The 54,296-nt window shown below is 66.2% G+C and carries 58 protein-coding genes (2 of these 58 running past the window's edge); 30 read left to right on the top strand and 28 right to left on the bottom strand.

The window, feature by feature from the left end; genetic code table 11:
- The 7 genes from AC2EAL_RS10270 to AC2EAL_RS10240 all read left to right on the top strand — a co-directional run.
- Positions 1-581 carry the end of a Ppx/GppA family phosphatase gene (locus AC2EAL_RS10270; RefSeq protein WP_484724121.1) on the top strand. The gene continues 991 nt to the left of window position 1, outside the view, so the window shows 581 of its 1,572 coding nt (coding positions 992-1,572); its start codon lies off the left edge, out of view; its stop codon occupies positions 579-581.
- A complete protein-coding gene (locus AC2EAL_RS10265; RefSeq protein WP_484724120.1) occupies positions 578-1,192 on the top strand; it encodes a VOC family protein in 615 nt (204 codons plus the stop codon). The genes AC2EAL_RS10270 and AC2EAL_RS10265 overlap by 4 nt, the downstream gene beginning before the upstream one ends.
- Entirely contained in the window at positions 1,189-1,674 is a 486-nt protein-coding gene (locus tag AC2EAL_RS10260; RefSeq protein WP_484724119.1) for a GNAT family N-acetyltransferase, read from the top strand. The genes AC2EAL_RS10265 and AC2EAL_RS10260 overlap by 4 nt, the downstream gene beginning before the upstream one ends.
- Positions 1,675-1,705: 31 nt before the next feature.
- Positions 1,706-2,419, top strand: coding sequence for a TerB family tellurite resistance protein (locus AC2EAL_RS10255; RefSeq protein WP_484724118.1), 714 nt, complete (start codon positions 1,706-1,708; stop codon positions 2,417-2,419).
- Positions 2,416-3,468 (top strand): endonuclease/exonuclease/phosphatase family protein, encoded by a 1,053-nt coding sequence (locus AC2EAL_RS10250; protein ID WP_484724117.1) that lies wholly within the window; start codon positions 2,416-2,418, stop codon positions 3,466-3,468. The genes AC2EAL_RS10255 and AC2EAL_RS10250 overlap by 4 nt, the downstream gene beginning before the upstream one ends.
- 36 nt (positions 3,469-3,504) lie before the next feature.
- Positions 3,505-3,888 carry an AAA+ family ATPase gene (locus AC2EAL_RS10245; RefSeq protein WP_484724116.1) on the top strand — a complete coding sequence of 128 codons (384 nt, stop codon included), beginning with the start codon at positions 3,505-3,507 and terminating at the stop codon, positions 3,886-3,888.
- A 255-nt stretch (positions 3,889-4,143) separates the two neighbouring features.
- Positions 4,144-5,049: a class I SAM-dependent methyltransferase gene (locus tag AC2EAL_RS10240; protein WP_484724115.1), complete on the top strand. Its 906-nt coding sequence runs from the start codon at positions 4,144-4,146 to the stop codon at positions 5,047-5,049.
- 110 nt (positions 5,050-5,159) lie between these two features.
- Here the strand turns inward: AC2EAL_RS10240 and scpA are convergent, their stop codons facing one another.
- Positions 5,160-7,286: a methylmalonyl-CoA mutase gene (gene scpA / locus AC2EAL_RS10235; protein WP_484724114.1), complete on the bottom strand. Its 2,127-nt coding sequence runs from the start codon at positions 7,284-7,286 to the stop codon at positions 5,160-5,162.
- Positions 7,287-7,351: 65 nt separating this feature from the next.
- Between scpA and AC2EAL_RS10230 the strand changes: the two genes are divergently transcribed.
- Positions 7,352-7,813, top strand: a complete 462-nt coding sequence (locus AC2EAL_RS10230; protein WP_484724113.1) for a DUF4174 domain-containing protein — start codon at positions 7,352-7,354, stop codon at positions 7,811-7,813.
- 94 nt (positions 7,814-7,907) lie between these two features.
- On the opposite strand, the gene AC2EAL_RS10225 is transcribed toward AC2EAL_RS10230, so the two are convergent.
- The 6 genes from AC2EAL_RS10225 to AC2EAL_RS10200 form a co-directional block, all read right to left on the bottom strand.
- Positions 7,908-9,911: an acetyl-CoA carboxylase biotin carboxylase subunit gene (locus tag AC2EAL_RS10225; RefSeq protein WP_484724112.1), complete on the bottom strand. Its 2,004-nt coding sequence runs from the start codon at positions 9,909-9,911 to the stop codon at positions 7,908-7,910.
- A gap of 92 nt (positions 9,912-10,003) precedes the next feature.
- Complete coding sequence (locus AC2EAL_RS10220; RefSeq protein ID WP_484724111.1) at positions 10,004-10,222, bottom strand: hypothetical protein; 219 nt, start codon at positions 10,220-10,222, stop codon at positions 10,004-10,006.
- A 316-nt stretch (positions 10,223-10,538) separates the two neighbouring features.
- On the bottom strand, positions 10,539-10,934 hold the full coding sequence (locus tag AC2EAL_RS10215; protein ID WP_484724110.1) for a hypothetical protein: 396 nt from the start codon (positions 10,932-10,934) through the stop codon (positions 10,539-10,541).
- 186 nt (positions 10,935-11,120) lie between these two features.
- The gene (locus tag AC2EAL_RS10210; RefSeq protein ID WP_484724109.1) at positions 11,121-11,249 is read right to left on the bottom strand and encodes a hypothetical protein; all 129 of its coding nucleotides are present in this window, start codon (positions 11,247-11,249) and stop codon (positions 11,121-11,123) included.
- Between the two features lie 211 nt (positions 11,250-11,460).
- Positions 11,461-11,874: a DUF6497 family protein gene (locus AC2EAL_RS10205; protein ID WP_484724108.1), complete on the bottom strand. Its 414-nt coding sequence runs from the start codon at positions 11,872-11,874 to the stop codon at positions 11,461-11,463.
- A 2-nt stretch (positions 11,875-11,876) separates the two neighbouring features.
- On the bottom strand, positions 11,877-13,409 hold the full coding sequence (locus AC2EAL_RS10200; protein ID WP_484724107.1) for an acyl-CoA carboxylase subunit beta: 1,533 nt from the start codon (positions 13,407-13,409) through the stop codon (positions 11,877-11,879).
- A gap of 183 nt (positions 13,410-13,592) precedes the next feature.
- Here AC2EAL_RS10200 and AC2EAL_RS10195 point away from each other — a divergent pair, with 183 nt between their 5' ends.
- Genes AC2EAL_RS10195 through AC2EAL_RS10185 form a run of 3 tightly spaced genes read left to right on the top strand, consistent with a single transcriptional unit; the run spans position 13,593 to position 16,642 of the window.
- Positions 13,593-13,943: a DMT family protein gene (locus tag AC2EAL_RS10195; RefSeq protein WP_484724106.1), complete on the top strand. Its 351-nt coding sequence runs from the start codon at positions 13,593-13,595 to the stop codon at positions 13,941-13,943.
- A 54-nt stretch (positions 13,944-13,997) separates the two neighbouring features.
- Positions 13,998-15,203, top strand: a complete 1,206-nt coding sequence (locus AC2EAL_RS10190; protein ID WP_484724105.1) for a Bcr/CflA family efflux MFS transporter — start codon at positions 13,998-14,000, stop codon at positions 15,201-15,203.
- Between the two features lie 44 nt (positions 15,204-15,247).
- Positions 15,248-16,642 carry a helix-turn-helix domain-containing protein gene (locus AC2EAL_RS10185; protein WP_484724104.1) on the top strand — a complete coding sequence of 465 codons (1,395 nt, stop codon included), beginning with the start codon at positions 15,248-15,250 and terminating at the stop codon, positions 16,640-16,642.
- A 65-nt stretch (positions 16,643-16,707) separates the two neighbouring features.
- Here the strand turns inward: AC2EAL_RS10185 and AC2EAL_RS10180 are convergent, their stop codons facing one another.
- From AC2EAL_RS10180 to betI, 3 genes are all read right to left on the bottom strand, one after another.
- The gene (locus AC2EAL_RS10180) at positions 16,708-16,944 is read right to left on the bottom strand and encodes an HP1242/YdcH family protein (protein ID WP_484724103.1); all 237 of its coding nucleotides are present in this window, start codon (positions 16,942-16,944) and stop codon (positions 16,708-16,710) included.
- Positions 16,945-17,014: 70 nt separating this feature from the next.
- Positions 17,015-18,664 (bottom strand): choline dehydrogenase, encoded by a 1,650-nt coding sequence (gene betA / locus AC2EAL_RS10175; RefSeq protein WP_484724102.1) that lies wholly within the window; start codon positions 18,662-18,664, stop codon positions 17,015-17,017.
- Complete coding sequence (gene betI, locus AC2EAL_RS10170) at positions 18,664-19,248, bottom strand: choline-binding transcriptional repressor BetI (protein WP_484724101.1); 585 nt, start codon at positions 19,246-19,248, stop codon at positions 18,664-18,666. Before betI ends, betA begins: the two co-directional genes overlap by 1 nt.
- 88 nt (positions 19,249-19,336) lie before the next feature.
- Between betI and choX the strand changes: the two genes are divergently transcribed.
- The 3 genes from choX to choV are packed head-to-tail and all read left to right on the top strand — an operon-like array spanning position 19,337 to position 22,182.
- Complete coding sequence (gene choX / locus AC2EAL_RS10165; protein WP_484724100.1) at positions 19,337-20,266, top strand: choline ABC transporter substrate-binding protein; 930 nt, start codon at positions 19,337-19,339, stop codon at positions 20,264-20,266.
- Between the two features lie 57 nt (positions 20,267-20,323).
- Positions 20,324-21,154, top strand: coding sequence for a choline ABC transporter permease subunit (gene choW, locus AC2EAL_RS10160; protein ID WP_484724099.1), 831 nt, complete (start codon positions 20,324-20,326; stop codon positions 21,152-21,154).
- Positions 21,151-22,182, top strand: a complete 1,032-nt coding sequence (choV, locus tag AC2EAL_RS10155) for a choline ABC transporter ATP-binding protein (RefSeq protein ID WP_484724098.1) — start codon at positions 21,151-21,153, stop codon at positions 22,180-22,182. The genes choW and choV overlap by 4 nt, the downstream gene beginning before the upstream one ends.
- 217 nt (positions 22,183-22,399) lie before the next feature.
- On the opposite strand, the gene topA is transcribed toward choV, so the two are convergent.
- Together topA and dprA are read right to left on the bottom strand one after the other, a co-directional pair.
- A complete protein-coding gene (gene topA, locus AC2EAL_RS10150; protein ID WP_484724097.1) occupies positions 22,400-24,961 on the bottom strand; it encodes a type I DNA topoisomerase in 2,562 nt (853 codons plus the stop codon).
- A gap of 149 nt (positions 24,962-25,110) precedes the next feature.
- Positions 25,111-26,256 (bottom strand): DNA-processing protein DprA, encoded by a 1,146-nt coding sequence (dprA, locus tag AC2EAL_RS10145; RefSeq protein WP_484724096.1) that lies wholly within the window; start codon positions 26,254-26,256, stop codon positions 25,111-25,113.
- 185 nt (positions 26,257-26,441) lie between these two features.
- Between dprA and AC2EAL_RS10140 the strand changes: the two genes are divergently transcribed.
- From AC2EAL_RS10140 to AC2EAL_RS10120, 5 genes are all read left to right on the top strand, one after another.
- Entirely contained in the window at positions 26,442-27,716 is a 1,275-nt protein-coding gene (locus tag AC2EAL_RS10140; RefSeq protein WP_484724095.1) for a 4-aminobutyrate--2-oxoglutarate transaminase, read from the top strand.
- Between the two features lie 145 nt (positions 27,717-27,861).
- Positions 27,862-28,125, top strand: coding sequence for a glycine zipper 2TM domain-containing protein (locus tag AC2EAL_RS10135; RefSeq protein ID WP_484724094.1), 264 nt, complete (start codon positions 27,862-27,864; stop codon positions 28,123-28,125).
- Between the two features lie 148 nt (positions 28,126-28,273).
- Positions 28,274-29,005: an energy-coupling factor ABC transporter ATP-binding protein gene (locus AC2EAL_RS10130; RefSeq protein WP_484724093.1), complete on the top strand. Its 732-nt coding sequence runs from the start codon at positions 28,274-28,276 to the stop codon at positions 29,003-29,005.
- A complete protein-coding gene (locus AC2EAL_RS10125; RefSeq protein WP_484724092.1) occupies positions 28,980-29,579 on the top strand; it encodes an energy-coupling factor transporter transmembrane component T family protein in 600 nt (199 codons plus the stop codon). The genes AC2EAL_RS10130 and AC2EAL_RS10125 overlap by 26 nt, the downstream gene beginning before the upstream one ends.
- Positions 29,580-29,608: 29 nt before the next feature.
- Positions 29,609-30,154: a biotin transporter BioY gene (locus AC2EAL_RS10120; protein WP_484724091.1), complete on the top strand. Its 546-nt coding sequence runs from the start codon at positions 29,609-29,611 to the stop codon at positions 30,152-30,154.
- Here AC2EAL_RS10120 and AC2EAL_RS10115 read toward each other — a convergent pair.
- From AC2EAL_RS10115 to metF, 4 genes are all read right to left on the bottom strand, one after another.
- Positions 30,143-31,216, bottom strand: coding sequence for a thiolase family protein (locus AC2EAL_RS10115; RefSeq protein ID WP_484724090.1), 1,074 nt, complete (start codon positions 31,214-31,216; stop codon positions 30,143-30,145). The genes AC2EAL_RS10120 and AC2EAL_RS10115 overlap by 12 nt on opposite strands.
- Positions 31,204-32,367, bottom strand: a complete 1,164-nt coding sequence (locus AC2EAL_RS10110; RefSeq protein WP_484724089.1) for an AMP-binding protein — start codon at positions 32,365-32,367, stop codon at positions 31,204-31,206. Before AC2EAL_RS10110 ends, AC2EAL_RS10115 begins: the two co-directional genes overlap by 13 nt.
- Positions 32,364-32,801, bottom strand: a complete 438-nt coding sequence (aroQ, locus tag AC2EAL_RS10105; RefSeq protein ID WP_484724088.1) for a type II 3-dehydroquinate dehydratase — start codon at positions 32,799-32,801, stop codon at positions 32,364-32,366. The genes AC2EAL_RS10110 and aroQ overlap by 4 nt, the downstream gene beginning before the upstream one ends.
- 144 nt (positions 32,802-32,945) lie before the next feature.
- Positions 32,946-33,815: a methylenetetrahydrofolate reductase [NAD(P)H] gene (gene metF, locus AC2EAL_RS10100; protein ID WP_484724087.1), complete on the bottom strand. Its 870-nt coding sequence runs from the start codon at positions 33,813-33,815 to the stop codon at positions 32,946-32,948.
- Between the two features lie 85 nt (positions 33,816-33,900).
- Here metF and AC2EAL_RS10095 point away from each other — a divergent pair, with 85 nt between their 5' ends.
- Positions 33,901-34,806, top strand: a complete 906-nt coding sequence (locus AC2EAL_RS10095; RefSeq protein ID WP_484724086.1) for a LysR substrate-binding domain-containing protein — start codon at positions 33,901-33,903, stop codon at positions 34,804-34,806.
- Positions 34,807-34,870: 64 nt separating this feature from the next.
- Here the strand turns inward: AC2EAL_RS10095 and AC2EAL_RS10090 are convergent, their stop codons facing one another.
- Positions 34,871-35,656: an inositol monophosphatase family protein gene (locus AC2EAL_RS10090; protein WP_484724085.1), complete on the bottom strand. Its 786-nt coding sequence runs from the start codon at positions 35,654-35,656 to the stop codon at positions 34,871-34,873.
- A gap of 204 nt (positions 35,657-35,860) precedes the next feature.
- Between AC2EAL_RS10090 and AC2EAL_RS10085 the strand changes: the two genes are divergently transcribed.
- Together AC2EAL_RS10085 and AC2EAL_RS10080 are read left to right on the top strand one after the other, a co-directional pair.
- Positions 35,861-36,307, top strand: a complete 447-nt coding sequence (locus AC2EAL_RS10085; RefSeq protein ID WP_484724084.1) for a YeeE/YedE family protein — start codon at positions 35,861-35,863, stop codon at positions 36,305-36,307.
- Complete coding sequence (locus AC2EAL_RS10080; protein ID WP_484724083.1) at positions 36,304-36,750, top strand: DUF6691 family protein; 447 nt, start codon at positions 36,304-36,306, stop codon at positions 36,748-36,750. The genes AC2EAL_RS10085 and AC2EAL_RS10080 overlap by 4 nt, the downstream gene beginning before the upstream one ends.
- A 65-nt stretch (positions 36,751-36,815) precedes the next feature.
- On the opposite strand, the gene AC2EAL_RS10075 is transcribed toward AC2EAL_RS10080, so the two are convergent.
- The 4 genes from AC2EAL_RS10075 to putA all read right to left on the bottom strand — a co-directional run bounded on the left by AC2EAL_RS10075 (position 36,816) and on the right by putA (position 42,321).
- Positions 36,816-37,238: a L,D-transpeptidase gene (locus tag AC2EAL_RS10075; RefSeq protein ID WP_484724082.1), complete on the bottom strand. Its 423-nt coding sequence runs from the start codon at positions 37,236-37,238 to the stop codon at positions 36,816-36,818.
- Positions 37,239-37,352: 114 nt separating this feature from the next.
- Positions 37,353-38,042 (bottom strand): DUF1194 domain-containing protein, encoded by a 690-nt coding sequence (locus AC2EAL_RS10070; RefSeq protein ID WP_484724081.1) that lies wholly within the window; start codon positions 38,040-38,042, stop codon positions 37,353-37,355.
- Between the two features lie 51 nt (positions 38,043-38,093).
- The gene (locus tag AC2EAL_RS10065) at positions 38,094-38,840 is read right to left on the bottom strand and encodes a rhomboid family intramembrane serine protease (protein ID WP_484724080.1); all 747 of its coding nucleotides are present in this window, start codon (positions 38,838-38,840) and stop codon (positions 38,094-38,096) included.
- Positions 38,841-38,871: 31 nt separating this feature from the next.
- Positions 38,872-42,321 (bottom strand): bifunctional proline dehydrogenase/L-glutamate gamma-semialdehyde dehydrogenase PutA, encoded by a 3,450-nt coding sequence (putA, locus tag AC2EAL_RS10060; protein ID WP_484724079.1) that lies wholly within the window; start codon positions 42,319-42,321, stop codon positions 38,872-38,874.
- Between the two features lie 105 nt (positions 42,322-42,426).
- On the opposite strand from putA, the gene AC2EAL_RS10055 reads away from it, so the two are divergent.
- Positions 42,427-42,888, top strand: a complete 462-nt coding sequence (locus AC2EAL_RS10055) for an Lrp/AsnC family transcriptional regulator (RefSeq protein WP_484724078.1) — start codon at positions 42,427-42,429, stop codon at positions 42,886-42,888.
- A 101-nt stretch (positions 42,889-42,989) separates the two neighbouring features.
- Complete coding sequence (locus tag AC2EAL_RS10050) at positions 42,990-43,325, top strand: DoxX family protein (protein ID WP_484724077.1); 336 nt, start codon at positions 42,990-42,992, stop codon at positions 43,323-43,325.
- Here the strand turns inward: AC2EAL_RS10050 and AC2EAL_RS10045 are convergent.
- Complete coding sequence (locus AC2EAL_RS10045) at positions 43,322-43,447, bottom strand: hypothetical protein (protein WP_484724076.1); 126 nt, start codon at positions 43,445-43,447, stop codon at positions 43,322-43,324. The genes AC2EAL_RS10050 and AC2EAL_RS10045 overlap by 4 nt on opposite strands.
- Positions 43,448-43,589: 142 nt before the next feature.
- On the opposite strand from AC2EAL_RS10045, the gene AC2EAL_RS10040 reads away from it, so the two are divergent.
- Positions 43,590-44,708: an aromatic ring-hydroxylating oxygenase subunit alpha gene (locus AC2EAL_RS10040; protein WP_484724075.1), complete on the top strand. Its 1,119-nt coding sequence runs from the start codon at positions 43,590-43,592 to the stop codon at positions 44,706-44,708.
- 76 nt (positions 44,709-44,784) lie between these two features.
- Here AC2EAL_RS10040 and AC2EAL_RS10035 read toward each other — a convergent pair whose 3' ends face one another.
- Entirely contained in the window at positions 44,785-45,741 is a 957-nt protein-coding gene (locus AC2EAL_RS10035; RefSeq protein ID WP_484724074.1) for a DMT family transporter, read from the bottom strand.
- Positions 45,742-45,803: 62 nt separating this feature from the next.
- On the opposite strand from AC2EAL_RS10035, the gene ade reads away from it, so the two are divergent.
- Positions 45,804-47,504, top strand: a complete 1,701-nt coding sequence (ade, locus tag AC2EAL_RS10030) for an adenine deaminase (RefSeq protein WP_484724073.1) — start codon at positions 45,804-45,806, stop codon at positions 47,502-47,504.
- A gap of 346 nt (positions 47,505-47,850) precedes the next feature.
- On the opposite strand, the gene AC2EAL_RS10025 is transcribed toward ade, so the two are convergent.
- Positions 47,851-48,555 (bottom strand): endonuclease/exonuclease/phosphatase family protein, encoded by a 705-nt coding sequence (locus tag AC2EAL_RS10025; RefSeq protein ID WP_484724072.1) that lies wholly within the window; start codon positions 48,553-48,555, stop codon positions 47,851-47,853.
- A gap of 42 nt (positions 48,556-48,597) precedes the next feature.
- Here AC2EAL_RS10025 and AC2EAL_RS10020 point away from each other — a divergent pair, with 42 nt between their 5' ends.
- Complete coding sequence (locus tag AC2EAL_RS10020; protein ID WP_484724071.1) at positions 48,598-49,251, top strand: DUF2238 domain-containing protein; 654 nt, start codon at positions 48,598-48,600, stop codon at positions 49,249-49,251.
- A gap of 24 nt (positions 49,252-49,275) precedes the next feature.
- On the opposite strand, the gene AC2EAL_RS10015 is transcribed toward AC2EAL_RS10020, so the two are convergent.
- Positions 49,276-50,103 carry an SDR family oxidoreductase gene (locus AC2EAL_RS10015; RefSeq protein ID WP_484724070.1) on the bottom strand — a complete coding sequence of 276 codons (828 nt, stop codon included), beginning with the start codon at positions 50,101-50,103 and terminating at the stop codon, positions 49,276-49,278.
- Positions 50,104-50,198: 95 nt separating this feature from the next.
- Here AC2EAL_RS10015 and AC2EAL_RS10010 point away from each other — a divergent pair, with 95 nt between their 5' ends.
- A complete protein-coding gene (locus AC2EAL_RS10010) occupies positions 50,199-50,591 on the top strand; it encodes a winged helix-turn-helix transcriptional regulator (protein ID WP_484724069.1) in 393 nt (130 codons plus the stop codon).
- A gap of 133 nt (positions 50,592-50,724) precedes the next feature.
- Entirely contained in the window at positions 50,725-51,093 is a 369-nt protein-coding gene (locus tag AC2EAL_RS10005) for a hypothetical protein (protein ID WP_484724068.1), read from the top strand.
- A gap of 48 nt (positions 51,094-51,141) precedes the next feature.
- On the opposite strand, the gene AC2EAL_RS10000 is transcribed toward AC2EAL_RS10005, so the two are convergent.
- The 3 genes from AC2EAL_RS10000 to hisD all read right to left on the bottom strand — a co-directional run bounded on the left by AC2EAL_RS10000 (position 51,142) and on the right by hisD (position 53,438).
- The gene (locus AC2EAL_RS10000; protein ID WP_484724468.1) at positions 51,142-51,537 is read right to left on the bottom strand and encodes an arsenate-mycothiol transferase ArsC; all 396 of its coding nucleotides are present in this window, start codon (positions 51,535-51,537) and stop codon (positions 51,142-51,144) included.
- Between the two features lie 62 nt (positions 51,538-51,599).
- The gene (locus AC2EAL_RS09995; RefSeq protein ID WP_484724067.1) at positions 51,600-52,079 is read right to left on the bottom strand and encodes a UPF0262 family protein; all 480 of its coding nucleotides are present in this window, start codon (positions 52,077-52,079) and stop codon (positions 51,600-51,602) included.
- A 57-nt stretch (positions 52,080-52,136) separates the two neighbouring features.
- Positions 52,137-53,438 (bottom strand): histidinol dehydrogenase, encoded by a 1,302-nt coding sequence (gene hisD, locus AC2EAL_RS09990; RefSeq protein ID WP_484724066.1) that lies wholly within the window; start codon positions 53,436-53,438, stop codon positions 52,137-52,139.
- Positions 53,439-53,736: 298 nt separating this feature from the next.
- Here hisD and AC2EAL_RS09985 point away from each other — a divergent pair, with 298 nt between their 5' ends.
- On the top strand, positions 53,737-54,296 hold the 5' portion of the coding sequence (locus tag AC2EAL_RS09985) for a Kelch repeat-containing protein (protein ID WP_484724065.1). The gene runs 478 nt beyond the window's last position; the window shows 560 of its 1,038 coding nt (coding positions 1-560); it begins with the start codon at positions 53,737-53,739; its stop codon lies off the right edge, out of view.

The following is a 54,296-nucleotide window of genomic DNA, read 5'->3' as shown; positions in this document are numbered from 1 at the left end:
TCCGCGCCCGCGACCCGCTGATCGAGGCCGCGCGGATGACCGAACTGACCCAGGCCCGTATCCCGGGCTTCGGTAAGAAGCTCTTCACCTTCCTCGAACCCCTCTTCAAAGGTGGGACGCCCGAACGCCTGCGGCTCATCAAGGCAGCCTGCCTTCTGCATGACACCACCTGGCGCGCCCACCCCGACTATCGGGCCGAGGCCTGCTTTGACAACGCGACCCGCGCCAACCTTGGCGGCCTTGACCACCCGGGCCGCGTGTTCCTCGGTCTCGCGCTACTCCACCGCTACAAGAACAGCCGTGCAGGCAGCCGGATGGAGCCACTGTTCCGTCTTTTGTCCGAGGAAGAGATTCAGGAGGCCGAGGCCTTGGGCAAGGCCATGCGCTTCGGCGCGATGTTCTCGATCGGCGATCCGTCCCAGGCCGGAGAGCTGCGCTGGAACCCGAGAAAGCGCCTGCTGACCCTTGCCCTGACCGAAGACGGCATCGGCCTTTTTGGCGAGGTCGCCCAGGCCCGCTTCACCGCCCTTGCGCTGGCCCTGAAGGCCACGACCAGGGTCCAGCCGATGGATGCCGAATGACGCTTGCGCTGGACCATATCGCGGTTTCCGCCGCGACGCTTGAGGCCGGGTCAGCCTGGGTCGAGGCGGCGCTTGGCGTGGCGCCCACGGGCGGCGGCAAGCACCCGCACATGGGCACGCACAACCGTCTGCTGTCCTTGGGCGACCTCTACCTCGAAGTCATCGCCGTCGACCCCACGGCGCCCAAACCTGCCCATCCCCGCTGGTTCGACCTTGACCACTTCCGTGGCCCTCCGCGCCTGACGAACTGGATCTGTCGGACTGACGACCTCGACGCGGCCCTCGCCGCCGCACCGCCCGGCATGGGCACCGCCACCGACCTTCAGCGCGGCGACTACCGCTGGCGCTTTGCGGTCCCCGCCTCGGGCCGCCTGCCCTTCGACGACTGCCACCCCGCGCTGATCCAGTGGCAGGGCGAGCTGCACCCGACGAAATCGCTGCGTGACCACGGCATCCGCCTGACCGGCCTGCAGGTCACCCACCCCGAGGCCCCCGCCCTCCGCGCCGCGCTGAAGGGCCTGTCCGACCCCCGCGTCACGGTCGAACACGGGCCTTACCGCTCGATCCGCGCCACATTCGACACGCCGCACGGCCCCCGCGTCCTGACATGATCCGCCCCGCCACGGCCGCCGACGCCCCGGCCCTTGTCGCGCTTCTGAACCACTGGATCCTGAACACCGCCGTCACCTTCAACCCGGTCCCGAAGACCGAAGCCGACATCCTTGCCATGATCGCCACCAAGGCCGCCGACGGCCATGCCTTCCTGGTGGCCGAGGACGCAGGCACCGTGATCGGCCAGGCCAGCTACGGCCAGTTCCGCGGCGGCGCCGGGTATCGGACCTGCATGGAGCATTCGATCTCCCTCCTGCCCGACGCACCCCGCCAGGGCCTTGGCCGCGCGCTTCTGACTGCCATCGAGGACCACGCCCGCACCCAGGGCGCGCACCAGATGATCGCCGGCGTCTCGGGCGAGAACCCCGACGGCCAGGCCTTTCACGCCCGCATGGGATACCGGCACATCGCCACGGTCCCGCAGGCCGGCTTCAAGTTCGGCCGCTACATCGACCTTGTGCTGATGCAGAAATTCCTCTGACATCCGCCCCACTGCCCGCTATTCTCCCCCCATGTCGATCTGGACCCGCATAACCGAGGCCCTCGCCGCCCTTGTCCAGGGCGAACCCCTTTCCGTGGTCTTCGACCGCTTGCGCAACGACCCCTCGCCCGAACAGTCCATCGGCTTCACCATCGCCGTCCTTGCCCTTGGCGCAAAGATGGCCAAGGCCGACGGCACCGTCACCCGGGACGAGGTCACGGCCTTCCGCCGCATCTTCACCTTCCCCGAGGGCGAAGAGGAACACGCCGCCCGCGTCTACAACCTTGCGCGCCAGGACGTCGCGGGCTTTGACGCCTATGCCCGCAAGATCGCGCGGCTCTTCAACCCCGACGGCCACCGGATCTGCGCCGACGACCACCACGTCCTGGTCGACATCCTTGAGGCGCTGTTCCAGATCGCTATTGCCGACGGCTCCTACCACCCCGGCGAAGACGCCTTCCTTGCCCATGTCGCCGACGAATTCGGCCTGGACGACCGCTGCTTCAACATCGTCCGCTCGCGCCTTGTCGAAGGCGCCCCCCGCGATCCTTACGACGTCCTGGGCCTGCCCGGCACTGCCACCAAGGACCAAGCCCGCAAGGCCTGGAAGGACCTCGTCCGCGACACCCACCCCGACGTCCTGCAATCTCGCGGCATCCCGCCCGAGGCGATGAAACTTGCCGAACGCCGGTTGCAGCTGATCAACGAGGCCTGGCGCGAAATCAGCGCGAAAGAGGCGGCATGACCGGGCGGGCCCTGCGCCTTGCGACCTACAATGTCGAATGGTTCAACGCGCTCTTCGACAACCACGGCCGGATGCTCGATGACCGTGAGCCCTCGACCCGCTACAAGACCACCCGGGGCGAACAGCTTGCCGCACTGGCCATCGTCTTCTCTGCGCTCGATGCCGACGGCATCACCATCATCGAGGCACCTGACACCAACGGCAAGCGTTCGACCGTCAAGGCCCTGGAAACCTTCGCCAAGGCCGCAGGACTGCGCGCCCGCAAGGCTCTGATCGGCTATCCCTCGGAAACCGAACAGGAAATCGCCTTTCTTTACGACCCTGACCGCCTGACGGTGCGCCACGACCCGCAGGGTCACCCCGCCACCACCCAGGGATCGCCCGACGCGCCGCGCTTCGACACAACCTTCCGCTACGATCTTGATGCCGACAACGTCTTCGAATCCATCCGCTTCTCGAAGCCGCCCCTGGAACTTGCGGTGACCACCAAAAGCGGCCAGCACCTGCGGCTGATCGGCGTCCATGCCAAGTCGAAGAACCCCTACGGCGCCATCGGGCGCGAGGCACAGATCCGGCTCTCCATCGAGAACCGCCGCAAGCAGCTTGCCCAGTGCCTCTGGCTGCGGCAACGGGTCGACATGCATCTGGATCAGGGCGACAGCCTGATCGTCATGGGCGATTTCAACGACGGCCCCGGCATCGACGAATTCGAAAAGCTCTTCGGCCATTCCGGCGTCGAGATCGTGCTCGGCACCGGCCCGGACCCTGAACGGCACCTGACCGACCCGCATGCCGCCATGGCGATCCAAAGCAAGATCAGCGGCGTGACCCCGACCACCGCCCGCTTCTACCTTGCCCCGCAGAAGCGCTACTTCGAGGCGCTGCTTGATTTCATCATGGTATCGCCCGACCTTGCCGCCCGGTCCCCCGACTGGCGCATCTGGCATCCGTTCAACGACCCCCGGATCATGGAAGTCCCCGAACTGCGCGAGGCGCTGTTGCAGGCCTCGGATCATTTCCCGGTGACCATCGACGTGGCCGAGATGTGATTTGAAAACCCGCCCCCCCTTCCCCATATTGGGGACATGAGACTTGCCCTCGCCCTTTGCCTGATTGCCGTTCCGGCCCTGGCCGAAGAACCATCCGTCACACCTGATGCGGACAGCGAAGGCTTCAGCCTGATGGAAGAGGGCATGAAGCTGGTCATGCGCGGCATGATGCAGGAAATGCAGCCCGCGATCGACGAAATGGGCAAGGCGCTGGAAGAGGCCGGCCCCGCGCTGGAAGGCCTCGGTGCCGAGATCGGCCCCAAGCTGCGCCAGCTGATCACCATGATCGACGACATCCGCAACTATGACGCGCCGATCATGCTGCCGAACGGCGACATCCTGATCCGCCGCAACGCGCCCCTGGTGCCAAAGGCCGACGACCTGCCCCAGCCCGGCCCGAATGGCGAGATCGAGCTTTAGGGTCGACAACCCTCAGTTGCAGACATTCGCATAGGTCCTTGTGATCTTCCTCCGGCGTCTTGAAACGGCCCGGTGTGCTTCCCACGTCAGGGTTAACGCGGCCTTCCGACAGCGCCAACAGGGCTGCGGCGGGCTGGCACAGCGACAAAAGGATCCCTGCCACAACCCGACCGGAAAGCTTGCGCCATGTCCCCATCCGCAGACTGCTGTCCCCTGTGCGAGACGTCGACCTCTGCCTTGCGGCCCTGGTTGACGATGCCCATCGACGTCAAGAAACGGGGGGCACCGGTGGGCAGCGGCGCTTTGGTCTGGTGCGATGCCTGCGATCTTGGCACCACGCGGACACAGCCTGACGACGCCGCCCTTTCCTCAGCCTATGAGCTTTCGGCCTATTACACGCATGGCGGCTCGCACATGGTCGACGTACCCGCCGGCCTGATCGACCGGGTCCTGGTCAAGGCCGCCTACCTGCGCGACAGCGGCCGCCTGATGGACCGCGAGGGTCTCTTGCGGCGGGCGCCCGGGGCGCGGTCGGTCTTGGACATCGGTTGTGGCAACGGCGATTTCCTGGCCGCGATGGCGGGCGATGGCCGCAGGCTGGTCGCCATCGAACCCGACCCGGGCGCCCGCGCCGTGGCCGCGGCCAAGGGGTTGGAGGTACTACCCGGTAGTGCCGAAGAGCCACCGCCCGAACTGGCGGGACAGTCCTTCGACCTCATCACCATGACCCATGTCCTGGAACATTGCCGCGATCCGCTGCGCGCCTTGCGCAACGTCCGCGACCTCCTCAGGCCCAACGGTGTGTTCTATTGCGAGGTGCCGAACTGTGGGGCCACCTATTTCCGGACGCTGGCGCAGATCTCCGAAATGCTGGATGTGCCGCGGCACCTGCACTTCTTCACCACGGACTCGCTGACCGGATTGTGCCGGAAGGCGGGGCTGCAGGTCTTCGACCACAACTACCACGGCTATACCCGGCATTTCACCGCCAGCTGGCGCGGCTGGGAAAACAGCATTCACACCATGCTGGCCGAGCGTGGCGTGGCAAGCCCCAGCCGCACCCCGCTGAACTCCTTCGCACTCCTCGCCCGCTCGGCCTGGGCGGCGCCCGGGCGCAAGTACGACTGCCTCGGCATCTTCGCGCGTGTGGCCCCGGCGTAAAGGTCTCGTGCCGGGACCATGCCCGTCCGGGTGTTGGTTAACACCACCTGAACGCCCACAGCCAAGCCCTTGATTTCCCTCGCACCGGCAGGGCTGTCCTGCGTGGACAACTACCCTCTGGCCGCACGGATCAGGTCCAGGATCTCCTTCGCCGCCGCCGGGATGTTGGTGCCGGGTCCGAAGATCGCCTTCACCCCGGCGGCCTTCAGGAAATCATAGTCCTGCTGCGGAATGACCCCCCCGCAGATGACCAGGATATCCCCGGCCCCCCGCTCCCGCAGCACCTCGATCAGCTTCGGCGCGAGGGTCTTGTGCCCCGCCGCCTGGCTGGAAATCCCGATCACATGCACGTCGTTATCAATCGCATCCTGCGCCGCTTCCTCCGGCGTCTGGAACAGGGGCCCCACATCCACATCGAACCCGATGTCGGCGAAGGCCGTGGCGATCACCTTCGCCCCCCGGTCATGCCCGTCCTGGCCCATCTTCACGACCAGCATCCGCGGCCGCCGCCCTTCGGCCTCGGCGAAGGCCTCGACGTCCTTCTGGATCTGCTGGAACCCCGCGTCGCCCTCATAGGCCGCGCCGTAGACCCCGGCCAGTGTCTTCACCTCGGCCCGATGCCGCCCGAACACCTTTTCCATCGCGTCAGAAATCTCCCCGACCGAGGCCCGTGCCCGGGCTGCCTCCACCGCCGCTTCCAGAAGGTTGCCACCCTCCCCGGCCCGACGCGTCAATTCCGCCAGCGCCGCCTGCACCCGGCCCTCGTCGCGCGAGGCCCGCACCGCCTTCAACCGCGCGACCTGGGCCTCGCGGACCGCCATGTTGTCGATGTCCAGGATGTCGATCGGGTCTTCCTGGTCCTTGCGGTACTTGTTGACCCCGACGATCACCTCTTCGCCCCGGTCGATCATCGCCTGCCGCCGGGCGGCCGACTCCTCGATCCGCAGCTTCGGCATCCCCGAGGCCACCGCCTTGGTCATGCCCCCCATCGCCTCGACTTCCTCGATCAGCTTCCAGGCCTCCTCGGCCAGCTGATTGGTCAGGCTCTCGACATAGTAGGACCCCGCCAACGGATCGACGACATGGGTGATCCCCGTCTCCTCCTGCAACACCAGCTGCGTATTCCGGGCAATCCGCGCTGCAAATTCCGTCGGCAAGGCAATCGCCTCATCCAGCGCGTTCGTATGCAGCGACTGCGTCCCCCCCAGCACTGCCGCCATCGCCTCATAGGCCGTGCGGATGACGTTGTTGTAGGGGTCCTGCTCTTGAAGACTGACCCCGGAGGTCTGGCAATGGGTCCGCAGCATCAGGGAGGACGTCTTCTTCGCCCCGAACCCGCTCATGATCCGGTGCCACAGCATCCGCGCGGCGCGGAGCTTGGCCACCTCCATGAAGAAGTTCATCCCGATGGCAAAGAAGAACGACAAGCGCCCGGCGAAATCGTCGACGTCCATCCCGCGTGCCAGGGCGGCCTGCACGTATTCCTTCCCGTCGGCCAGCGTGAACGCGAGCTCCTGCACAAGGTTCGCGCCCGCCTCCTGCATGTGATAGCCGCTGATCGAGATCGAGTTGAACTTCGGCATCTCGCGGGACGTATATTCGATGATGTCCGCGATGATCCGCATCGAAGGTTCGGGCGGATAGATGTAGGTGTTCCGCACCATGAATTCCTTCAGGATGTCGTTCTGGATCGTCCCCGACAGGTCCGCCCGCGCCACCCCCTGCTCTTCCCCCGCCACGATGAACGACGCCAGGATCGGGATCACCGCCCCGTTCATCGTCATGGACACGCTGATCTTTTCCAGCGGGATGCCGTCGAAGAGGATCTTCATGTCCTCGACGCTGTCGATCGCGACCCCCGCCTTCCCCACGTCTCCCACCACGCGCGGATGGTCGCTGTCATAACCCCGATGCGTCGCCAGGTCGAAGGCGACCGACACCCCCTGCTGCCCCCCGGCCAGCGCCTTGCGATAAAACGCATTCGACTCCTCGGCGGTAGAAAACCCCGCATACTGCCGGATCGTCCAGGGCCGCCCGGCATACATCGTCGCCCGGACGCCCCGGGTGAACGGCGCCACGCCCGGCAATTCGCCCATCTGCGGCAGGCCCGCCACGTCCGCCGCGGTGTACAGCGGCTTGACCGTGATCCCCTCCAGCGTCTGCCAGTTCAGGCTCTCCGGGCCCTTGCCCTTGAGCTCCTTCGAGGCCAGCGCCTCCCACTGCTTCAGGTCCGCCATCACACTCTCCATTCCGCGACGCCTGCGCGCTTGGGCTTTTGCGAAAGGCCGCCTATATCAAGCCCATGAACACCGTCGCCCATCGTCCTTTGGTTGCCGCCCAGGCCCTTGTCCTCGCCGCGCTTCTTTCCGTTTCGGCCCGCGCCGAAGAGGTTGTCACCTTTGCTCCGATCGCCGCCGCCGAGGTGATCGAAAGCGATCTCCTCTATGTGCTGCGACCGGTGATCGTCTTTGCTGACAGTCCCAACGACCCGGCATTTGTCCGTCAGCTTGAGTTGCTGGCCCGCTATCATGATGAGCTTGCCGCACGCGACGTGGTCCTGATCCTCGACACCGACCCCGCGAACCCTTCGGCGCTGCGCAAGAAACTGCGCCCCAGGGGCTTTTCGCTGGTCTTGATGGACAAGGACTGGAAGCCCTCGATACGCAAACCCCTGCCCTGGGAAGGGCGCGAGATCATCAATTCCATCGACAAGATGCCCATCGCCCGCAACGAGGCCTTGGAGCGGAACCCCGCCGGTCGGTAAAGCCCCGGACTTCTTGAGAATTCCGGACCGGAGCCTTCGAAGGCTCCGTTGCGATTTCTTCGAAGAAATCGGCCCAGGCCCGACCGGCGTGCCATCACTCGAACTCCATGATGACGTCGTCGACCTTCAGACTGGCGCCCGCGCTGGCCTTGATCTTCTTGACCACGCCCTTGCGTTCGGCCTTCAGGATGTTCTCCATCTTCATCGCCTCGACAGTCGCCAGCGCCTGGCCCTCCTGCACCTCGTCGCCCTCGGCCACCGCAATCTTCACCACCAGCCCTGGCATCGGGCAAAGCAGGTACTTCGACGTATCCGGCGGCGCCTTTTCCAGCATCAGGCCCGCCAGCGCCTTCTGACGCGGGGTCTGGACATGGACCTTCAGGTCCGCGCCGCGCAGCCGCATGCGGAAGCCCATCGGAATCTTGCCGACCTTGACCGCCAGCGTCTCGCCCTCGATCCAGAGCCGCGCGAGCGGTTGCCCTGGCGTCCAATCGCTTTCGACCCGTAGGCTCGTCCCGTCTACAAAGCTGACAGTGGAGCCGTTGTGGTCCGCCGCAACCTGCACCGCGAACTCGGACCCGCCCAGCGTCACCACCCAGTCATCGCCAACCCGGCGGGTGTGGTTGTCCATCGTGCCGGAAATCCGCGTGCGCCGGATTTCCGCGACCCGGTTCATCGCCGCCGCGGCAGCCGCCACGCGCCGCAGAAGGCTCGCGTCCAGAGTGGCCCCAGTGAAGCCGCCCTCGTATTCCTCAGCGATGAAGGCGGTGGTGATGTTGCCGCTGGTAAAGCGCGGGTGGTCCATCACAGCCGAACAGAACGGCAGGTTGTGGCCGATCCCCTCGACCTCGAAGGTATCCAGCGCCAGCCGCATCTCCTCGATCGCATCCGCCCGCGTCGGCCCCCAGGTGCAAAGCTTGGCGATCATCGGGTCGTAGAACATGCTGATCTCGCCGCCCTCGTAGACGCCGGTATCGTTGCGCACGATCCCGCCGCGTTCGGTCTTGCCTTCGACCGGGGGCCGGTAGCGGGTCAGGCGGCCAATGGAGGGCAGGAAGTTCCGGTACGGGTCCTCGGCATAGAGGCGGGATTCCATCGCCCAGCCGTTGATCTTGAGATCCTGTTGCTTGAAGGGCAGCGGCTCGCCATTGGCGACGCGGATCATCTGTTCGACGAGGTCCACGCCGGTGATCAGCTCCGTCACCGGATGCTCGACCTGCAAACGCGTATTCATTTCAAGGAAGTAGAAGTTGCGGTTGCCATCGACGATAAACTCCACCGTCCCGGCGCTGGTATAGCCCACCGCCTTCGCCAAGGCGCAGGCCTGTTCACCCATCGCCTTGCGGGTGGCTTCGTCCAGGAAGGGCGAGGGCGCCTCTTCGATCACCTTCTGGTTCCGCCGCTGGATCGAGCATTCGCGTTCATGCAGGTAGACGCAGTTGCCGTGCTTATCGGCCAGCACCTGGATTTCGATATGGCGCGGCTGGGTCACGAACTTCTCAATGAAGATCCGGTCGTCGCCAAACGACGCCGCCGCCTCGTTCTTCGAGGACTGGAAGCCCTCGCGCGCCTCGGCATCGTTCCAGGCGATCCGCATCCCCTTGCCGCCGCCGCCGGCGCTGGCCTTGATCATCACCGGATAGCCGATCTGCGCGCTGATCTTCACCGCCTCGTCCGCGTCGGCGATCAGGCCCATGTAGCCGGGGACTGTGCTGACGCCCGCCTCCTGCGCGATCTTCTTACTGGTGATCTTGTCCCCCATCGCCTCGATGGCAGGCGAAGGCGGCCCCACGAACACCACCCCCGCCGCCTCCAGCGCCGCGGCGAAGTTGCGGTTTTCCGACAGGAAACCATAGCCCGGATGCACCGCCTGCGCGCCCGTGGCCTTGATCGCCGCCATGATCTTGTCGATGACGATATAGCTTTGCGCGGCTGGGGGCGGCCCGATATGCACCGCCTCATCCGCCATCTGCACATGCAGCGCATTGCGGTCGGCGTCGGAATAGACCGCCACCGTCTTGATCCCCATCTTGCGCGCGGTCTTGATCACGCGGCAGGCGATCTCGCCCCGGTTGGCGATCAGGATCTTGTCAAACATCGGCTCCCCCCAGTCGGAATGCAAAAGGACCACCCGGGCGGTCGGCCCGGATGGTCCTTGAATGGTGTTCGGCCCGCCCGAAGGCGGTTACGTCAGTAGCCCGAGTTGCAGGGCGGCAGGCCCAGCTCGATGCCGCAGGTTGCAAGTCCGGCCATGCCGCCAAGCGCGGCGCCTGCCAACATGTTTTCATCCAGCGCATCGGCGACCAGCGCGCCAGCAGCCGCACCGGCCATGCCGCGCGTTGCCGGGTCCTGCATGCAACCGGCCAGAGTCGTGGAAAGGATGGCGAAGACGATAAGCGACTTCCGCATTTGGTACTGCCTCGTTTGGTTGTTGTTATTGTGCGGGATTCTACCGCAAGATCACGGATTTGGAAGCAGTTTCTATCGCCCTTCACGACCCCGGCATCCGACGCCCGCCGGACAAGGATCGGTCCGGCCTGGGACGGGCCGGACCGAATAGAAGGGGAAGGGTAACAACGTAGACTGCGCAGGCCCCGGTTGGACAGCCGGAGGTGCGCAAGGAAACAATGGCGCCACGATCCGCCCATTGCAAATCCATTGAAAACAACCGCCGGGGGTTGAGCAAAACAGCGCCAAATCGACTGGGGGATCGGCGAAATCATGCCTAGTCCTCGCCCTCGTCCCAGTCGTCCGACAGCGCATCGGGCGCGTTGGGCGCAAAGACCTGTGGAAAGGCCGCTTCGGCGCGCTTGACGTCGATCCGCAGCAACGCCTCGTACGAGCAGGGGTCAAACGGATCCTCGGCCGCCACGACTTCGCGCCCGAACAGCCAGGACAGCCGCCCGGCGTCCAGATTACCGCGCTCGAACGGCTCTTCCCCGAAGTACTGCCAGAGGGCGGCCATGAAGGCCTGGTCGGCCATCCGGTCGACGTGCTTGCGGTCCTTGAACCGCTCGCGCTTGATCAGCTTGGTCGCGCCCTCCTTCACGTTGGCACGGCGGATGGTGAATTGGAAATCGGTCCCGGGCATCCGGCCGGGAAAGCCGCGGTGCTTCAACATGTGGTCTGCCTCCTGTCCTGGCGCGTGCCGGCAGGGATAGGCGAAAGCACCGGCATGGCCCAGTGGCCATACCGCGAAGCAGTTGCAATGTCAGGGAATTTCGGCCTGCAGACCGCGCCATTGCGCAGGAGGCCGAGAATTGGTGCGGGCCCGCCCAGCCGTTGCCGGCAGGCCCGCTCCGATAGATTACTTGTACTTGCCGGTATCCACGACTTCCGGGGTGACCGGATCGGGCATCGGCTCTTCCTTCTTGGCGCAAGCAGCCAGAGCTGCAACCGCAGCCAGAACCAGAACGAGACGTGCGCTCTTCGACATCCTCTACTCCATCCTTCTTGGGGTGCTTCGATGCCCTCGCGGGTCACCGGCACCTGTTCGCTGTTGAAGGCCGATTTGGCCCGGCCCGTTGCCACCTTATCCGAAAGCATTCCGGATTGGTATGTCGGCTGGACCAAGTTCTCGACCTGTGGCGTTCCTACATCACGCGGAAAAGCATGGCCAGCCAGAAAAGCAAAATCCGTCCCGCGCATCAGAAAACTTCCCAGATACAGGCGCCATTTTCCGGGCGGTAGGATTCAAAAAATTGCACAACGTCGGGGGCCGCTTCGCCAAAGGGGACAACTTCGCTGGCGAATGAGATCACGATCTGCTGCGGGGCGGGCACCATCCCGTCGATGCGGGGGATCGCAAAGCTGTCGCACACTGCCTGCATGTCGGTTGCAGCCGCCTCGACCTCGTCCGGCGACAGCCCCGGCGCCAGAAAGCGGAACCGCGCCGTAGCCCCTTCCGGCCCCCGCGCGTTGGTCACGACATCGATCAACGACAACTCGCGCCCCGAAGGCACCTCGACCGCCTCGCCGGCCGGCGCCTCTTCCTGGCAGGCCGACACCAGCAAGAATGCGGGCAGCACCGCGTAAAGTCCAAGGTTTGCGCGGGGTTGCATGGTCACAGCGGAATGTTGTCGTGCTTTTTCCAGGGCATCGCGGCCTTCTTGCCGCGCAGTGCCGCAAAGGCCCGCGCCACCCGGCGGCGGGTGGAATGCGGCATGATGACCTCGTCGATAAAGCCCTTTTCGGCGGCCACGAAGGGGTTGGCGAAGCGGTCCTCGTAGTCCTTCACCCGCGCCGCGATCTTCTCGGGCTCGCCCAGTTCCGACCGATAGAGGATCTCGACCGCCCCCTTCGCGCCCATCACCGCAACCTCGGCCGTGGGCCAGGCATAGTTGAAATCGGCCTTCAGGTGCTTTGACGCCATGACGACATAGGCCCCGCCATAGGTCTTGCGGGTCAGCACGGTGACCTTCGGGACTGTCGCCTCACCATAAGCGAACAGCAGCTTGGCCCCGTGCTTGATGACGCCGCCATACTCCTGCCCCGTTCCCGGCAGGAAGCCCGGCACGTCGACGAAGGTCAGGATCGGGATCTCGAAGGCATCGCAGAACCGGACAAACCGCGCGGCCTTGCGGCTGGCGTCGATGTCGAGGCAGCCGGCCAGCACCATCGGCTGGTTCGCCACCACACCCACCGTCTGGCCTTCAAGTCGGATGAAGCCGATGATGATGTTGGCCGCGAAATCCTTTTGCAGCTCGCAGAAATCACCCTCGTCCGCGACCTTCAGGATCAGCTCCTTCATGTCGTAGGGCTGGTTCGGGTTGTCGGGGACCAGTGTGTCAAGGCTCGACTCCAGCCGTGCCGGATCATCGAAGAACGGCCGCACCGGCGCCTTCTGCCGGTTGTTCAACGGCAGGAAGTCGAACAGTCTGCGCACCTCGGCCAGCGCCTCGACGTCGTTCTCAAAGGCCCCGTCGGCGACGGACGACTTGCGGGTGTGGGTGGAGGCCCCGCCCAGTTCTTCCGCCGTCACCACCTCGTTCGTGACCGTTTTCACCACATCAGGACCAGTGACGAACATGTAAGAGCTATCCTTCACCATGAAGATGAAGTCGGTCATCGCCGGAGAGTAGACCGCGCCCCCCGCGCAGGGCCCCATGATAAGGCTGATCTGGGGGACAACGCCCGAGGCCTCGATATTGCGCTGGAACACCTCGCCATAGGCCGCCAGCGAGGCCACGCCTTCCTGAATCCGCGCGCCGCCGGAATCGTTGATCCCGATCACCGGCGCGCCATTCTGCATCGCCATGTCCATGATCTTGCAGATCTTGGCACCATGGGTTTCCGACACCGACCCGCCCATGACGGTGAAGTCCTGGCTGAACACATAGACCTGCCGCCCGTTGATCGTGCCCCAGCCCGTGACGACACCATCGCCTGCGGGCCGCTCCTTCTCCATCCCGAAATCGGTGCAGCGATGGGCGACAAACATGTCGAACTCTTCGAAGCTGCCCTCGTCGAGCAGAAGCTCGATCCGCTCTCGCGCGGTCAGCTTGCCCTTGGCGTGCTGCGCCTGGACCCGGCGCTCGCCACCCCCGGCCCGCGCCGTTGCCCGACGGGCCTCAAGCTCTTCGAGAATGTCCTTCATCGCGCCCTCCCCCGGCTGATGCCTTTCTGCAATCTAGGCGAACGCTGCAGGTGCGAGAAGCAGGAAACGGCGAATTTGCAAATACCTTTGAAAGGGATCGCATCAAATCGCAAATCCGCAAATTCTTGGACTACGGAGTCAGCCGCGCTATGCCGCTTGACACACTAGAGCCCCGAGGACCCCATGACCCTGCCCATCCCCGTCGTCACCATCGGCCTGCTGCTGGCTTCGAACATCTTCATGACCTTCGCCTGGTATGGGCACCTGAAGTTCAAGGAAAGCGCGCTTGTCACCGTGATCCTCGTCTCCTGGGGGATCGCGTTCTTCGAATATTGCCTGATGGTCCCCGCGAACCGCATCGGCCACGGCCATTTCTCCGCCGCCGAGCTGAAGACGATCCAGGAGGTCATCACCCTGTCGGTCTTCGCCGTTTTCTCGGTCCTCTACCTGAAAGAGCCCTTGCACTGGAACCACCTGGTCGGCTTCGGCTTCATCGCGGCAGGGGCCTTCTTCATCTTCCACAAGTGGAGCTGACGTCGGGCTTTCCCCCGGTGGACAATCCCTTCGCCCAAGCGTAGCCCTTCCGGGATGCAAGAGCCCGTATTCCTTGACCGGACGACGCCCCCGAAGATCGTCACCCTGATCCTCATGGCCGGACTTTCGGCCCTGACGATGAACATTTTCCTGCCGTCCCTGCCCGGCATGGCCACCTACTACGGCGTGCCCTACGGCGTGATGCAGCAGTCCGTGGCGCTCTACCTCCTCCTCTCCGCGCTCCTCCAGATCGTCATCGGCCCGATCTCCGACCGCTACGGTCGCCGCGCCGTACTGATCGGGTCGCTGATCCTGTTCCTGCTGGCTACGGTAGGCACCCTCCTCGCCCCCACCGCCACCTGGTTCCTCGTCTTCCGCATGGCTCAGGCCGTGATCGCCGCCGGGATGGTCCTCAGCCGAGCCGTCGTCCGCGACATGGTGGCCGACGAACGCGCGGCCAGCATGATCGGCTACGTCACCATGGGGATGAGCCTGGTGCCCATGATCGGCCCGGTCATCGGCGGCGTCCTTGACGACCTCTACGGCTGGAAAGCGAACTTCGCGCTTCTCCTGATCCTCGGCCTTGCCACCCTCGCCCTCGTCTGGGCCGACCTTGGCGAAACCGCCACCCTCCGCCGCGTCAGCCTCATGGACCAGATCCGCACCTACCCGGCCCTCCTAGCCTCGCGCTGGTTCTGGGGCTACACCCTTGCCGCCGCCTTCGCCTCGGGCTGCTTCTTCGCCTACCTCGGGGGCGCGCCTTACGTCGGCGACAAGATTTTCGGCCTCACCTCCACCCATGTCGGGGCCCTCTTCGCCCTGACCGCCATCGGCTACGCTGCAGGCAATTTCTTCGCCGGTCGCTACTCTGTCCGCGTCGGCATGAACCGGATGATCCTCCTCGGCTGCCTCGTCACCTCCGCAGGCCTCGCGCTCCTGACCCTCCTCACCGCGCTTGGCCTCTCCGGCCCCACCACCTTCTTCGGCCTCACCATCTTCATGGGCCTCGGCAACGGCATCTGCCTGCCGAACGCCAACGCCGGGATGCTCTCCGTCCGCCCCGACCTCGCCGGCACCGCCTCGGGCCTGGGTGGAGCCATCCTGATCGGCGGCGGCGCAGCCCTTGCTGCCGTCGCCGGCATCCTCCTCGGCCCCGGCTCCTCGGAAATGCCGCTCATCCTCTTGATGCTCGCCTCTTCCATCGCCTCGGTCGTGGCCATCCTCTTCGTCATCCGCCGCGCCCGCCAGATCGGCGCTTGACGGGCCTTTGCAACGCGCCGCATAGCTTTGCAAAGAGGTCCCCGATGCCCACCCAGAAGCTTTACGCCGGCGTCAAACTGCGCGAGATTCGCGGGCGGCTGTCGCTGACCCAAAAGGCCTTCGCCGACAAGCTGAACGTCTCGCTGCCCTACCTAAACCAGATGGAGAACAACCACCGGCCCGTCTCCGCCGCCGTGGTCCTTGCCTTGGCCCAGGAATTCGGCCTCGACGTCACCGAGCTGACCGTTGGCGAAAGCGAACGCCTGGTGACCGACATGCGCGAGGCGCTGGCAGACCCGGTCTTCACCACCGCCACCCCGCCGCTCGCCGACCTCCGCCTCGCCGCCTCCAACGCTCCGGCCCTCGCCCGCGCCTTCCTCGACCTCCACCGCGCCTACCGCCAGACCCACGAACGCCTCGCCTCCCTGGATGAGGCTCTGGGCCGCGAAGACGCCGACCTCCGCCCCTCAGCATGGGAGGAGGTGCGCGACTTCTTTCATTATTGCGATAACTACCTCGATGCTATCGACCGTGCCGCCGAGCATTTCGCGACCTCAGCAACCAACGGAAAACCCATAGAAATCCTCGCGCAAGACCTGCTGAAACGCGCCGGGATCAGTCTGCACTATTCGAACACCGCTCCCTTGCGCCACTACGACCCGCAAGCAAAGCGCCTCGACATCTCCGCCCGCGCCTCCGGCCCCTCGCAGCGCTTCCAACTCCTGCATCAGGTCGCGCTTCTCACGCAGAATGAGCTTCTGGAAGCAACCCTCGACCTCGCAAGGTTTTCCACGCCCGAGGCGCGCGACATCGCCAAGATTGGCCTCGCCAACTACTTCGCCGGGGCCGCGCTCCTGCCCTACCGCGCCTTCCTGACCGCCGCGCAAGAGGTGCGCCACGACCTCGAACGCCTGGCCGACATCTTCGGCGCCAGCATCGAACAGGTAGGTCACCGGCTTTCCACGATGCAACGCCCCGGCGCCAAAGGCATCCCGTTCTTCTTTGTCCGCGTCGACCAGGCGGGCACGATCACCAAGCGCCACTCTTCCACCCGCCTGCAGTTCGCCCGCTTCGGCGGAGCCTGCCCCTTGTGGAACGTCCACCAGGCCTTTGAAACGCCAGGACAATTCCTGCGGCAACTGGCCGAGACGCCCGACGGAGTCCGCTACCTTTGCCTCGCCCGCGATGTGTCGAAACCCGCCGGGGCCTTCCTCGCCCCGGTCCGCCGCTATGCCATCGGCCTGGGGTGTGAGGTGCAGCACGCGCCGCAGCTTGTCTATTCCGACGGGCTCGACCTTAAGGGCAGGTTCGAGCCCATCGGCATCTCCTGCCGGATCTGCGAGCGGGTGAACTGCCACCAGCGGTCGGTCCCACCCCTGGAAGGCCGGTTGAAAATCAACCCCAACGCCCGCGACGTCCTGCCCTATGAAATAGGCTGAACCCTCGTCGTTCCCTTCGGTCCTCCTCGGTCGCGAGGAGAAGCCGAAGGCGCACGACGAGCAGCCTACTTGCGCAGCGCCGCCGCGATCTGGTCCTTCAGCCGCGACCGCACCTTGCGCAGGGTTTCCTCTTCGCTTTCGGTCAGCAGGTCCAGGCGGGCTTCCGACCGATGCACCTTGTCGTTCACCGCATCATAGTCCGTCAGAAGCTTGGCGAAATGCGCATCCGCGGCCTTCAAGGCACTGATTTTCTGCGCATCGCCCGGAAACTCCTCATGCAGCGTGTGCGGGGTGTTCGACATCGGTCTCTCCTCTTGACTGTCCCCTACAGTCTAGAAGGTCCCGCCCAACCCCGCCTTGACCCGGATCAAGCTACCGCTGCGACACCCGCCAGTTCGGGTTGATCCAGGGCTCCAGGTTCGACGCCGGCAACTGCGCGCGGCCAAGAATGTGATCCGCGGCCTTTTCGCCCGTCATGATCGACGGCGCATTCAGGTTGCCGTTCGTGACCTGCGGGAAGATCGACGAATCGGCAACCCGAAGGCCCTCGACCCCGATCACCCGGCATTCCGGATCGACCACCGCCATCGGGTCACTGGCCCGCCCCATCCGGCAGGTGCCGCAAGGATGATAGGCGCTTTCGACATGTTCGCGCAGGAAGTCGTCCAGTTGCGCGTCGGTCTCGACCCCTGGCCCCGGCTGCAGCTCGGCCTTCAGGTAGGGCTTGAAGGCGTCCTGTCCGAAGATCTCCCGCGTCAGGCGGATGCAGGCGCGGAAGTCTTCCCAGTCGGACGGGTCGGACATGTAGTTGAACCGGATCACCGGCGCGTCCGTGGGGTTGCCGGACCGCAAGGTGATCGACCCGCGCGACTTCGACCGCATCGGGCCGACATGGGCCTGGAAGCCATGGCCGGCGGCAACGGCCTTGCCGTCATAGCGCACGGCGATGGGCAGGAAGTGGTACTGGATGTCGGGGTATTCCACCCCGGCCTTGGACCGGATGAAGGCGCAAGCTTCGAACTGGTTCGATGCACCGGGGCCTTTCCCGGTCAGCAGCCACTGCGCGCCCACCCAGGCCTTGCCCCAAAGATTCCAGTATTTGTAAAGGGTTATCGGCTGGCTTGCCGCGAACTGCATGTAGATTTCCAGATGGTCCTGCAGGTTCGCGCCCACGCCAGGCCGGTCAGCCACGACCTCCACCCCATGCTCCCGAAGGTGCGCTGCAGGCCCGATCCCGGACAGCATCAGAAGCTTGGGTGAGTTGATCGAGGACGCCGCGATGATGACCTCGCGCCCCGCCCGGATCACCTGCCGCCCGCCGCGCGCATCGATCTCGACCCCCACCGCGCGCTTGCCCTCCATCACCACGCGCCGGGCAAAGCCGCGCACCACATGCACATTCCCCCCCGCCATCGCCGGCTTGAGGTAGGCATTCGCCGCCGACCAGCGCCGCCCCTTGTGGATCGTCGCCTCGAAGGGGCCGAAGCCCTCCTGCTGCTGCCCGTTGTAATCCGCCGTCACCGGATAGCCGGCTTGCCGCCCCGCCTCGATGAAGGCGTCGAACAGCGGATTCTCCCGCGACCCGCGCGACACATGCAGCGGCCCGTCCGTGCCCCGGAACTCCGGCCCCGACCCACCATGCGACTGCTCCATCCGCTTGAAATACGGGAGAACATCGGCATAGCCCCAGCCATCGGCCCCCATCTCGGCCCAGGTGTCGAAATCCTTCGCATGACCCCGGACATAGACCATCCCGTTGATGCTGGATGACCCCCCGATCACCTTCCCCCGCGGCGTCGCGAGCCTGCGCCCCCCAAGGTGAGGCTCGGGCTCCGTGGCAAAGCCCCAGTCGTAGATCCCCATGTTCATGGGATACGACAGCGCCCCCGGCATCTGGATGAACGGCCCGGCGTCCGACCCGCCATGCTCGATCACCGTCACCCGCCGCCCGGCCTCGGCCAGCCGGTAGGCCATCGCACAGCCCGCCGATCCCGCGCCGACGATCACGTAATCCGCATGCATCAGACCGCCCCCCGCACCAGTTCGGCTTCAAGATGCCGCAGCGCCAGCGTTACCGCCGCCGCCCCGTCCGGAGCGCCCGATTTCAGCACCTCGCGCAGGTAAAGCCCGTCGATCATCGCGCCGAGCGATTCGGCGATCCCTTCCGCCCGCGCCCCCGCCAAGGGCCGCAGGGCCGATACGAGGTTCGACCGCAGCCGCCCCTGATACACCGCCAGAAGCCGCTTCGCCTCTGGCACCGATTGCGCCAGGACCCAGAAGTTCAGCCACGCCCCCACCGCCTCACGCCGGAAGTTGCCGGGGGAGAACGACGCCCGCAGGATCGCCCGGATCCGCCCCTCCGGCCCCTCGGCCGCGGCCAGCGCGCCCCGCACCTCGGCGCCGTAAAGCGTCATGATGTGGCGCATCGCGGCCAGGAACATCTCTTCCTTCGACCCGAAATAATGATGCGCCAGGGCCGAAGACATCCCCGCCCGCTTGGCGATCTGGCTCACTGTCACGTCCAGCGACCCCACCCTGCCGATCTCGACAATGGTGGCTTTAACCAGCGCTTCCTTGCGGATAGGCTCCATCCCAAGCTTCGGCATTTCGGTGTGGCCCCAGAAAACTCTTGCCAAACCGAATAAGGGCGAAGTTTATTGACTCGTCAATCAACAAAAACACCGGGGAGCCTGCATGTCCATCCGTTCTACCCTCCTGACCACCGTCGTGACCTTCGCGCTGGCTGGATCCGCCTTCGCCGAAGGCTGCGACAAGGTCATCTTCTCTGACGTCGGCTGGACCGACATCACCGCCACCACCGCCGCCACGACGCTGGTCCTCGAGGCCCTGGGGTATGAGACCGAGACCAAGGTCCTCTCCGTCCCCGTCACTTATACCGGCCTGGCCGAAGGCGACGTCGACGTGTTCCTTGGCAACTGGATGCCGACGATGGAGGCCGACCTCGCCCCGCACCGTGATGCCGGCAAGGTTGAAACCGTCCGCACCAACCTGGAAGGCGCCAAGTACACGCTGGCCACCAACGAACACGGCGCCGCGCTCGGGATCGCCGATTTCAAGGACATCGCCACCCACAAGGACGCGCTCGGCAGCGAAATCTATGGGATCGAGCCGGGCAATGACGGCAACCGCATTCTTCTGGAAATGATCGAAGGCGGCCCCTTCGGCCTTGACGGCTTTGAACTCGTCGAATCCTCCGAACAGGGCATGCTCGCCGAGGTCGCCAAGAAGTCTGACGCCGGTGAGCCGATCATCTTCCTCGGCTGGGAACCCCACCCGATGAATGCCAACTTCAAGATGACCTATCTGACCGGCGGCGACGACTTCTTCGGCCCGAACTTCGGCGGCGCAGTCGTCGATACCAACGTCCGCGCGGGCTACGTCGCGGAATGCCCGAACCAGGGCAAGCTCCTCCAGAACCTCGTCTTCTCGCTGCCGATGGAGAACGAGATCATGGGGGCGATCCTGAACGACGGCGAGGACCCGCGCGATGCTGCAAAGGCATGGCTGGCGGCAAACCCCGATACCTGGAAGGCCTGGCTTGACGGCGTCACCGCCAAGGACGGCAGCGATGCCGTGGCGGCCGTGGAAGCCGCACTCCAGTAAGACCAAAGGCCCCGGGAACCAACCAGGGGCCTTCTTCGTCCAACGGGGGAACGGGACATGGACTGGCTGACGGATTACAAGATCCCGGTCGGCAAGGTGGCGAAGTCCATCTTCGACTGGATGAAGGACAACCTCTCGCCGCTGTTCGATGCGATCTCGGCGGTGATGGATGCGATGATCGCGGGCATCCTCTGGCTGTTGCAGGCCCCGCATCCCCTTGTCATCATTGCGCTTTTCATCGCACTGACCTGGTATCTGCAGCGCAGCTGGAAGGTCTGCCTCGGCGTCCTGCTGGGTTTTCTCTTCATCCTGAACCAGGGCTACTGGGAAGAGACGACGGAAAGCCTGACGCTGATCCTGTCGGCCTGCGTGGTCTGCATGGGCCTGGGCGTCCCCATTGGCATCGCCGCCGCGCACCGGCCCCGGCTTTACACCGCGATGGCCCCGATCCTTGACCTGATGCAGACCCTGCCGACCTTCGTCTACCTGATCCCGGCCATCGTCTTCTTCGGCCTCGGCATGGTCCCTGGCCTGATCGCGACGGTGATCTTCGTCCTGCCCGCGCCGATCCGTCTGACCCACCTTGGCGTCTCTTCGACCCCCAATGCGCTGTTAGAGGCCGCAACGGCATTCGGGGCCACCCCCCGCCAGCGGCTCTGGAAAGTAGAACTGCCCTGGGCCATGCCGCAGATCATGGCCGGGCTGAACCAGACCATCATGCTGTCGCTGTCGATGGTCGTCATCGCGGCCCTCGTCGGCGCAAACGGCCTCGGCGTCCCCGTTGTCCGCGCCTTGAACTCGGTCAACACCGCTTTGGGCTTTGAATCCGGGTTCATCATCGTTGTGGTGGCGATCCTTCTTGACCGCATGCTGAGGGTGACACGATGAGCCGCGCCGCCGTTGAATTCGACCGCGTTTCCATCGTCTTCGGCGACAACCCGGGTCGCGCCCTGCCCTTGATGGACCAGGGCAAGACCCGGGCCGAGGTGCAGCAGGCCTGCGGCCAGGTGCTTGGGGTCCACGACTGCTCCCTGACCGTGGCCGAGGGCGAGATTCTTGTCCTGATGGGCCTTTCGGGGTCCGGCAAGTCCACCCTCCTCCGCGGCGTGAACGCTCTGAACCCCGTGGTCCGGGGCGAAGTGCGGGTGCTTGAGAACGACAAGATGGTCTCTGTCACCAAGGCCGACCCCGAGACGCTGCGCCGGTTGCGCGCCACCCGGATCGCCATGGTTTTCCAGCAGTTCGGCCTGCTGCCCTGGCGGACCGTGCGCGAAAACGTCGGTCTTGGTTTGGAACTTGCCGGCATGTCGCCCGAGGCGCGCAAGCCCAAGGTCGATGCCCAGCTGGAGCTGGTGAACCTGTCGCAATGGGCCGAACGCAAGGTCGGCGACCTTTCGGGCGGGATGCAGCAGCGCGTGGGCCTCGCCCGCGCCTTCGTCACCGACGCGCCGATCCTTCTGATGGACGAACCCTTCTCGGCCCTCGACCCGCTGATCCGCACCAAGCTGCAGGACGAACTGCTGGATCTGCAACGCAAGCTCAAGCGCACCATCGTCTTCGTGAGCCACGACCTGGACGAGGCGTTCAAGATCGGCAACCGCATCGCGTTGATGGAGGGCGGCCGGATCGTCCAATGCGGCACGGCGAGGGAGATCATCGCCAATCCGGTTTCGGACTATGTCGCCGATTTCGTGGCCCACATGAACCCGCTTGGGGTGCTCACGGCCCGCGACGTGATGGAGCCCGGCGCGGCCTCGGCCACCGCCCGGTCGCTCGACGCCGAGACGCCGGTCAAGGACATCATGGACCTGATGGCCCAGGGCGTGGCCGAGCTGGTGGTGACGGAAAACGGCCGGAACCTTGGCCTCGTGCGGACCGCCAGTCTGATGGCCAAGCTGATCAACCCGCGCGCCTAAGTCCAAGAATTTTAAGTAAAATTCTTGACAAATTCCTTGCTCAAGGAATTTGGCCCGGACGCACAGTCGCACACCCTATCCACCTCTCGCCTCCCCTCCCCCGCCGTGGGGAGGGGATGGGGGTGGGGGGCCGACGTCACAGGGTAAACATACCCCTAACGCCCACGCCCATCCACATGATTCCAAACGGAAATCCGGAAATGTCCACCGTGGACACTCACCCGCCCGAGGCCGCCTTCTTCTTCGCCGGGGCCTTCTTCGCCGCCGCTTTCTTCGGGGCGGCAGCCTTCTTCGGCGCAGCCTTCTTCTTCGTACCCGACTTCCCCGCCTTCTCGGCGAGCATGACCAGCGCCTCCTCCAGCGTGACCGCCTCGGGCTCCACCCCCTTCGGCAGGGTCGCGTTGACCTTCTCCCACTTCACATAGGGCCCGTAGCGGCCCGGCATCACCTGCACCTCACCCCCATCCGGATGCGCGCCCAAGACCTTCAACGGCCCCGCCGGCGCCGCCCGCCCTGCCCCGCGCGAGGCCTTCTGGGCCAGCACCTCCACCGCCCGGTTCATCCCGATGGTGAAGACCTCCTCCACCTCCGGAATGTTCGCGTAGACCGACCCATGCTTCACGTAAGGACCAAACCGCCCGATCCCCGCCTCGACCAGCACCCCATCCGCCGGATGCTTGCCGACTTCCCGGGGCAACGACAGCAACGCCAGCGCCCGCTCCAGGGTCAGCCCATCCGGCGTCCACCCCTTCGGCAGGCTCGCCCGGTCGGGCTTCGGATTGGCCTCGCTGGCCTCCCCCCGCTGGACATAGGGCCCGAACCGACCCGCTCGCAGGGAAATCTCGACACCGTTCTCATCCTGCCCCAGGACCCGCCCGTCCGAGGCGACGCTTTCCGCGTCCCCCGCCAAGGGCCGGGTATACCGACACTCTGGATAGTTGCCGCAGCCGATGAAAGCCCCACCCGACCGCGCCGTCTTCAGGTGCAGCCGCCCGGTGCCGCAGGTCGGGCACGCCCTCGGATCGCCCCCATCCGCCCGTGCGGGGTAAAGGTGGGGGGCGAGGAAGTCGTCCAGCTTCTCCAGCACCTCGCCGATCCGCAGGTCCGCCGTCTCGGCAATCGCCGCCGAAAAGTCGCGCCAGAAGCGGGTCAGCACATCCTTGTAGTCCCGGTCGCCAGCCGAGACGTCATCGAGTTCCGCCTCCAGATCGGCGGTGAAATCATACTCGACGTACCGCTTGAAGAAGTTCGCCAGGAAGGCCGTCACCAGCCGCCCCTTGTCTTCCGGGAAGAGGCGGTTCTTGTCCTTCCGGACGTATTCCCGGTCGACAATCGTGGTCAGGATCGAGGCATAGGTCGACGGCCTCCCGATCCCCAGCTCTTCCATCCGTTTCACCAGCGTCGCCTCGGTATAGCGCGGCGGGGGCTGGGTGAAGTGCTGCTCGGGCGTGACCGCGCCCTTCGCCAAAGCCTCGCCTTGCATCACCTGCGGCAGGCGGCCTTCCTCGTCGTCCTCATCGTCGCGGCCCTGGTCGTAGACTTTGAGATAGCCGTCAAACAGTACCACCTGCCCGTTCGCGCGGAAGGCCACTTCACCGTCCGGCGAGGCCACGTCCACCGCCGTCCGTTCCAGCCGCGCCGCCGCCATCTGCGAGGAAATCGTCCGCTTCCAGATCAGGTCATAGAGCTTGCGCTGATCCTCCTCCACCCGGATCTTCTCCGGTCCCAGGCCCATGTCCGTCGGCCGGATGCACTCATGCGCTTCCTGAGCATTCTTGGCCTTGTTCTTGTACATGCGGGGAGACTCCGGCACGTACTCGGCCCCGAAGCGCCGCTTGATCTCGTCCCGAGCGGCCATCACCGCTTCGGGGGCCATGTCGATGCCGTCGGTCCGCATGTAGGTGATGTACCCGGCCTCGTAGAGGCGCTGCGCCGCGTTCATGCACTGCTTTGCGCCCATGCCATACTTGCGGCTCGCCTCTTGCTGGAGCGTCGAGGTCATGAAGGGCGGCCAGGGGTTGCGGGTCGCGGGTTTCGATTCGACCGCCATCACCTTGAATTCGCGGTGGTTTGCCGCCTGGACTGCCAATTCGGCGGCTGTGGCGGTGGGGATGTCGAACTTGGTCAGCTTCTTGCCGCCCAGGGTGACCATTCCGGCCTCGAACTCCTGCCCGCGCGGGGTGCGGAAGACGGCTTTCACGGTCCAGTATTCCTGGGCCTTGAAGGCCTCGATTTCCATTTCCCGCTCGACGATCAGCCGCAAGCAGACGGACTGCACGCGGCCCGCCGACTTGGCCCCTGGCAGCTTGCGCCAGAGGACCGGCGAGAGGGTGAAGCCCACCAGATAGTCCAGCGCGCGGCGGGCAAGGTAGGCCTCGACCAGGGCCTGGTCGACCTCGCGCGGTTCCTTCATCGCCTTCGTCACCGCGTCCTTGGTGATGGCGTTGAAGGTCACGCGGGCGACCTTTTTCCCCTTCTTGAGGCTCGACTGCAGCGCCTCCTTAAGGTGCCAGCTGATCGCCTCACCCTCACGATCCGGGTCGGTCGCCAGGATCAGCGTGTCGTCGGATTTCAACGCCTCGGCGATGGCGCGGACGTGCTTTTTCGATTCCGGCGCGACCTCCCACAGCATGTCGAATCCACGGTCGGGGTCCACGGAACCGTCCTTGGCAGGCAGGTCGCGGACGTGGCCGTAAGACGCAAGGACCGTGAAGTCGGGCCCCAGATACTTGTTGATTGTCTTGGCCTTGGCGGGGGATTCCACGACGACGACTGGCATGTTTTCCTGAAACTCCCGGGCCGGCAAATGGCGCGGCAACATGTGGGGGAAGGTGCGGACTTGTCAACCGGGAGAGACAGGCCGTTTTGCCGCAACCGAACCGGACCGAAGGTCCGAATTCGATTTTTCGCCGAAAAATCGTGACCTTGTCAGTCCACCCGCGCCAGCAATCCGCCAGGCTGGCGGGCAATTCGTCCCTCAAGCTCCAGGTTCAGAAGCTCGGGCGCAAGCTGGGCCGAGGTCACCTTGAGGTCCCGCAGCAGCTGATCTTCGGCCAAGGGGCTGGGGCCCAGCCGGGACAGGATCATCGAGTGGAGCAGCGCCATGTCCTTCAAGGGTCGCTGCGGAGCTTCGGGGCCGGGCAGCGGCGGCAGGGTCATCTGCGGTTCCGGCCGCGCCTCACCGGGCGTACCCAAAGCCTCAAGCACGTCCTGCACGCCGCGGACCAGTACCGCCCCATCGCGGATCAGCATGTTGCAGCCCGAGGCGCGCGCATCGAAGGGGTGGCCGGGCACCGCCATGACCTCGCGCCCGTAGTCGAGCGCCGCCCGGGCGGTGATCAGGCTGCCGGACTTCGCCGCCGCCTCGACCACGATAACTGCGCGCGAGAGGCCCGCGACGATCCGGTTGCGCAAGGGGAAATGCCGGGCCTGAGGTTCCAGCCCCGGGGGGTGTTCGCTGATCCGGCAGCCCCTTTCATCGATCATCCGGGCCAGCGCGTCGTTTTCGGCCGGGTAGATCACGTCGATCCCGCCCGCCATCACGGCGATCGTCCGCCCTTTGGCGTCCAGCGCCGCCTCATGCGCCGCGGAGTCGATGCCGCGTGCGAGGCCGGAGACGACCGTCATCCCCGCCTCGGACAGGCCCTGGCCGAGCCTGCGCGCCATGCGCATCCCGAGGGACGAGGCATTCCGCGCGCCGACCATGCCGATCGCCGGACGGTTCAACAGCGTGACGTCCCCCTTGGCCCACAGGACGGGCGGGGCATCCGGGATGTCGATCAGGGCCTGGGGATAGTCATCCTCGCCATGCACCAGCAGCCGCGCCCCGGCGGCAAGTCCCTGACGTTCTTCGGCGATGATGACACCGATGGGACAGGGTTCGTAATCCTCCACCCCGGCAGCAGCGGCGATCTCCGGCAAGGCGGCCAGTGCGGCGCGGGCCGAGCCATGTTCCGCCATCAGCCGATGATAGGTGACGGCGCCCACCCGCCGCGACCGAACCAGGCGCAGGCAATCCCGCCGTTCATCGGTCGACAGACCAGAAGACAGCTTCGCAATCTGACCATCCGCCATCGGCGCCCTCATTCCTCGCATCGGGCGTAGACTGCACCCAGGAAGGTTAATGAATGCTGAATGCCTGAGCCAAGGTTCGGTCTGGCGAGGATTGAAGTCCCCGCGAATATTTGATCAAATGGCATCAAGACCCCGTGGCCCGAGTCTGTCCTTTGGGGTGTCATCCATTCTGGGGAGCGAAGACCATGCTGAACGCCGAAGTAGCCAAGCGCCGCGACGAGGCCATCTCGCGCGGGGTTGGGATGATGACGCAGATCTATGCGGATCGGGCGCTGAATGCGGAAATCTGGGATATAGAGGGCAACCGCTACATCGACTTCGCCGCCGGGATCGCGGTGGTGAACACCGGGCATTGCCACCCCAAGGTGATGGCCGCGGTGGCGAACCAGATGACGAAGTTCACTCACACCTGCCACCAGGTGATGCCCTACGAGAACTACATCCGTCTGGCCGAGCGACTGAACGAAAAGGTGCCGGGCAACTGGAAGAAGAAGACGATCTTCGTGACCACAGGTGCCGAGGCCTGCGAGAATGCGATCAAGATCGCCCGCATCGCCACGGGCCGCGATGCCGTGATCGCCTTCGGCGGCGGCTTCCATGGCCGGACCTTCATGGGCATGGCGCTGACCGGGAAGGTCGAGCCCTACAAGAAGGGCTTCGGCTCGATGATGCCGGGCGTGTTCCACGTCCCCTTCCCGATGGAGCCGCACGGAATTTCCACCAAGGACGCGATGGCGGGGATCGAGAAGCTGTTCAAGGCCGACCTCGACCCGGCCCGCGTCGCGGCGATCATCTTCGAGCCGGTGCAGGGCGAAGGCGGGTTCTACCCGGCGCCGACCGAGTTGGTGAAGGCGATCCGCGCGCTGTGTGACCAGCATGGCATCGTGATGATCGCCGACGAGGTGCAGACCGGCTTTGCGCGGACCGGCAACCTGTTCGCGATGGAGATGCATGGCGTGGCCGCCGACCTGACGACCATGGCCAAGGGCCTCGCGGGCGGCTTGCCGCTGGCGGCCGTAACCGGCCGGGCCGAGCTGATGGATGCAGCCAACCCCGGGGGCCTCGGCGGCACCTATGCCGGCAACCCGCTGGGAATCGCTGCGGCCAATGCCGTGCTGGACGTAATCGAGGAAGAAGACCTCTGCGCCCGCGCCAATGAACTCGGGAGCCGTCTGAAGCAGCGGCTGGAGGCGATCCGCGCGACCTCGCCCGAGATCATCGACATCCGTGGCCCCGGCTTCATGGTGGCGGTGGAATTCGGCAAGCCCGGCACGAAGGAACCCGACGCGGGCTTCACCGGACGCGTCCGGATGGAGGCACAGAAGCGCGGGCTGATCCTGCTGACCTGCGGCGTCTATGGCAACGTCGTGCGCTTCCTGGCGCCGATCACCATTCCGGATGCCCATTTCGCCGAGGCGATGGACATCCTGGAAGCCGCCGTCGCAGCCGCGCGGCAGTAAGGGGCCGGGCGGGACCATTCTGCCGATCCGGAGTTATGGCAACAGAACGGATCGGTTGAATTCCGCCCATCCCGCCATTTTCCGGTCGAAAGCCGGGCCTGTATCGTTACTGTCCGACCGTAGACTCACAACCTGGAGCAGACCAATGACCCGTTTCCTTCTGACCCTTCCCCTGCTGGCCCTGCCGCTGATGGCCTGCACGCCGGCCGAACAGAACGCGGCGCTGGGTGCCGTGGGCGGTGCCGCCGTCGGCGCGGCGATCTCGTCGGACAGCGACCGCGAAAAGGGCGCCCTGATCGGCGCAATGGTCGGGGTCGCGGCTTCGCAGCTGATCGGGCCGGCCCCGCAAGCGGGCAAGTGCTACTACCGTGACCAGAACGGCAACCGCTTCATCGCGAACTGCCAGTAGGCCTGCGGTACACGGCTTTCGGACCCCGGCCCGTCCTGCGGGCTGGGGCCCCTTCATTTCGGACCTCCTGCACTTGGCCGGTCCTTCCGCCCTTTCGCCGGTCAGGCGGAACGGCTAGAAGCGCGGCCAGTCCACTGCAGGGCCCGACATGCCTGACCCATCGACCGGGATCGAGATTGCCTCTGCCACCGTGCGACTGGGCGGGCGGCTGATCCTGAATGCGCTTGACCTGCGGCTGACCGAAGCCCGGATCGGCATCCTCGGGCGGAACGGATCGGGCAAGACAACGCTTCTGCGCCTGGTCGCGGGCCTGATCGCCCCGCAGTCGGGCACAGTCCGGGTTGATGGCTTTGACCCCTATGCCGACCGCAAGGCAGCGCTTGGCGGCATCGGCATCCTGTTCCAGAATCCCGACCACCAGATCCTGTTTCCGACCGTCGAGGAGGAGCTGGCCTTTGGCCTGACCCAGCAGGGACTAAGCCAGGCGCAGGCGCAGGACCGCGCCAATGCCGCCCTGCAAGCTGAAGGCAGGGCACATTGGGCCAAGGTGCCAGTCACCAGCCTGAGTCAGGGCCAGCGCCACTACCTGTGCCTTCTGTCCGTCCTGCTGATGGCCCCGCGCACGATCCTGCTGGACGAACCCCTGGCCGGGCTGGACCTGCCGACACAGGCCCGCCTAGCCCGCCGCTTCGCAGCCCTGCCGCAGCGGCTGGTGACCATCACCCATGATCCCGCGACGGTCCAGCACTGCGACCGGGTAGTCTGGCTGGAAGCGGGCCGCATCGCTGCGGACGGGCCGCCCGGGGCGGTGATCCCCGCCTTCACCGCCGAAATGGCCCGGATTGGAGTGCGCGATGCTGACGCCGATCTCGCCGGTTGACAGCGCACTCCACCGCTGGCCCGCCGTGGCCAAGCTGGCAGCGATTGCGGGCCTCGGGATCCTGCTGGGCGTGATCCAGGACCCGCTGGCGCTGGCGGCGATCTTCGCGGGCGTCTGGCTGGCCTTCCTGTCCCTTGGCTGGGCCGAAGCCGCGCGATTGCCGCGACGGCTTTGGCCACTGTGGCCCTTTGTCCTGGTGATGGGCGGCTGGCATCTGTATCGCGGCACGCCCGAGGCGGGCCTGGCCATCGTCCTGCGGATGATGACGATGTTTGCCGCTGCCGCGCTTCTTCTCCTCACCACCCGCTTCGATGCTCTGCTGGCCGCCTTCGCCGCGATCCTGCGCCCGCTGGAACGGGTCGGCCTGCCGGTCAACCGCATCGCGCTGGCCCTGGCCATGGCGGTCCGCTTCATCCCGGTCCTGTCGCAGCGCGCGGGCGACCTTGCCCAGGCCTGGCGCGCCCGGTCCGCTCGCCGACCCCGCCACCGCCTGCTGGTGCCGCTGGCCCTGGCCGCCCTGGACGAGGCCGACCACGCCGCCGAGGCCTTGCGCGCGCGCAGCGGATCGGTTTAGCAGGGCGCCAGACCCCACGGAGATCCGCCTTGGAACGCAGCCTTGCCCATATCGCCCTCTTTGCCGCCCTGATCGCAGCACTTGGCTTTCTGCCGCGGATCGACCTGATCGCAGGCGTACCGATCACCTTCCAGTCCTTCGGCGTCATGCTGGCGGGCGCGGTCCTTGGCGCGCGCAAGGGGGCGCTGGCGGTCCTTCTCTTCATCGCGCTGATCGCGCTTGGCCTGCCGTTCCTGTCGGGCGGCGCGAATCTGTGGTCGGTCCTCTACACCCCGCGCATCGGCTATGTGGTGGGCTTCCCGGTCGCGGCATTCGTGACGGGCTGGCTGACCCAGCGCCTGTCCGGCCTGCCGCTGTCCGTGGCTGCGGGCCTGGCCGCTGTGGGCGGCGGGATGATTGTCCTCTACGCCATCGGCATCCCCGTCGCGGCCTACATGAACGACCTGACCCTGGCCGAGACCGCGACCGGAGCCCTTGCCTTCCTGCCGGGCGACCTGGTCAAGGCGGTGGCCACCGGCCTTGTCACCGGGCAGCTTGCCCGCATGCGGCCGGGCGTAGTGCAGTCACGCGGCTGATGCCTCGACCAGAAGCGCGGTACCGATCCCACCCGCAGCTGCGATGGCGGCAAGCCCGCGCCCCCGCTGCAGCCCGTGGAACAGCCGCACGGCCAGGATCGCGCCCGAGGCCCCGATCGGGTGGCCCCGGGCCAGCCCTCCGCCTGCCGGATTGACGATGGCGGGGTCCAGCCCCGCGCCTTCGACCACCGCGATGGCCTGGACAGCATAGGCCTCCATCACCTCGGCCATGGCCAGCGGCTCACCACCCCAGATCGCGCGGATGGCGGCCACGGGCGCAAGGCCCGGTTCCATCGGATCGCCCCCGAGCGTCCGGCCCGCCAGCAGCGCCAGGCCCCTACCTTTCGCGATCCGGTCGCTGACCACAAGGCACAGCGCCGCGGCATCGGCGGCGACAGCAGCCGTCGCGGCAGTGATGCTGCCTGCCACCACCGGCGCCTTGGCCAGAAGACGGGGGGGCAGGGAGCGGGGGAAGGCGTCCCGCGCGATGCCCAGAACCGGCACGATCTCGGCAGATAGGTCCGCCCGCAGCGCCTTGTCATGGCTGGCCACAGCCCAGGCTTCTTGCCTTGGCCGGTCAATCCTCAGCCGCTGCGCCAGCGCCTCGGCGGCCTCGGCCATGCCCGGATTGCGGTCGGGCCAGGGGGTGAAAGGCGCCTCGTCATATGGCACCGGAGCCCCGCCGTCGGGATCGGTGCGCAGCCGCAAGGGACGGCGGGAGTAGCTTTCGACACCGCCCGCCAGCACCACTTCGGCCATGCCCGCGTCTACCATGGCGCGGGCCAGCAGGATCGCGTCCAGCCCGCCCGCACATTGCCGGTCTGTGGTCAGCCCGGCCACCGCCTCGGGCAGGCCCGCCGCCAGCGCCACCCGCCGCGCCGGGTTGCCGCCGGCACCGAGGGCGTTCGACAGGACCAGCTCATCCACCCGGTCCAGCGCAATCCCGGCATCGGCCAGACAGGCCCTGACGACGGGTGCGGCCAGATCCTCCAGCGACAGCCGGGCAAAGGCCCCGCCGCGCGGGACAACCGCAGTGCGGCGGGCGGCGATCAGGCGGGCCATGGCGGGCTTGCATCAAGGGCCTTCAGGTCGGTCTTGCCCGAGGCCAGCACCGGCCAGTCATCCCGCCAGATCACCACCTTCGGTGCCCGCGTCGGCCCCAAACGTTCGCGCAACAGGGCGAGAAGGGCGGCCTCTTGCGCGGTGTCCCCCTGCAGGATCGCCACCAGCGCCTGGCCGCGCAGAGGGTCGGGGACGGGCAGGATTGCCGCACGACTGACAGCAGGATGAGCTTCCAGAAGCGCCTCGATCTCTTCGGGAAAGACGTTCTGGTCGGCCACCGTGACCATGCGGCCCGCGCGGCCCTTCAGGTACAGCCATTCCCCCTGCAGACGGCCAATCTCGCCCACAGAAACCCAACCGTCGCGCCAGGTTGCGCCCCCTGCCCCCTTCGGGCCAGCATAAACCAGAAACAGATAGGGACTGCGCACCCAGACCTCGCCCGACGCGTCCAGCTGCAGCTCGACCCCGGGATAGGCCCGCCCGACCGACGCGTCCGGAGTGGTGTCATCAGACAGGGTGACAAAGCTCGTCTCGGCGGCCCCATAGAACTCGCGCAGCGCTGCCTGCGGGGCCAGGCCGGTCAGCCGCGCCCGCAAGGCCGGATCAAGCTTCGAGCCGCCGATCAGGATCATTTGCAGGTCCGGCCAGGGCCCCTGCCCCAGCGCCATGAGCCGCAGCTGCGCGGGCGTCGCGTACAGGTGCGTGATCCGTTTCCGCACCAGCGCCGCCGCCTGACGGTCCGGCCGCAGGGCATCCAGAAGATGCACCTCGGCGCCCAGGTGCAACCCCTCGATCGCGCCATAAAGCGACAGCGAATGCACCAACCGACCCGGCACCGCGACCCGCGCGCCGGGGCCGATGCCAAACGCCGCGTTGACCGCAAAGCTTGCCGTCCACGAGGCTTGCGTCCGCCGGATGCGCTTGGGCTGGCCGGTCGAGCCCGAGGTCAGCGTCTCGAAGACCGGTTGACCGTATGGCGCGGGCGCGGACTGGTCCGGTGCGCCGATGCGAAAGGCCGGATGGCCGATGGCCGCTGCCAGACCGGCGGCGGTGTCGGGCAGGACCGCGCAGTCGGGCCGCCCGGGCAACACCTCACGCCCCGCGATGTCGATCAGCCGGGCCTTCGGGTGCCAGCGAAAGCCGTCCGTCATGCCAGCAGACTGGCGATCCGCCGTAGCGCCAGCAGGTAGCCCTCTGTCCCGCAGCCCACGATCACCCCGTCGGCCCGGTGGCTGACATAGGAATGATGCCGGAACGCCTCGCGCTTGTGGATTTGCGAGATATGGACCTCGATCACCACGCCCTCATAGGCATTCAGCGCGTCCAGGATGGCGACCGACGTGTGCGAATAGGCCCCCGGGTTGATGATGATCGCAGCCGAAGTCCCCCGCGCCGCCTGGATCCAGTCGACCAGCTGGCCTTCGTGGTTCGACTGCAGCGCCTTGACCGCCAGCCCCAGGTCCTCGGCAAGGTCGGACACCTTTGCCGCCACATCCTCCAGCGTTTCGCGCCCGTAGATTTCAGGCTGGCGCAGGCCAAGGAGGTTCAGGTTCGGGCCGTTGAGAAAAGTGACGAGCTTGGGCATGTCGGGGTCCGCGAGTAGGGTCGCGCGAGATTAGCCGATATGACCCGGGCAGCAACCGGCAAAAAAACGGCGGCTTTCCAGGGGACCTTGGGGAAAGGTCGGAAAGCCGCCCAGGGAGACACCGGTTGCCCCAAGGGGCTGATTTCAGGCCACTTTCTCCAACACCAGCTCGGGCTTGATGCCCAGCGCATGGACGACCTCGCGGGTCAGGTGCGGGCGGTTCAGGGTGTAGAAGTGCAGATCCTCGACCCCGCCCTGGATCAGCCGGTCGCACAGCGCCGTGCACTGGGTCAGCGCCAGAAGCTCTTCGCGCCCGTCGCGGGCGGCGGTGGTAAAGGCCTCGTCCAGCCGCGCCGGGACCGAGGTGCCGCAGCGGCGGGCGAACTTCTTGGCGCCCTCCCAGCTGGTGATCGGCAGGATGCCGGGGATGATTGGCGCGGTGATCCCGGCCTTCACGCAGGCATCGCGGAAGCGGAAGAAGGTGTCGGCGTCGAAGAAGAACTGGGTGATCGCGCTAGAGGCCCCGGCGTCGATCTTGCGCTTCAGCCAGGTCACGTCGGCGCTGGAGTCTGCGGCATCCGGGTGCGGCTCAGGATAGGCACCCACGCGGATCTTGAACTTGCCGGTCCGCGCCAGTTTCTCCACCAGCTCCACGGAATTCGCAAAGCCCAGGGGATGCGGGACAAACCGCTGCGCGCCTTTCGGGGCATCGCCACGGAGGGCCACGATCTCTGTCACCCCGGCCGCGGCGTAGGATTCGGCAATGGCCAGCGTCTCGGTCTGAGTCGCGTCAACGCAGGTCAGGTGCGCGGCGACGGGCAGGCCATAGTTGCGATGGATGGTCGAGACCGCTTCATGCGTCAGGGTCCGCGTGGTGCCGCCCGCGCCATAGGTCACCGACACGAAGGACGGCTTCATCGGCGCCAGCGCCTGCACCGTTTCCCACAGCCGGAAGGACGCGTCCAGCGACTGCGGCGGGAAGAATTCGAAACTGATACGGGGCGCGTTGGACATGGTGGTCTCCTTCGATGACCCCTTGTCGCAGATTCCTCAATGTGAGACCAATTCATAGTTCTCACGATCTTCATGAGGTTCGTTCATGTATATCGAACTGCGTCACCTACGCACGATCCGCGCGATCCAGCAAGCCGGGGGTCTGCAACGGGCGGCAGACATGCTGAACATGACCCAGTCTGCCCTGTCGCATCAGGTAAAGGGACTGGAGGACCAGGCGGGGATGGAGCTATTCGTGCGCCGGTCGAAACCCATGCGGCTGTCGGCTGCCGGAGTGCGGATGCTGCGGGCAGCGGAGCGCATCCTGCCCGAGATCGACGCGATGGAGGAAGAGTTCCGCGCCTTGCGCGCGGGCCGGACGGGCCGCCTGCACATCGCCATCGAATGCCACGCCTGTTTCGACTGGCTGTTCCCAGTGCTGGAGATGTTCCGCCACGCCTGGCCCGAGATCGACGTCGACATTCGCGCGGGGCTGGCCTTCGAGGCCCTTCCGGCGCTGAACCGTGAGGATGTGGACCTGGTGATCTCGTCCGACCGCGAGCCGCCGCCGGGGATCGTCTTCAACCCCCTCTTCGACTATCACCCGACCTTCGTTGGCTCATCGCAGAACCCCTTGGCCGCAAAGGACTTCATCACTGCGGAGGACTTCCGCGACCAGGTGCTGATCACCTACCCGGTCAGCCGCGACAAGCTGGATGTGTTCACCGAAATCCTGACGCCCGCCAAGGTGGAACCCAGGGCCCAGCGGACCGCGGAACTGACGGCGGTGATCCTGATGCTGGTGGGGTCGAACCGTGGGGTGGCAGTGCTACCGGACTGGGTGATGCGCGAGGTGAAGACGAATGCCGACTACATCACCCGGCCCCTGGGGCCCGAGGTGGTGACCAAGCGGATGTATGCGGCCACGCGAGAGGAAGATGCGGCGAAGCCCTATATCGCGCACTTCCTGCGGCTCGCGCGGTCCGAGCCGGTGAAGCTGCAGCGCGGGTAACCCGGCCTGGCACGAACCTTCTGCGAAGGTTCAGTGTCGAATTTTCGCAGAAAATTCGTGCCCGTCAGGCGCGGATCGTGTCCGCCAGCGCCTTGAAGAGCCCATCGTTGGCCGCGATCAGCGCGCCGTCCAGGGGATCGGTGCCCTCACGCAACCCCTCGACCAGCCCCCCGGCCTCCTTGACCAGCAGGATGCCCGCCGCGATGTCCCAGGCCGAAAGCTCCCGCTCCCAGAAGCCGTCGAAGCGGCCCGCCGCCACGTAGGCAAGGTCCAGCGCGGCAGCCCCCCAGCGGCGGACCCCGGCACAGGCGGGCATCAGGCGGCCCAGGTCCTTCAGCATCGCTGGCAGCGTCGACTTCGCGCCGAACGGGATGCCGGTGGCGAACACCGCCTCGTGCATCGCCCGACGGGCCGAGACGCGCAGACGGCGGTTGTCGTTCAGCCAACAGCCCGCGCCCTTTTCGGCCCAGAACATCTCGTCCTTGGCCGGATCATAGACGACCGCGCTGACGATCTCGCCCTTGTGCTCCAGCGCGATCGACACCGCCCAATGCGGCATCCCGTGCAGGAAGTTCGTGGTCCCGTCCAGGGGATCGACAATCCAGCGCCGGGTCGGGTCAGCCCCGGCAGCACCCCCGGTCTCCTCGCCCAGCCAGCCATAGGTCGGCCGCGCGCCCATCAGTTCTTCCTTGATCAGCCGCTCCGCCTCGCGGTCGGCCTTCGAGACGAAGTCGCCCGGCCCCTTGGTCGAGACCTGCAGGTTTTCCACCTCGCGGAAGTCCTTGACCAGCGAACGGCCCGCCTTGCGCGCAGCCTTGATCATCAGGTTGAGGTTGGCACTGCCTTGCATGGACTTCACTCCGGTCGGTTCACGGCGGTCGGGATCTGCGGGGGTCTGGGAAAGTGGGGCTGCAGAGGTCGGGCGGGCATACACGCGGGACGCCTGGAAGTGAAGTACTGCCATGGGCCTCGCCAGCCTGATCCTGAGCTTTGCGTTGCTTTGTCTGCAGAACCGGTCATTCTGGGATGGCACTCGGGATTGAGGGGAGGCCACATGATCCTTGACTGGCTGGCGACCGCGTCAGGCGCGGCTGTGATCGGAGGTGGCCTGGTCGGGCTCTCCGCCGCCGTGCTCTTGGTGCTGACCGGGCGCGCAATGAACATGTCCGACATGTTTGGCAGCCTGCTTGGCGGAAACGAGGGGCTGGCTGCGGCCAGCATCGCCTTCCTGGCCGGGCTGGTTCTTGCCCCGACGGTCTGGCAGATCTGGGTGCCGCTGCCAGAGGCAGGCGAGGCGACCAACGTGCCGCTGGTTCTGGTGGCCGGGCTCCTTGCCGGCTTCGGCGCAAGACTTGGCAGCACCGGCATCAGCGGGCAGGCAATCCTTGGACTGGCGCGTCTGTCGAAGCGGGCGCTGGTCGCCGTGGTCTGCCTGATTCTGGGCGGGATTGCCGGAGTGGTCGCGTCGGGCTGGGTCCGCAGCAGCGGGGTGCCGACATGATCCGGCTTGCAGCTCTGGCCTGCGGACTGCTCTGCGGTGGTGGCCTCATCCTCTCGGGCCTGGCCGACCCCGCGCGGGTGCAGGCTTTCCTTCGCCCCGGTTCGGGCTGGGACCCGAGCTTTGGGCTGGCGATCCTGGCCGCGATTGTGCTGGCCTTCCTGGGCATCAGGCTGCACAGACGGCTGGGTCGCGCTGTGCTTCCCGGCCCAGCTGTCCCGCCCGAAGCCGAAGGCATTGATGCAAGGCTCGTCGCCGGAAGCCTGCTCTTCGGGCTGGGCTGGGGGATTTCCGGCTATTCGCCCGGCACCGCGCTGACCGCCGTGGGGCAGTTCCTTGGGGATGGCGCGCTGTTCGCTGCAGCCGCGCTGGTCGGGATGCTGCTGCACGATCTGACGACGGCCCGCGGGCGCGCGACGATGAGGAACATGCGGTCCCGCGGCTAGGCTTCGGCACCGAAAGCCCGGCTGCACCGGCAGAGACAAGAGCGCGGGTCCAAGGGCGGGTGGCCCTACTGGACGATCACCACGCGCATGTTCTCCATCCCCTCGGCCTTGACCATCTCGAACAGGATCTTGGCGTTGTCGGGATGCAGCCGCACGCAGCCCCGGCTGGCTGGCGCACCAAGGCGATCGATCTGGTCGGTGCCGTGGATCGCATAGTGCCCGTCGTAGAAGATCGCGAACGGCATCGGCGCGTTGTTGTAGCGCTTCGAGCGATGGTTCCGTGACAGGAACTCGGGCGCGTAGGTGCCGGTCGGAGTGATCTTTCCCGGCTTTGCGGTAGAGACCGGCCAGGTGAAAAGCAACCGCCCCTCGTGGTAGACCTTCATGGTCTGCGAAGCGATGGACACATGGGCCACCACCCGCTCGGCCAGGGCAGGGCCGGGCAGCAGCATCAGGCCCATCAGAAGCGCGGCAAAATGGCGGCGCATGGTAACCTCCGAATGTGTAGATCAATCACGGGCAGGATTCCCGATGCATCACAGTAGTCAATGAAAAACCGGCGAAAATCCGGTCAGGAATCCCGGATTTGTGGCGGGTTTGGGTCAACCATTGTCCGGGCCGGGCGCAATCAGCCCGCCGATCATCGGACCCTGCAACTCGCGCAGCAGTTTGCGGCGGATAGCGGCGGGATAATCCGCTTGCGTCGGGGCGCTTTCGACAAAGGCACCGGGGCCGCGGATGACCTCATTCAGGTAGTAGTCCAGGATGTCGGCCTCATGCTCTCCGACCGCGAGGCCATTCACCGTGATCCCGGTGAAATCCTCGCGCTCATAGGTGCGCGCGACCGAAATGCCTTCGTTGTTGCGCCCGTCGCCCGCCACGTCAATCACCCTTCGGTCACAGTCGGGGGCATCGTCCATCAGTCCGGCCCCATAGCGGAGCGCATCGCCCATCGCGGTCGCAAGGCGTGCCGCCGGGCGTGGCGTGCGGCGCACGGTCCAGATCAAGCTGTCCAGCGCCTCGGGGCTGTCCAGCATCACCCAGTCCTGCACCAGGTCCTGATAGCCGCGCCCCGACCAGTAGTAGACCGCCAGCGCGACCTGACCTTCCGGCACAAGGATCGCCCGCCGCACCTCCGGGTCCTCCAGCGCCAGGGCCAGGCCTTCGGTCTGGACGATGTAGTCCTGCGAATCGATGGACCGAGAGATATCGACCGCCAGCGCCAGGGCCAGGCGGCAGTCGGCAGCGGCGGCAGGCTGGCAAAGCAGCACAAGGCAGGCCAGGCGGAGCATCACGACCCTCCGCCACCGATGCTACGCCCGAAGGGTCACCGCGCAAAGCGCCTACCGCGGGCGGCGGCGGATCAGGGGCACGTTCGACCGCGCGGCCTCGAACTGCGTCTCGGGATGCGGCGGATGGCCTGCCGTTTGCTGCCAGTAGCCTTGCGCGCCGCGCCGCAGCCAGACCGGCAGGGTCAGCACCAGCCCCGCGACAAATCCGCCAACATGCGCCCAGTAGGCCACGCCGCCCTCCTCGCCCGGGATCGCGACGCCTGACCCGATCTGGATCGCCAGCCACAGCCCCAGCACGATCCAGGCCGGGATCGCGAAGATGCGGAAGAAGATGACGAAGATGAACAGGACATCGACCTTGGCCTTGGGGAACATGAGGAGATAGCCGCCCATCACCCCCGCAATCGCGCCCGAGGCCCCTACCATCGGAATGGGCGAGCCCGGATCAGGCAGCGCCTGCGCGAGGCCCGCCGCCACTCCGCAGGCCAGGTAGAAGATCAGGAAGCCCACCGGCCCCATCTCTTCCTCCAGGTTGTCGCCGTAGATCCACAGGAACAGCATGTTGCCCGCCAAATGCATCCAGCCGCCATGCAGGAACATCGAGGTGAAGATCGTCTCCAGCCCCTGGCCCTGCATGAACCGGGCGGGCACCAGGCCCCAGGTCATGAAGAATCCGTTCAGGTCCCATTCCGAAAGGGTGGTGAAATAGCCCAGGAAAACCAGGATGTTGATCGCGATCAGCGCGAAGGTGACATAAGGCGTGCGCCCCGAGGGGTTATGGTCGCGGATCGGAAACATGGCCGCAGCCTTTCCGATCCGCCGTCAGGCGTCAAGCGTCGGCCACCGCCGCCAGCAGCTGCGCATTGCCGCCCGAGGCGGTGGTATCGATGCACAGGTGCCGCTCCAGATGCGTGTGCCCTGCGTCGGGTGCGGCGATCAGCGGCAGGATCGGCCCCTGCCTTTGTGCCAGCGCCTGGGCGTAAGGGCGGCCAGCCTCGGCCTCGCCCCACCAGAGCGCACCCGAGAAGCCCTGCAGGGACTTCAGGGCGTCGGGGGCAAGGCCGGGCGCCTCCACCGCGTGGCCGCCAAGCTTGCGGATCGCTTCTGCCTGGGCCAACGCGGCGGCGCGTCCGGGGCCCAGGCAGAGAAGGGGCGCGCGGGGCGTCAGAGTCAGGCGGTTCGATTCGCCGGTCGGGCCAGGCATGTCCTGGGTCAACGGCGCGGTGGCGGGCCAGGGGGCAGCGAGAGCCTTCGTCACCTCGGTGACCGGGATGGCGGCCTCGTCCGGGGTGGCGACGGGCGTGGGGGCCTTGGTGAAGCGGGTCAGGTAATGCGGCCCGCCGGCCTTTGGTCCGGTGCCTGACAGCCCCTCACCTCCGAAGGGCTGCGAGCCCACCACCGCGCCGATCTGGTTACGGTTGACGTAGGTGTTTCCCACCCGGATGCCGTCGACGATGTGCTGCACCCGGTCGTCGATGCGGGAGTGGAGGCCGAAGGTCAGTCCGTAGCCCGTGGCGTTGATCGCCGAGATCACCCGGTCGATCTCGGAGGCCTTGAAGGTGGCGATGTGCAGGACCGGCCCGAAGATCTCGCGCGGCATGTCCTGGATGCCGTTCACTGTCAGCACCGTTGGCGCGATGAAGGTCCCCTGCCCCGGGGCGCGCAACTCCTTCAGTACCCGCCCCTCGGCCCGCGCGGCATCGACATAGGCGCGGATACCCGCCTGCGCCTCGGCGTCAATCACCGGGCCGATGTCGGTCGACAAAGCCCACGGATCGCCCAGCGACAGGTCCTCCATCGCGCCGAAGAGCATCTCGGTGACAGTGTGGGCGATGTCCTCTTGCACATAAAGGCAGCGAAGCGCCGAACACCGCTGGCCCGCCGACTGGAAGCTGGAGGCGATGATGTCACGCACCGCCTGTTCCGGCAGCGCGGTCGAATCGACCAGCATCGCGTTAAGGCCGCCGGTCTCCGCGATCAGGGGAGCGGTGGGGTCAAGGTGGTCTGCCATCGCCCGACGAATGGCCTGCGCCGTCTCGGTGGAGCCGGTGAAGGCCACGCCACTCACACGCGGGTCGCGGGTCAGGGCAGCGCCGATCTGGCCGTCGCCCGGGAGGAGTTGCAGCGCGGTCGCGGGCACTCCGGCGGCGAGGAGGTGGTCGACGGCAAGGCAGGCGATAAGCGGGGTCTGTTCGGCGGGTTTCGCCAGCACGGCGTTCCCGGCAGCGAGGGCGGCGCCGATCTGGCCGCAGAAGATCGCCAGCGGAAAGTTCCAGGGGGAGATGCAGGCGAAGACCCCGCGCGCCGGGTGCGGTTGGGCGGTTTGCGTGGCGTAGTAGCGCAGGAAGTCCACCGCCTCGCGCAGTTCGGCGACGGCATCGGACAGGGTCTTCCCCGCCTCGCGCGCCAGAAGCGCGAAGATGCGGCCGAAGTCCTGCTCCATCCGGTCGGCGGCGCGGTTCAGGACCGTGGCGCGTTCGGCGGGCGCGGCAGACCAGGGTTCGGCGAGGCGATGCGCGGTATCCACGTCCGGCAGGCCCGCCGTGGTGACATGGCCGACCAGAGCGCCCGTGGCGGGGTTCAGGACGGCCAATTGCGATCCGCCGACGACACGGCCCGCCAGGCGCGGGGCGGCGTCGATGCGGGCCTCCAGGAAGGGCTCGCGAGCGGCTTCGATGGCCGCAAGGTCGGCGGCATCGGTGAGGTCCCAGCCTTTCGAGTTCTTGCGCGTGCCGAAGAGCGCCGGGCCGGTTTTCAGCGCGGGACTCGGGATTGTGGGCAGTCCTTCGACCACCGTCAGCGGGCAGGCGGCGACGGCTTCCGGGGCGACGTCCTCATCGACGATCTGGTTGACGAAGCTGGAGTTCGCGCCGTTCTCCAGAAGCCTGCGCACCAGATAGGCCAAAAGGTCGCGATGCGCGCCGACGGGGGCATAGATCCGGCAGCGGGTGGCGTTGTCGGTGAGAACGATGTCATGCAGCCGCTCGCCCATGCCATGCAGACGCTGGAATTCGTAGTCCATCGCCGTCAGCCCCTGCGCGTCCACCATGTGCAGGATCGCGGCGACGGTATGGGCGTTGTGGGTGGCGAACTGGGGGTAGATGCGGTCGGTCAGCGACAAAAGCTTGCGGGCGTTGGCGATGTAGGAAACGTCCGTCGACTGTTTGCGGGTGAAGACCGGGAAGCTTTCCAGCCCCATCACCTGCGCCCGTTTCACCTCGGCGTCCCAATAGGCCCCCTTGACGAGGCGGACCATGATCTTGCGGTCAAGCCGCGTGGCCAAGGCATGCAGCCAGTCAATCACCGCACCCGCGCGCCGCCCATACGCCTGGACCACCACCCCGAACCCGTCCCAGCCCTTCAGCGCCGGGTCGGAGAGCGTGGCCTCGATCACCTCCAGCGACAGGGCCAGGCGGTCGGCCTCTTCCGCATCAATGTTGAAACCCAGACCCGCGGCCTTCGCCAGCGTCGCCAGGGCGCGGACGCGGGGGACCAGTTCCTCCATCACCCGCTCGCGCTTCGCCACCTCATAGCGCGGATGCAGCGCGGACAGCTTCACCGAGATGCCGGGGTTGGTGCGGATGTCGTTTCCCTTCGCCGCCCGCGCAATCGCCGTGATCGCGCGGGAATAGGCCAGGTGATACCGCCGCGCATCACCTTCCGTCCGCGCGGCCTCGCCGAGCATGTCGTAGCTATATGTATAGCCCCTGACCTCCAGCTCCTCGGCCCGGTCCATCGCCTTGTCGATGGTTTCCCCCAGGACGAAGTTCCGCCCCATTTCCTTCATCGCCCGACTGACAGCGGTTCGGATCACTGGCTCCCCCAGCCGCCTGACCGCCCCTCGCAGCGCGCCCGCAATCCCGCCCTCCCGGTCGTCCAGCACCTTGCCGGTCAGCATCAGCGCCCAAGTCGAAGCGTTCACCAGCGAGGACGCCGATTTCCCCAGATGCCGCCCCCAGTCCGAAGGTGCGATCTTGTCCTCGATCAGCGCGTCCATCGTCTCGGAATCCGGCACGCGGAGAAGGGCCTCGGCCAAGCACATCAGCGCGATGCCCTCGTCGGTCGACAGCCCGTATTCCGCAAGGAAAACCTCCATCAGACCGGGCCGCGAACTGGCCCGGATGCGGCGCACCAGATCCGCCCCCTGCGCCACGACATGAGCCCGGGCCGACGCATCCAATGCCGCCTCGGCCACCAGCCGTTGCACGAGCGCCGTCTCGTCGGTCAGCGCGCCCGTGGTGATGACGGACCAGGCGGCGGGAGCGGTCGCAGATTTCATGGCAGGCACCTTTCTTTCCGCCCAGCATAACGCGAATATTGCAGGCTGTTTTCCTGAAGATCATGTGATATGCGGGCCAGAATCGCGTCAATCAGGGAAGTGCTTATGCCAAACGACCGCGTCGATCTGGACCGTTTCGACCTTGCGATCCTGCGGGTCCTGCAGACCGAAGGCCGCATTCCCGCCGTCGAACTCGCCCGCCGCATCGGGTTGTCGAAGTCCCCCACCCAGGCCCGGATGAAGCGACTGGAGGAGATCGGCATCATCACGGGATATCGCGCGATCCTCGACCCGATCAAGATGGGCCAGGCGCATGTGGCCTTTGTCGAGGTGCGGCTGTCCGACACGCGCGAGGCGGCGCTGACCGCGTTCAACCGGGCTGTTCTGACGGTGCCCGAGGTCGAGCAATGCCACATGATGGCGTCAAGCTTCGACTACCTCCTCAAGGTCCGCACCTCCGACATCCAGAGCTACCGCCGGGTCCTGGGCGAAGTGATCAGCGCGCTCCCCCATGTCGCCAGTACCTCGACCTATGTGGCGATGGAGGCGGTGAAGGAGGTTTTCTGAGCGTAAGGTGGGCGATCCGCCCACCCTACCTGGCAGGCACCGCGCCTCGTCGGTGAAACTTCGCGTCCGGCTCCGCGTAGCTGCGCGAAACGGAGGCGCGCATGGACGGCATCGGACGACTCTTCATGGCGCTGCTCTTTCTGGCAGGGGCCTTCCAGAAAGCACTGGCCCCGCACGTGGCGGCCGGGCTTCTGACCGGGGTCGGCGCGCCGGGCTGGCTGGTCTGGCCCGCGCTGGGGCTGAACCTGGCGCTGGCCCTCGGCCTTCTGCTGCCGCGCACGGTCTTTCCTGCGGCGCTGGCGGCTGCGGTCTACTGCGGCCTTACCAGCCTCTTCCACTTTCAGCCGCAGGATGGCTGGCAAATGTCGATCTTTGTGAAGAACTGGGCAATTGCGGGCGGACTTCTGGCGCTGGCCGCCGCGCACAGACCCGGTTAGTCCTTGGGCTTGCCGGGCGAGATCGTGACCTTTGCGTTGGTCGAAGCCACCTGAACCGGGGCCTTCGCGGCCTCCTTCTTTGGCTTCTTAACTTCCTTGCGCTTGTTCATACCCTTGGCCATGACCACGTCCCCCTGTCGGCCCGAGCGGCCGCCCCCGACCCTAGGCTCCCGCCCTTACGAATGCACGAAGCAAATGTGCCCGATCTTGCCAGCCCGCAACCGCCGCCGCACACTGCGCGAAACGGGAAACCGGGAGTGACCGATGAGCCTTGACCGCGCCGAGATCGCAGCCGCCACCCAACCCCTGAACCGCGCACGGTCGATGCCTGCGGGGTTCTACACCGATCCGGTGATCTTCAGGCTGGAACGCGAGAAGCTGTTCCTCAAGCACTGGTTCTTCCTGTGCCGGGCCGAGGACCTTCCGAACCCCGGCGACTACCGCGCCTTCGACAATCCCGGCGGACCCATCGTGCTGATCCGCGGCAATGACGGGCAGCTCCGCTGCTTTGCCAACTACTGCCGCCACCGCGGCTCGATCCTTCTGGAAGGCCAGGGCAATGTCGGCGGCCGGATCACCTGCCCCTACCACGCCTGGAGCTACCTGAACGACGGGCGCCTCTACGGCTGCCCCGACATGAAGGACGCCGAAGGCTTCGACAAGGTCGAAAACGGGATGGTGGCGCTGGACCTGGACAGTTGGGAGGGCTTCGTCTTCGCCCGGTTCACCAAGGACGGTCCAAGCCTTCTGGAACACCTCGGCGACTTTCCAGACCGGATGGCCAGCCACAAGCTTGGCCAGATGCGCTGCACATGGACTGTGACGCTGGACGTCGCCTGCAACTGGAAACTGATCCTGGAAAACGCGGTCGAGACCTATCACACCGGCATCGTCCACCGCGACACGGTCGGGGCGCAGCAGTCGCGGTCGCCCGAGACGAAAGGCAACTGGATCACCATTCAGGTGATCTCGGGCCGGTCCATCGCCACCTTGGGCAGCGACCAGCCACCCTTCCCGCCCATCGACGGCCTCGACGACGACGCGCAGATGGGCACCTACTTCACCGTCATCTTCCCCACCGTCCAGTTCGCCGTCGCACAGGATTGCCTGTGGTGGCTCAACACGCGTCCCGTGGCCGAGAACCGCACGATCCTGGAGGTCGGCGGCTGCTTCCCCGAGGATCGGCTGGCCTTGCCGGACTTCCAGGCTCGGGCCGAGCCCTATTATGACCGGTGGGAGCGGGTGGCGAAGGAAGACGTCGGCATCCTGGAAAAACAGCAGCGCGCGCTGGGGTCCGCGCTCTACAAGCCCGGACCGCTTTCATGGCGCGACGACATGGTGCAGGCGATGGGCCTTTGGGTGGTGGACCGGCTGGGCCTCTGACGGCTCGTCGTGCGCCTTCGGCTTCTCCTCGCGGGACCTGAGCGAGGAGTGCCCGAAGGGCTTCGACGAGCCACATCTAGCCCTGCGGTGTCATCGCCTTGCGTTGCTTCGCCCGCTCGATCCCCAGCTTGTGCTCGCGCCAGATGATCAGGATCCCCGCCGTCACGATCAGCGCCGCCCCGCCCAACATGGTCCAAGTCGGCACTTCCGAGAAGATGAAATAGCCGATGGCCAGCGCAAAGATCATCGAGGCATAGTCAAAAGGCGCCACCAGCGAGGCATCGGCCTCGCGGTAGCTTGAGGTCAGAAGGATCTGCCCGACCCCACCCAAGAGGCCCGCCATGACCAGAAGCGACGCCTCCAGTGGCGTGGGCCAGACCCAGCCGAAAGGAACAGTCACTAGCGACAGCGTGGTCGCGGTCAGCGAAAAGTAGAAAACGATGGCCGCCGTGCCTTCCGTGTGCACCAGCTTGCGCACGAAGACCTGCGCGAGCGCGGCAAAGACCGCGCTGCCGAGGACCAGCGTCGCGCCAAAGGCTTCGGTCACGCTGGCCGTGCCGGGCCCGATGGACAGACGCGGCAGCAGGACAATCAGCACCCCCACCATCCCCAGGGCCACACAGGTGATCCGGAACAGCCGCACGTCCTCGCCCAGGAACATCGCCGCGAAGATCACCGTCAACAGCGGCGCCGCATAGCCGATGGCCGTCACCTCGGGCAGCGGCAGGTAGCCAAGCCCGGCAAAGCCCAGGCCCATCGAGGTTGTGCCCACCAGCCCGCGCCAGAAATGGCCAAGCGGATTCGCCGTCCTCAGTCCGGTTGCCAACTCCCGCCGCCAGGCCAGCCAGACCATGATGACCGGGATCGCAAAGGCCGACCGGAAGAACACCGCCTGCCCGGCCGGAACATGCGCCGAGGTCGCCTTGATCAGCGAGGCCATGGCGATGAACACCAGGACCGAGCACAGCTTGTAGGCGATGCCGCGCAGCGGGCGGCTCTGTTGGGGTTCGTTGGGCGGGGTTTGGGGTTCCACAGGGACCGTAGTGCTGGACGCGGCAGGTCATTTCAGGTTCCCTGATCGGAAAGGAGAATGCCATGCCGAAAGCGCCACTTGCGGACAGAATTGATCAGGGCCGGGGTGCGGTGCCCGCCGACCTCGTCCTGAAGGGCGGCCGGGTCTTCGACCTGATCACCGGGGACCTCGTCGAAACCGACGTCGCGATCTGCGGCGACACCATCGTGGGCGTCTTCGGCAGTTATGCGGGGCGGAAAGAGATCGACGTCTCGGGCAAGGTCCTCGTACCCGGCTTCATCGACACGCATCTGCATGTGGAATCCTCGCTGGTCACCCCGCACGAATTCGACCGCTGCGTGACGCCGCGTGGGGTGACCACGGCGATCTGCGACCCGCACGAGATCGCGAATGTCTGCGGGATCAAGGGGATCCGCTTCTTTCTTGAGTCCGCGTCGCAACTGGTGATGGACCTGCGGGTGCAGCTGTCTTCCTGCGTGCCCTCGACCCATATGGAGACGACCGGCGCGCGTTTGTCCGCTGCCGACCTCGTGCCTTTCAAGGACCACCCCAAGGTCATCGGCCTGGCGGAGTTCATGAACTACCCCGGCGTGCTGATGAAGGACCTGGGCTGCCTGGAGAAGCTGGAGGCCTTCCAGGGCCGCCACATCGACGGACACGCGCCGCTGCTGCGGGGGAACGACCTGAACGGCTATATCTCGGCGGGGATCCGGACCGAGCATGAGGCGACCAGTTACGAGGAGGGATTGGAGAAGCTGCGCAAGGGGATGCGGGTGCTGATCCGGGAAGGGTCGGTCTCGAAAGATCTGCACGCGCTGGCGGGGCTCCTGACCGAACGATTCTCGTCCTACCTGTGCCTGTGCACCGACGACCGGAACCCGCTGGATATCGGCGAGCATGGGCATCTCGACTACATGATCCGCACGGCCATCGAACTGGGTGCGCCGCCGCTGGCGGTGTATCGGGCGGCGTCGTTGAGTGCGGCGGAGGCTTTCGGGCTGAAGGACCGCGGGCTGATTGCTCCCGGCAAACGGGCGGATATCGCGGTGATCGACAGTCTGGAGGGGTGCCATGCCTCGTTGGTCCTGGCGGGGGGCGTGGCGGCGGATGATGCGGCTTTTGCGGGCCGCGCGACAACCGAGCCGGTGGCGCGGCACTCGGTGAAGTCGGCGCGGATCGAACCCGCGCAGTTCCGGACCGGCGGCAACCGGGTGGAGACGCCGGTGATCGGCATCCTGCCCGGCAAGATCATCACCGAACACCTGAGTTTCGACATCGCCCCGCAAGACGGGGACAAGCGGCCGGACCTGGCGCGCGACCTGGTCAAGATCGCGGTGATCGAGCGGCACGGGGTGAACGGGAACCGGGCGACGGGGTTCGTGAAGGGCTTCGGGCTGCAACGGGGGGCCATCGGGTCGACGGTCTGCCACGATCATCACAACATCGCGGTCGTTGGGGCGGACTACGGGGACATGGCGCTGGCGGCGAACCGGCTGGTCGAGATCGAGGGCGGCTTCGTCGTTGTCGAGGGGGGCCGGGTGCTGGCGGAACTGGCGCTGCCAGTGGCAGGGCTGATGTCCTTGCGGTCCTTCGAGGAGGTGCGGGAGGAGCTGGTGAAGTTGCGGGCCGCCGCGACCTCTCTGGGGGTGGTGCTGGAGGAGCCCTTCCTGCAGCTGGCCTTCCTGGCGCTGCCGGTGATCCCGCATCTGAAGATCACCGATTTCGGCATGGTCGACGTGGACCGGTTCGAGGTCATCCCCTGACCTGTCCACGGTGGACAGTGTAGGATTGTCATTTGTTTTCAGGGTCTTGGATATTTCCGTTAGGAGTTTCTTAACCCGCAGTCACCCCCTCACCCTGGCCCTCTCCCCCGGAGGGGAGAGGGGACGCGGGTGGTGCGACCTGCGCCCGGTTGGGATGCGCCGCGCGGGTGGTTGGCGGGTTTCAGATTAAGCGCTGACGCGCAAGCCTTTCTCTCGCCGCTTTGCGTGAAGGACGCAAAGGGGCTCGAAGAACGGGGGTTTCACACCCCCGCACCCCCGTGGGATACTTGCAGAAGAGAAAGACGATCTGCGGAATCCCCGTCGCGGTCGTGCAACATCCGCCGGGTCACCGCCAGCGCAGCTCGGCCAGAAGCGGCAAGTGGTCCGAGGGCTGCGGGCCACGCGGTTGCGGAAAGCCGAGCGGGACCAGATCGAGGTCCGGCGAATGGACGATCCGGTCCAAGGGCAGAAGCGGCCGGCGCGACGGGAAGGTCGGCTCGGTCGGCAGGATCACGAAGGGCGTGGCGATGCGGCCGAGGCCCACGCGGCGGGAATGTTCGTTGAAGTCGCCAAGGATCACCGTCGGCCGCACCGGCAACCGCAGCAGCGCTGCCTTGATTGCGTCCAGCTGGCGGCGGCGTGCGGCGCGCAGGAGGCCGAGGTGCACCACCACCACGCGCAGAGGGGCCGGGTTGTCGAGATCGGCAACCACCGCCCCGCGCGGTTCATGTCCCGGCAGGTCCAGCCGTTCCACCCCGGTCAGATGGATGTCCGGACGCGCCAGCAGCGCATTGCCGTGCCAGCCGAGGCTGACGGCATTCCGACCGATAGGCAGCGGCTCCAGCCCGGTAACCGCCGCGATCTGCTCGCGCGGCAGGGCCGAGGGGCGGTCGCCAAGCCGCCGGTCGGCCTCTTGCAGGGCGACGATGTCCGCCCCGAGCGCCGCAATCGCCGTCAGCACCCGGTCGGCATCGCGGCGGCGGTCGGTGCCGACGGCCTTGTGAATGTTCCAGGACGCCACGCGCAGGGCGGGCTTTGAATCACCTCTCATGACCCCAATATAGAAGGCGAAGCCCACAGAGCGGAGAGGCAATTGCCCGGCACCTCGGCCATCGTCCTGAGCGCGATCCGCATCCTGCTGGCGGTCGAGGCGGTGATTGCCGCCATTGGCGGGGTCTGGCCGGCGGTCTTCGTGACCTTGGCAGCCTTGGTGCTGACGGTCCTGCCGGGACAACTCGCCAGCCGGGTCGGCCTGCGCCTGCCGCCCAGTTTCCTGGCCGCCATCGCGCTGTTCGTCATGGCGACGCTGTACCTGGGCGAGGTCTATGATTTCTACGACCGGTTCTGGTGGTGGGACCTGGTCCTGCATTTCGGGTCTGCGATGGGCTTCGGGATCCTGGGGTTCCTGCTCGTCTTCATGCTGTTCCAGGGCGACCGCTATGCCGCGCCGCCCTGGGCCCTGGGCGCGCTGTCCTTCTGCCTGGCAATGACGGTGGGGGTGTTGTGGGAGATCTTCGAGTACGCGATGGACACGCTCTTCGGCTTCAACATGATGAAGTCCGGCCTGCCCGACACGATGGGCGATTTCATCGTCAACACGCTGGGGGCGGCGCTGGCGGCGGGCGCGGGGGTGATCTACATGCTGGGCCGCGCCGGGCGGCTTGGCGCGCCCTTCGATCTGTTCATCGAGACCAACCGGGCGCGGTTTCGCAAGGTTCTGGCCCGCCGCCGGAGGAAGCGTGGGTAAGGGGGCACCAGGCCCCCTGCCCTGTCACAGCGCGGCGGCGATGGTCTCGGCAATCGGCGTCGTCGGGCGGCCAATCAGGCGGCTGAGCGTGCGGCTGTCGTCGGACAGTGCGCCCTCACCGGCGCGGGCGTCGCTGTCGGCCAGGACATGGGCAAAGCCTTCGGGCAGGCCGAAGCCGGTCAGTGCCTTGGCATAATCGGCCAGGGACATCGGCACATAGGCCACGGGCTTGCCTGCAGCCTTGGCGACGGCGGCGGCGAAGTCGGCACCAGTATGGGCCGTGTCGCCCGCCAGCTCATAGACCTTGCCACCGTGGGATGCGTCGAGCGCGGTCACCGCAATCGCCTCGGCATAGTCCTTCCGGGCGGCGGAGTTCACCCGGCCCGTCCCCGCCGCGCCGATGATCGCGCCGTGCTGGAGGGCGGCACCAAGCGAGCCGGTGTAGTTTTCCGTATACCAGCCGTTGCGCAGGATGGTGGCGGGGATGCCCGCCTCACGGATCGCAGCTTCGGTGGCGATGTGGTCCTGCGCCAGGATCATCGGGTTCTGATCGCCCTTCAGGATCGAGGTGTAGAGGATCCGCTTGACCCCTGCGGCCTTGGCGGCGGCGATGGCGTTCCGATGCTGGCCCGCGCGGTCGTTGAAGTCGTTCGAGGAGATGAGGACCAGCGTGTCGACGCCCTTCAGCGCGGCCGGGTCGGCTTTGGTGTAGTCGAAGGCGCGGGTCTCGACGCCGAGGTCGGCTTTCGACGGGTCGCGTGCAAGCGCGATGGGTTGGGCGCCGCGGGCCTTGAGGGCGGCGATGGCGAGGCGGCCGAGCTGGCCGGTGGCTCCGGTGATGGCGATAGTCATGGGTCTCTCCATTGGTTGACGGGGGAGAGGTAGCTGCTATACTTACGAAAAGGAAGTACGCACAAATTTGTTAGTATCCGGACGGAGCGCACAGGATGATGGACAAGGTTGCACAGGGGCTTCTGGATGGCTGGCGGCTGGGGAACGTGCTGGCGACGGATTGTCCGTCCCGGGGGGTGCTGAGCCACCTGACGAACCGTTGGGGCGTCCTGGTGATGGTGGCGCTGGCGACGGGGCCGCACCGGTTTGCCGAGCTGCGCCGTAAGGTGGGGGGCGTGAGCGAACGGATGCTGAGCCAGACCCTGAAGGAGCTGGAGGCGGACGGGTTCGTGTTGCGGACCGCGCATCCGGTGGTGCCGCCGCATGTCGACTATGAGCTGACCCCGCTGGGGGTCGAGGCCGCGGGGCATGTGGTGGCCCTGGTCGGCTGGATCGAGGGTGCCCTGCCGCGGATCATGGCGGGGAAGCTGGCCCTGGCGGCGGAGTGACGGGCGGCGCCAAACTGCTCCGGATGCCCGCCCGACGGTGGCTGCGAGGTGGACGGAGCGGACCTTCGCATCATCTGTGCGAACGACCACTCTTTAGGTTGTTCGTTCGGAGATCACGAAGTACTCATGCACTATGATTACGGAAACCTTCACACTTTCCTTTCTTCTCGGTCCGATAACTTGGATTGCCGTATCCTTTTGGATCGTCGTGCGTCAGGTGAAAAGATCAAGTCTAAGAAACGGTTTCTTTGTTCTAGCTGTTTTGACCCAGATACTTCTGATTGCACTACCTTTCTTTCTCCACAACTTGTCTCTTGGCGAAGCTGGTCTGGCTGAATTTAACAGTTGTCCAAACAACCAAGAGTACTGCGACGAGTTCTTTGAGGTAGAGGCTTTGAGGGCGCGTTTCTTCTTTCATTTAATCACAGCTCTCTGGGTCGGTGTCGCCGTGTGGCTCCTGACGTTTTTGCTCAAATCACCGAAAGCCGACGTTTCCCCATGACGCAGCATTCGACGCTCAGGCCTCAAAGCCGACGCTGGCCGCTATTTCCTACCCCTCTGTCGGCGGCCCGAACCGTTCCAGCATCCGCGTCCTGATCTGGTCCCGCGCCTGACGATAGGCGGCCAGCTTCGCCTCACGCGTTTCGCCCAAACCGGTGGGGTCCAGGATCGGCCAGTATTCGATCTCGAGGTGGTGGAAGCGGGTCAGCTCCAGCGCCATGCGCTGGCTGGCGGGGGACAGCGCGATGATGAGGTCGAATTGGGAAAGATCATCACCCCAATCCTGCATCTCGTCAAAGGACCGCGAGCGATGGCGGGAAAGCTCGATGCCCAATTCCTTGCAGACCGCGACGGAGAAGCCGTCGATCTCCATATCGTTCTTCACGCCCGCCGATTGCACATAGGCGCGCTGGCCGTACATCCGTTTCATCAGCCCCTCGGCCATGGGCGAGCGGACGGCGTTGTGGTCGCAGCAGAAGAGGACGGACTGAGGGAAGTCGCCCAAGGTCAGCCCCAGTGCAGGACGCAGATCAGGGTAAAGAGGCGACGCGCGGTGTCGGTGTCGACCTCGGCCTTGCCGTCCAGCCGTTCGCGCAGGATCGAGGCGCCCTCGTTGTGGATGCCGCGGCGGGCCATGTCGATGGCCTCGATCTGGGAGGGCGGCAGGCGTTTGACGGCGTCGAAGTAGGACTCACAAATCTGGAAGTAGTCCTTCACCACCTGCCGGAAGGGGCCGAGGGAAAGGTGGAACTCCGCGGCCTTCTCACCGCCCTCCGTGGCGATGTCGAAGACCAGACGGCCTTCGCGGATCGCCAGCAGCACGCGGTAGGGGCCTTCCGGCATCTCGCGGTCGGGGCGACGTGCGGGGGTGAAGGAGTTCTCCTCCAACAGATCGAAGATCGCGACGCGGCGTTCCTGTTCGATCTCGGGCGTGGGGCGGGCGAGGCCGCGCTCGTCGATCTCGATATGGCAGATGCGATTGGTCATGGCAGGTCCCGAAGCTTGTGCCCGTGATGCCCGACCGGCCGAACTGGCGCAAGGGGCCTAGTCGTTCAACCGGTCGAGCCGCGCGCGGACGGAAAGGCCATGGGCCTGCAGGCTTTCCGATGTGGCCAGCCGTTCGGCGGCGGGGCCAATGGCTTTCAGCGCCTCGGGGGTCATTTTCGCCAGCGTGGTGCGCTTCATAAAATCCAGCACTGAGAGCCCGCTGGAAAACCGCGCCGACCGCGCGGTGGGTAGGACATGGTTCGGCCCGCCGATGTAGTCGCCGATGGCCTCGGGCGTGTACTGGCCAAGGAAGATCGCACCGGCATGGGTGATCTTCTGCGCCAGGCCGTCAGGGTCGGCGGTGCAAAGCTCCAGGTGTTCCGGGGCGACGCGGTTGGAAAGGGTTGCGGCCTCGGTCAGGTCGCGGGTCACGATCACCGCGCCGTGCTGCGCCCAGGAGGCCCCGGCAATGGCGCGTCTTTCCAGCGTTTCCAGGCGCTTGGCGACGGCCTGGGCCACGGCCTGCCCGAAGGCGGGACTGTCGGTGATCAGGATCGACTGCGCGCTTTCGTCGTGTTCGGCCTGGGACAGGAGGTCGAGTGCGATCCAATCAGGATCGTTGTCCCCGTCGGCGATGACGAGGATTTCGGAGGGACCCGCGATCATGTCGATGCCGACGCGGCCGAAGACCCGGCGCTTTGCGGCGGCGACGAAGGCGTTGCCGGGGCCGGTGATCTTGTCGACCGGCGCGATGGTTTGCGTCCCGTAGGCCAGCGCCGCAATCGCCTGCGCCCCGCCGATGCGGTAGACCTGATCGACCCCGGCGATCCGTGCGGCGAGGAGGACGAGCGGGTTCACCACGCCCCCCGGGGTCGGGCAGGCGATGACCAGACGCTCAACGCCTGCGACCTTGGCGGGGATCGCGTTCATCAGGACAGAGGACGGGTAGGAGGCGAGCCCGCCGGGGACGTAGAGCCCCGCCGCCGAGACGGGCGTCCAGCGCCAGCCGAGCGTGGCCCCGGTGCTGTCGGTCCAGCTTTCGTCCTGCGGTTTCTGACGGGTGTGGTAGGCGCGGATGCGTTCTGCGGCCAGTTCCAGCGCGGCGCGGTCATCGGGCGAGACCTTGGCGATCTCAGTGTCGATCTCGGCCTGCGAGAAGGCGAGAGTATCGGGAGAGAGGGTCAGGCGGTCGAAGCGTTGCGTCAGCTCGATCACCGCCTGGTCACCCCGGGCGCGGACATCGGCGATGATCTGCGCGACGGCCTGATCGACATCCTCGGCCTCTTCGCGCTTTTGCCCGAGGAGGGTCTGGAAGGCGGCATCAAACCCTGGGTCGGCGGTGTTCAGGAAAACGGGCATCGCGGCCTCCGGCTGGTCGGGGTCCAGATAGCGCGGGGGGCCCGGGCACTCAAGCCAATCCGGCCTGATCTTCCGGTCAGCCATTTCCCGCATGTCCCACCCCCACCGTCGCAGCGTAGGGTTTCGCTGACTTTGACGTATTGCATCCCGTTGGCAGGCTCTTGCGGCCGATGAAGCAGGTCAGAGGTCTGTGATGCGCATTGCGGAGAAGTACAGTTCGAGGTGTTTCCTGTCCCTCGCGCGCTTTCCGGGAAAGGCTGGCTTCGCGCTGGCCGGGACAGCATCTGATCACCCGTCCATGGCCTGGCTTCTTCGCCTGGACCAGGACGGCGTGCTGCAATGGGAACATGAAGATGACGGGGCGCTTGTCGAAGACGTCTACGGCGGTGGTCAGGAGGGCAGTTGCTTCGAGGGTGTGGGGGTCTACCCCGACGGCGGAGTTGTCGCGGTCGGGACCTGGGGGATCTTTCGGGACGCAGTGCCCAGGGGCTTTGTGCGTCGGTTTACTGCCGATGGTGCCGTCGCTTGGGAACGGTTCTTCGGCAACGAAAAGGCTGGCAGCCAGTTTTCAGCCTGTGCCGCGCTGGACGATGGCGGGCTAGTCGTCGTGGGCCATGATTGGCAGCGCGCGATCAGCAATTGCGTCATTCGGCTGGATGCCGCGGGCAATGAGGTTTGGACTGCAAGGCTCAATGATAGGGATGCCTGGCCGCAAGCCGTTGCAGTTCATGCCGGGGGTGATCTGCTGATTGCCGGAGGCGCCAAGTCGACGTCCGGTGAAGATCAAGCCCGCATGGCGCGGCTTAACCCGGAAGGCGCGCCCGTGTTCAGCTGGATCTGGGCCGACGAACCGGGCAG

This window comes from Tabrizicola sp. T74 (genome assembly GCF_057219935.1).
The sequence above is the reverse complement of the archived record's forward strand: the minus strand, read 5'-3'. Positions and strand labels throughout refer to the sequence as shown.

Coding starts and splice junctions, on each gene's coding strand:
- AC2EAL_RS10265 (WP_484724120.1), top strand. CDS start 578: ATGACGCTTGCGCTGGACCATATCGCGGTTTCCGCCGCGACGCTTGAG.
- AC2EAL_RS10260 (WP_484724119.1), top strand. CDS start 1,189: ATGATCCGCCCCGCCACGGCCGCCGACGCCCCGGCCCTTGTCGCGCTT.
- AC2EAL_RS10255 (WP_484724118.1), top strand. CDS start 1,706: ATGTCGATCTGGACCCGCATAACCGAGGCCCTCGCCGCCCTTGTCCAG.
- AC2EAL_RS10250 (WP_484724117.1), top strand. CDS start 2,416: ATGACCGGGCGGGCCCTGCGCCTTGCGACCTACAATGTCGAATGGTTC.
- AC2EAL_RS10245 (WP_484724116.1), top strand. CDS start 3,505: ATGAGACTTGCCCTCGCCCTTTGCCTGATTGCCGTTCCGGCCCTGGCC.
- AC2EAL_RS10240 (WP_484724115.1), top strand. CDS start 4,144: ATGCCCATCGACGTCAAGAAACGGGGGGCACCGGTGGGCAGCGGCGCT.
- scpA (WP_484724114.1), bottom strand. CDS start 7,286: ATGGCGGACCTGAAGCAGTGGGAGGCGCTGGCCTCGAAGGAGCTCAAG.
- AC2EAL_RS10230 (WP_484724113.1), top strand. CDS start 7,352: ATGAACACCGTCGCCCATCGTCCTTTGGTTGCCGCCCAGGCCCTTGTC.
- AC2EAL_RS10225 (WP_484724112.1), bottom strand. CDS start 9,911: ATGTTTGACAAGATCCTGATCGCCAACCGGGGCGAGATCGCCTGCCGC.
- AC2EAL_RS10220 (WP_484724111.1), bottom strand. CDS start 10,222: ATGCGGAAGTCGCTTATCGTCTTCGCCATCCTTTCCACGACTCTGGCC.
- AC2EAL_RS10215 (WP_484724110.1), bottom strand. CDS start 10,934: ATGTTGAAGCACCGCGGCTTTCCCGGCCGGATGCCCGGGACCGATTTC.
- AC2EAL_RS10210 (WP_484724109.1), bottom strand. CDS start 11,249: ATGTCGAAGAGCGCACGTCTCGTTCTGGTTCTGGCTGCGGTTGCAGCT.
- AC2EAL_RS10205 (WP_484724108.1), bottom strand. CDS start 11,874: ATGCAACCCCGCGCAAACCTTGGACTTTACGCGGTGCTGCCCGCATTC.
- AC2EAL_RS10200 (WP_484724107.1), bottom strand. CDS start 13,409: ATGAAGGACATTCTCGAAGAGCTTGAGGCCCGTCGGGCAACGGCGCGG.
- AC2EAL_RS10195 (WP_484724106.1), top strand. CDS start 13,593: ATGACCCTGCCCATCCCCGTCGTCACCATCGGCCTGCTGCTGGCTTCG.
- AC2EAL_RS10190 (WP_484724105.1), top strand. CDS start 13,998: ATGCAAGAGCCCGTATTCCTTGACCGGACGACGCCCCCGAAGATCGTC.
- AC2EAL_RS10185 (WP_484724104.1), top strand. CDS start 15,248: ATGCCCACCCAGAAGCTTTACGCCGGCGTCAAACTGCGCGAGATTCGC.
- AC2EAL_RS10180 (WP_484724103.1), bottom strand. CDS start 16,944: ATGTCGAACACCCCGCACACGCTGCATGAGGAGTTTCCGGGCGATGCG.
- betA (WP_484724102.1), bottom strand. CDS start 18,664: ATGCATGCGGATTACGTGATCGTCGGCGCGGGATCGGCGGGCTGTGCG.
- betI (WP_484724101.1), bottom strand. CDS start 19,248: ATGCCGAAGCTTGGGATGGAGCCTATCCGCAAGGAAGCGCTGGTTAAA.
- choX (WP_484724100.1), top strand. CDS start 19,337: ATGTCCATCCGTTCTACCCTCCTGACCACCGTCGTGACCTTCGCGCTG.
- choW (WP_484724099.1), top strand. CDS start 20,324: ATGGACTGGCTGACGGATTACAAGATCCCGGTCGGCAAGGTGGCGAAG.
- choV (WP_484724098.1), top strand. CDS start 21,151: ATGAGCCGCGCCGCCGTTGAATTCGACCGCGTTTCCATCGTCTTCGGC.
- topA (WP_484724097.1), bottom strand. CDS start 24,961: ATGCCAGTCGTCGTCGTGGAATCCCCCGCCAAGGCCAAGACAATCAAC.
- dprA (WP_484724096.1), bottom strand. CDS start 26,256: ATGGCGGATGGTCAGATTGCGAAGCTGTCTTCTGGTCTGTCGACCGAT.
- AC2EAL_RS10140 (WP_484724095.1), top strand. CDS start 26,442: ATGCTGAACGCCGAAGTAGCCAAGCGCCGCGACGAGGCCATCTCGCGC.
- AC2EAL_RS10135 (WP_484724094.1), top strand. CDS start 27,862: ATGACCCGTTTCCTTCTGACCCTTCCCCTGCTGGCCCTGCCGCTGATG.
- AC2EAL_RS10130 (WP_484724093.1), top strand. CDS start 28,274: ATGCCTGACCCATCGACCGGGATCGAGATTGCCTCTGCCACCGTGCGA.
- AC2EAL_RS10125 (WP_484724092.1), top strand. CDS start 28,980: ATGCTGACGCCGATCTCGCCGGTTGACAGCGCACTCCACCGCTGGCCC.
- AC2EAL_RS10115 (WP_484724090.1), bottom strand. CDS start 31,216: ATGGCCCGCCTGATCGCCGCCCGCCGCACTGCGGTTGTCCCGCGCGGC.
- AC2EAL_RS10110 (WP_484724089.1), bottom strand. CDS start 32,367: ATGACGGACGGCTTTCGCTGGCACCCGAAGGCCCGGCTGATCGACATC.
- aroQ (WP_484724088.1), bottom strand. CDS start 32,801: ATGCCCAAGCTCGTCACTTTTCTCAACGGCCCGAACCTGAACCTCCTT.
- metF (WP_484724087.1), bottom strand. CDS start 33,815: ATGTCCAACGCGCCCCGTATCAGTTTCGAATTCTTCCCGCCGCAGTCG.
- AC2EAL_RS10095 (WP_484724086.1), top strand. CDS start 33,901: ATGTATATCGAACTGCGTCACCTACGCACGATCCGCGCGATCCAGCAA.
- AC2EAL_RS10090 (WP_484724085.1), bottom strand. CDS start 35,656: ATGCAAGGCAGTGCCAACCTCAACCTGATGATCAAGGCTGCGCGCAAG.
- AC2EAL_RS10085 (WP_484724084.1), top strand. CDS start 35,861: ATGATCCTTGACTGGCTGGCGACCGCGTCAGGCGCGGCTGTGATCGGA.
- AC2EAL_RS10080 (WP_484724083.1), top strand. CDS start 36,304: ATGATCCGGCTTGCAGCTCTGGCCTGCGGACTGCTCTGCGGTGGTGGC.
- AC2EAL_RS10075 (WP_484724082.1), bottom strand. CDS start 37,238: ATGCGCCGCCATTTTGCCGCGCTTCTGATGGGCCTGATGCTGCTGCCC.
- AC2EAL_RS10070 (WP_484724081.1), bottom strand. CDS start 38,042: ATGCTCCGCCTGGCCTGCCTTGTGCTGCTTTGCCAGCCTGCCGCCGCT.
- AC2EAL_RS10065 (WP_484724080.1), bottom strand. CDS start 38,840: ATGTTTCCGATCCGCGACCATAACCCCTCGGGGCGCACGCCTTATGTC.
- putA (WP_484724079.1), bottom strand. CDS start 42,321: ATGAAATCTGCGACCGCTCCCGCCGCCTGGTCCGTCATCACCACGGGC.
- AC2EAL_RS10055 (WP_484724078.1), top strand. CDS start 42,427: ATGCCAAACGACCGCGTCGATCTGGACCGTTTCGACCTTGCGATCCTG.
- AC2EAL_RS10050 (WP_484724077.1), top strand. CDS start 42,990: ATGGACGGCATCGGACGACTCTTCATGGCGCTGCTCTTTCTGGCAGGG.
- AC2EAL_RS10045 (WP_484724076.1), bottom strand. CDS start 43,447: ATGGCCAAGGGTATGAACAAGCGCAAGGAAGTTAAGAAGCCAAAGAAG.
- AC2EAL_RS10040 (WP_484724075.1), top strand. CDS start 43,590: ATGAGCCTTGACCGCGCCGAGATCGCAGCCGCCACCCAACCCCTGAAC.
- ade (WP_484724073.1), top strand. CDS start 45,804: ATGCCGAAAGCGCCACTTGCGGACAGAATTGATCAGGGCCGGGGTGCG.
- AC2EAL_RS10025 (WP_484724072.1), bottom strand. CDS start 48,555: ATGAGAGGTGATTCAAAGCCCGCCCTGCGCGTGGCGTCCTGGAACATT.
- AC2EAL_RS10015 (WP_484724070.1), bottom strand. CDS start 50,103: ATGACTATCGCCATCACCGGAGCCACCGGCCAGCTCGGCCGCCTCGCC.
- AC2EAL_RS10010 (WP_484724069.1), top strand. CDS start 50,199: ATGATGGACAAGGTTGCACAGGGGCTTCTGGATGGCTGGCGGCTGGGG.
- AC2EAL_RS10005 (WP_484724068.1), top strand. CDS start 50,725: ATGATTACGGAAACCTTCACACTTTCCTTTCTTCTCGGTCCGATAACT.
- AC2EAL_RS10000 (WP_484724468.1), bottom strand. CDS start 51,537: ATGGCCGAGGGGCTGATGAAACGGATGTACGGCCAGCGCGCCTATGTG.
- AC2EAL_RS09995 (WP_484724067.1), bottom strand. CDS start 52,079: ATGACCAATCGCATCTGCCATATCGAGATCGACGAGCGCGGCCTCGCC.
- hisD (WP_484724066.1), bottom strand. CDS start 53,438: ATGCCCGTTTTCCTGAACACCGCCGACCCAGGGTTTGATGCCGCCTTC.